A 57392-nucleotide genomic window follows, 5' to 3' on the forward strand; every position below is an offset into this window, starting at 1 on the left:
CGCCGCTGGTGTTGTGCGACCCGGACCATTCACAGGCGCCGGAGCCCTCCCGGCAACCAGATGACAAGCTGCGGCTAATCTTCGGTGACGTGGCGATCGAACTCGCCGCCGATACCCCGGCGGTGCGGATTGCCGAGATCGTGCGTTCGCTCGGGGTGTCATCGTGATGATGCCGTCCCACACCGTCCGTATCTTGGTGGCGACCCAGCCAGTGGACTTCAGGAATTATGCGGAGCGCATGAATATGCAGAGCTGCAGATCGGCAGGCTAATTTACCTCTTCCTATTCAACAAGTCGCGCGACTGCCTCTGTCGTAGGACACCGCATAATTTGGCCTACTCCCCGGGCGCGTCTCTGCGCTCAATGAGGAGAATGCCAATGACCAATGTTGATGAATGCCGACCAATTCGGTCGATACATATGGAGGCCGGCGAGCTCGCCGAGCCAATTGCCGCTTATGCAGCTCACCTGTCCGGACTCGGCTACGCCGCGCTGACGATCAAGGGATATACCGACTCAGCCCGTCATCTGGGGGTATCCGTCCGTTGTCGCCGCTCTGACGGACCGAATCCGAGGCTGATAGTGTCCACCATCGATAGTGGACATCTTGAGGCACTCCATGGCGGGCAAGAAAGGTCAGAAGAAGCGGTTCTGCGCTGACGAAGAGAAACGGTCGATCTGCGAGCAGGCTTTGGCACCGGGTGTTTCGGTCGCGCAGGTTGCCCGCCGTGGCGTCCTGATCACAACCCGGGCCTTTCCGAAGGTCGGCGCTCTTACACCATTCGATGGGACACTATCTGGTCTGCGCGCGCACGATGTCTGGGCGATGGAGATCGACGACGTCGACTGGGCGGCGGGCACGATCCGCGCCTTCACATCACCCGGCCAGCACCGATACCCTGTGTTTGCTATGGAAGAGATCATTTCTTGACGGCAAAGCCCGTCTGGGCAACCGTATCAGGGCATCCGGAGCACCGGATGTCCCATGATCTGCTGACCTAAACAGCCAGATTTTCCCGACATAGGACGTTATCGGATCTTATGAACTCGGGCGGACCGCGCAGGATGAACAGGTCGGCCAAGGCGGCCTTCATCGCGCAGCATTCCGCCTGATTACGGCCAGGTCGAAAGCGAAGCACGATCTTGCACAGATTGAATGTTTACCATTTTCAAATGCCAAGCTAGACGACACATAACAGACTGCGGGGCCCCTGATGATCAACAAACTATTCGGCAATCTCTTCATCAGCGCAGGGGCGATGAAGGCGGGTACGACCTGGCTTTATGCTGTTCTTGAGCGTCATCCAGAGCTGCATTTTACGCCTGAAAAAGAAATCCACTACTTTCACTATCTTTATGCCGACAAGAGCGTCCTCAGCGAAGAGCGGCGGCTCGAGTTGGCCAAGACGCGCTACCTGGAGCGGTTCGACCCTGCGCGGGCCAATATCGACCGCGTCCGATGCAACCTTCACTGGGTCACGAACTATCTAGACCGTCCGGTGGACGACTTTTGGTATCGCAACCTCTTTACCCTGGCGCGGCAGGAAAAGTGGTCCTGCGACTTTTCCAATTTCTACGCCCTGCTGCCGCAGGAGGCCTGGCCCAAAATTGCATCGAAATGTGACGATCTGAAGGTGCTCTACACCCTGCGTGATCCGATCAAGCGCCTGTGGAGCCATACCAAATTTCATCTGCAAGTCAGTGGACAGCTGGAGGCGCTGGACAGCTGGGGGCCGAAAGAGTTCGAAACATTCGTGCGCAAGCCGTTCATGTGGAAAAATGCCGAATATGGCGCCGCCTTGCGCCGGATGAAGGCCGGGCTGCCCGAGGGTGCGCTGAAGACCGTCTTCTTCGAGGACATCCGGCAGCGCCCCCGTGAGGTGCTGGGGGAAATAGGTACCTTTCTAGGCCTTGCGCCGCACAGTTATCCCGATGCGCTGATAGACCGGCGGGTTAACGAGTCCGTCTCGCGCCCGATGCCTGACTTCTTTCCCGAGCTGTTTGAAAAGGATGTCGCGCGTATTCGGACCGAGGTTGAAGCCGAAGGTCTCGACCTCCCGGCTAGCTGGTCCGCGTGAGCGCCGAAGAGTATCTCAAGCCTGTTTATTTCGTCAGACTCGCCCGCGCTTTGGCGGTGACCGCTGGCGCCCAGCTGGTCAGGGGCAATTTTGCGTCGTGGCAGTCGGCCGGACATCTCGGTGATATGCTCGCCGCGATGCGCGACAGTTTCGCCGATGCTGCCGCTTCGCGACCCGCCGTCCTCGTTATCGACGAGATCGACTCCGTCGGAAGCCGCTCAGAACCGGACCCGAGAAACGCAAACTACAACCGGCAGGTCGTGAACGCGTTTCTCGAGCAGCTCGACCGCATCAGTGAAATTCCGGGCGTGATCGTGATCGGCACGTGCAATGCGCCCCAAACTATCGATGCCGCGGTCCTGCGCCCGGGTCCCTTCGACGTTCTCGTCGAAGTCCCGCTTCCAGGCCGGCGCGCTCTTCGCCGCATGCTGCAGAATGACCTGCCCGAGCAGACGGTCGATGCCGACTTGGATAACCTGGCTCGGGCGTCGGTCGGCAAGACGGCTGCAGATATCGAGGGGGCTCTACGCGCCGGGAAAACCGACCGCTTTCTGTTCAGGACATCATTAACCTGATCGAGCAGAAGGATCGCAGAAGCAACGACCATCGACATCGCATTGCCGTGCATGAATGACGGACTGGGGCGGGGGCACCTGGTTTCAACACGAACCACGCGCAGGAACTTTGGAGGACTGCGATGCGATGCTCACTCATCTTCTCGCGGGGCGTGCCGCCGAAACCATCGTGTTCGGAAACGCCGGTGCAGGCTCGGGAGGTTCCGAGGCCTCGGACCTCGCTCGTGCAACACGTCTGGCGATGCATAATGATACCCGCCTCGGCCTCGGCCATGAAAGTTTGCTCTGGCGCGGCCGCTCAGAGCATTCGTATCTTGACGCAGCGGAAAACAATGCACCTATCGCGGATCGACTCGAGAACGCGGAAGCCGATGCCAAGGCCATTTTGGAAGAGCATTCAGCCTGCCTGCGCGAAATGGCCCGTAACCTCTCCGAAGACATAATCCTCGAAGGAGCTTCTCTCCATGAGTGGCTTCGTGCCGTCGGGCAAACCCCAGCTCACGCAAGCGGCCGGACAGGGCAGTCAAACAGCGCGGAGTCGGCTGACGAAGCCCAAAACTGCCCGTCCTCTTGATAAGAGGCGCAGGCGCCAGACTACGGAGCACAACCTGGCCACGGTCGGTCTGAATATGTGTCGGGAACGCCGATCGGCCATGTTAGCAGCTGCAGCGCAGCGATCATTTCAGGTCCGACTTCTTCATCATTCATGGTCATTTCGGCGCGCTGCTCTGCGGCACGATCAGCCAGTTCATCGCGATATGCGGGCTCTGTCATGAACATCTCGTCAATGAGTCCCACAACGGTCAGATAGCGCCGATCAGACGACGTCGCAGGCTCTGCTTCGATCAGATCTTTGCATAGATCGAACGCATGATCCCACGCTACCGCCGCCACGTTCGCAATCGATTCAGCTTCGGCACCGGTCTCCGCTTCGATCTCACCGCGCATTTTCTCGACCTGCTGCGCGATCCGGATATGCGCGATGAGTTGCTTGAATGTCATTTTGACCGCCGTCGGGTCCGTCATGTTGGGGTTCTCCGTTGTCATTGTCCGCCTCCTGTCATTTTTGGGACAAGAGGCATGTTTGCAGGCCGATGCATGAGACAAACGGTGAAGACGGCCGCGAAGGTCGATGATGGGAGGGATGTTGTGAAGATCGAAGCGGAAGGTAATGACCCAGCGCTAACGGCTTTCCTGGAGTTGCTGGCGAATGACATTGAACTCGGAAACCGTGTGATGGAGCTGCCGCCGGCGGCAGTCAGGTTTCTGCGAAGCTTTGATGCTCATAACATCGATGTTGATGAGGCAATCGAAGGTAATGTCGATCTTTGAACCCCAACGCGACTTTATTTCTTCAGTGCATGCGTTCGGAGACTATGGGCAACAGAGCTGGTGGCTTCCAGATGTTTCCCTCGTGCCATGTGCCTAAGCCGCCCTGCCGGCATTTGGTCTCGCGAGTTCAAATCTATGCATAGGGACCGTCGGCAGCTTGTTGTGCAATCTCTTCCCGAATCCTTCGCCATGCCGCAGCTGCTGCGTCCCCCTCTGCGAGCGCCCGGTATTCGTCTCCGGCCTTTCGGGTGCCATGCCCGAGATGGCTCTGGATCACCGAGACCGCGGTCGTTGGGTCATGTAGTCGAAGATAATCAGCAGCAAGCGTTCGGAGGTCGTGAGCGGGGATCCCGATTGCATCACGGACCAGCTCACTGGTCCACTTTACCGAGCGAGCGCCGACCGTCCCGGTTACAAGATTTGATCCGACAAGCTTCTGATATTCGATCGCGACAAGCCGAGATGGCCGGCCGCGCAGCACCAGCTCATCGAGTGCCGCACATGTTTCCGGCCACAGGTGGCCGGCTCCGGTGTCGACATTCGTCTTGCCTTGGCACCAATCGAGAGCCCACTCTCCACTTTGGCGTCGACAGAGTTCATGCCCGAACCGCCACTCGGTGACATCCCCGGCGCGCGCCGGTTTGTTCACAAGCAGCATCAGAACTGCGACCGCAAGACGGAGCTTTTCCGTCCGAGCCGCATGGTCCGGAAGATCATCGATCTCGTCTTGCAGCCGGCAGATTGTCTGTATGATGTACTCGAAGCCGCCCCGTTCCATCAGATGCTGGATTCTGGACGTCTTCAGCTTGCCGGCTGCACGGCCGAGAGCTTTGAAATGATCACGCGCCGCTCGCAGACCATTCAGTGTCTTTTCGTCCATCTTGCCAGCACACATCAGCGAAACAAGGCCGTCAAGATACCCGCTCGCGGTTCGTGGCCGGGCGCCCGTTCCGATGAACGCGTCACCAAGAGTGATGCCCACGAAATAACCGGGACTGTCCGCTTTAACCCCCAATGGCAGATCAAGTCGCGGCAGCATGTCCGCGCACCGGGAAACTGACGCAAAATACCTTTGCTTCGAGCTATCACGAATTGGCGAAGATCTCAGCGCTGGCCACATCTGGCACCACGATGACGGCCAGTTTTCCGGGCCGGCCAAAGGTACCGGGCGCGTGGGCGGAGCGCAGGGCAAAGCCCCTGCCCCACTTCGTAGACGGTAGTAGGATTTACGCAATTCACGCCCGGCAGCGGTCGACACACCCGGGGCATATCTGTGCAATGCTCGTAAAAGCGTCGCTAGGGTCGATTCCGATCTGGCCGACTCGATGAACGGCTCCGGGCCGGGCACGTCTCGCGGCCCGCCATATCTTCGCATCGCGTCAAAGAACCGGCCGAGAACGGCCGCCGCGCCGGGCTCGAGGTTTTTGACATCATCCAAAACAAGCTGCCGAACAGCGGGCGGAACTGGCTCAAGATATCGAGTGATCCGGTCTTTCGTCATGCCACCCGCCTCTTCATCTTCTTGAAAATATCAGGGTGTTGAGATTTGAGTGCCGCACGGACCTGCCTTGCTGCTTCGGCCCCGTTGTCGCGCCCGTAGTGCTTCCGCACAGTCTCTTCGGTATCTCCAAGCACGGCGGCAGCTTTGGCGAAGTTCCCGGGCTCGACGGCGAGGATCAAGGTCGCGACGGCGTGACGGGACTGGTGTGGTGTCATGTCGAGGCCAATGATATCCGCGCCATCGCGCCAGATCTCACTTAGTGTGGACGGAGCGATGCAGCCAGGTGGTAAATGCATACCAGACTTGACCAGACGAGGAGTTGCCGCACCGGGAAGGACATAGGGCGTGTCCGTCAGGTTGCGCAACTCCAGGTATCGCAGCCGCAGTTCGTAAATCCACGCCCAGAGAATACGTGCCTCATCACCGTGCAGGTGAACGCTGACCTCGCGGTCATTCTTGATCTCACCCGGCGGAAAGCGGAGCTCAGCGTGAGTTTGCTTTTTGACCCAGGTGATGTGACCGGGCACATCTTGCGTGCCGCGGTACCTCAGGCCAATCAGGTTAGAGCTCCGAACCGGTCTGGATGTCTGAATCGCAAAAAGAACGGCTGTTGCATAGAGGCGTAGACCTGACAATTCTTTCTGAGGATGACCTTCAGTCTGTCCGTTCTTGATCCGCTCAATTGCGCGCGAGGCGATAGTCTTTGGCGCGTTCACGAAGTTGCCGGCGAGAGACGGCTTGTGGGTCAATGTGTCACATAGTTGCCTTGCATCATCCGTCATGAATTTCCCGGCACTATGAATATAACCCTGATGAAAGCGCTTCTGCAATTCGACGATTGCGACCAGATCAGGCATCTTGAGGCCGTGCTTCGCGAGAGTCTCGAGTGCGGTAAGACGAGATTTCAGCGTTTGCGTCTTTCCCGGATCTTTCAGGCGAGTTGACGCAGTCGACCGGGTAATTTGGTCAGCGGAGGCACACTCGAGGATTTCGCTCGTGAAGAGTGCCGCTAGGCTTCCCAACATATCTCGCCGGTGTCCATGTCGCTCTGCCGCGAGGATGAGCCAGGTGATTGCGCTGCGCCAGCCCGCCATCGCAGATCCGGGGTTCCCCGGGGCTCTTCGGCGCCCTGCGGCGGCATCGTCCAGGCCTCGCAACACATCGGCAGCATCTTCTCCGGCTTCGATACGGCGCCGCGCCTCGGCCAGTCGGTCTTCGGGTCGGGCGAGGGCACGCTGCATTGCAGCTTCCGCATCAGATCTGAATGCTTCAGGCAGGTCGATCCACCGGATACGCTCACGCCCCGATACAGGCGTCGGTAGCCTGACAGCCGCATTTGGCAGCAACCCATCAAGTTCGGAAGAACCGGCAAATTCTTCGATCAGCCTATTAAGGGTTTTGAGGGCACGTCCGAACGCCTTCCTTTTATCCGAACTAAGGTTAGCTGCCACGCCGTCGATCTCAGAGATTGTGAGAGCCTTGGGGGAGACATGAAACCGGGCTCTCAGCATCATCAAGCCACGCGACGCGCCGGTCGTGAATGCCGCACCATTGTCGACAAATCCTTCTCGGCGAAGAACAAATTCAATCAGACTGTTCCAGTCGTCCCGACCCTCTCCGTCGCCCACGCCCGATGCCATCGCCCGCTGGAAGCGTTTGAGCAGCGCACGGACACGCGCATTTCCGCGCTGACGCGCCGACTTGAGATCGCGGGCTTTTGAGACGACACCATACGCCGATGACGCGATATGGGTCTCAAAATACCCAAGGTCCGCAGGGATCAGCCCGATGTCATCGTTGATCATACCGAGCCGCGCCGGGATTTTTTTGAGCTCGCAAATCGCAGCATAAGTTTCTGCATCGCCGGTCGCCCAAGTCAGAGCATCATGCAGTGTGTACGGTTGGTCAAAATTTGAGTTGAGAGAGTTCATGCAAGAACCCCCCAAGCCAGTGCAGCCCACTGCCCCAAGCCCTGTCTGGAAAACACACATTCTGTCGGGCAAACGCTCGGTTTTGCAGAAGCGTCCCCCACCATAACGCCGATTAGTGTTGGGGGGCGCCTGTGCAAATGTCGCGGGTCCAAACATGCTGTCGAGCGAACCGCTGCAGCGGCGCAAAAACTCATTAGACCGGCTCATCTGTGAGGTGCGGGTATAGGGGCGCCAATAGCCCGAACTCGGCCTTCAGCCACTCTTGTGCATCTTGTGGGTTCATGCGGATATTGTCGCCGACATTGCGGGTCGGGAGACCGGAGGCGATCCAACGGTCTACGGTCCGGATACTGACATTCATGCCCGCTGCGATGTCGACTTTCGTGATGAGCGACTGACGATACCGTGCTTCTTGCGCGGCACCCCGCGGCTGAGGCGCTTTTTCGATCATCCACACATCTGCCCAGCTCAACCGGTAGTCACGCCCTATTTTATGCGCTGAAAGCTGACCATTCCGCACAATCCTACGAACTGTCGACGGTTGAAGTTGAAAGTGTTCAGCAACATCAGAAATCGTCAGCAAATCGTTAACCGATGATCTTGTGAGGGAAATTTTTGGTACGGATTTATTATTTTGGCAAATGGTCATGGATACTTCCTTCAGCTCGAGGAAGAATCTACCAACACCAATTTAAAATGAGATTTAAACTAAACCCTCTTTGTAACTCTGAGCAGATAATTTCAAAAATATTAACGTCCATGCCGGACGGGATTGCATCGCTTGATAGCTCGCACATCTACGATCTTGTTCAACAACGGAAAGGAACAACCATGACATCAACTTTAAATAGAAATCAGCATGAGGCATTGGTAAAAGAAAAATTCGATGAGATGGCTTCTCTGACTGCGACAGCCCGGTTTGAAATGTATTCGATCACAGGCGCCAACGACGATGCTGATATAGATGACATTCTCGATAAGGCTTTCGACAAATTGCGGCGCGCAAGTGTACTGTCAAACCAAATCCGAGATTTTCTTTGTACTCTCGATTCCGGTAAAACTGACTCTGAGATTTTGGAACATTTTCTGTATCCAAGCCTGGACGGTGACAATTTGGGTGAAATCTTGGGTGAAATAGAAACGTGTGGAGAAGTGTACTCAGGAAAAACGATGGTCGGGAACTTGCTCATTGAGTTCACAGCCAAAGAGAGCGAAGAACCCCGCAGGTTGGGTCAAATTGGGTCAGGCTAAGCCCAGCTATCGATGCTTTCCGCTCAGGCTTCCGAACCAAGCAGAGGATATGCCATCTCAAGCTTGAGCCAGTATCGAGTGTACCGCAGCTCACCTGTGCGGGTAAGTGCGCCCATTTCAACGAGGCCTTGCAGGTCACGAGTTGCGGTCGCTCGCGATGTTCCCGTGATCGAGAGGTAGCTTTCCGCGCTGAGACCACCTTCGAAGCCATCTGGCCCCTCCCTGGACATACGTTCGACCGCCTTTCCCTGGCGGTCGTTCAACTGCTGGCGATACCGATCATAGAAAGTAACCGCGCCATTGGCACCGCCTGCCTGACGCTTGGGCAATGTCTCGCGAGAGACCTTGAGCCCGTGGTGTTCAGCCAGCATCTCAGCGGCCAATGTCGGCCCGAAATCCGGATAGGTCTCTTTGATCAGCGACAGAGCATAGTCACGCTTGGCCTTATGAATTTGATTGTTCGGAGATCTACCGCGTGCCTTGTGCCGGATCGCGGCAGCACCATCCTGGCGGTACCGCTTCAACAGCCTGAAAATCTGTCGATGCGTCAAATCCAGCACGTTCGCGGCGTGTCCAACGGTCAACCGACCATCATCGACCTGCGCCAGAACCTCCACACGGTTCAACTCACGCTCGCTCATCATCACCCATCCCATGTCTGCTCACCCTCAATGATTTTTGAGGGCAGAGTGACATTCCTGAATTGCTCATGGGTGACATTTTAGCTTTGCCGCTACACATAATATTATCCGATAATCATTGTTATGTAATCTTAGTGGTGCCAGAGCCCTGTTCAGCGCATATTTCGATGCAAAACTGCTAGGCTCTGGCGTCGCGGCCCTAATGCTCGCGAGCGGTGTAAAGAGACTGTCAGTCGCAGCCGATGGTCTCGACCCCAGGCAAAGCCGGTTTGCGGCTGGCCTTCACCTTATCCCTTTGTGCAAACATGGTTTAATCATCGCACCGAGCCCGAGAGATCCGGCGTCGGAGCGACCGGTCACATGCGAATGCCTGCATGAAACGCCCTCCCATTGATTAAAATCAATCATATGCCAAAAAATGCATGTGATTATCCTCTCGTTTGAGTGATTTCGGAAAGCCGAGTTGCTCTTACAGCATGGAGGCCCGAACTCAATCGCTCCTCCAAGATCACGAACGCTTAGGGAGAGAGCCAAATGGCTGTAATGATTGATCCAACCACCGCACAGGATGTCGACCAACCGTTGATCACGGACCCGGTTTACAGTGTAAAGCACGTATTCAGCACCGATGACGTCACAGGTACTTTCGGCGGACTGACCCAAGGTGATGTTCTTCCTGGCGAGATGCCGGTGGTGGACTTCTCGGCCGACCCGAAAGTCACCAAAGAGGGTGTTAATCTCTATCCGATCAACAGTGAATTCGGATTTATCGTCACCGATTTCGAAGGCGCCGTGGAGAAGGAATTCGAGGATGGCGTCTACGGCGAAGGCTTCGCCGGTGACCTGATCGGGGAAGGCGGCGAACAGATCGGCATTGTCGTGTCCGACGCGCCCACCGATACGTTCAAGACGCCGGCCTTGCTGGGAACTTGGCTGGCCGGTCTGGGCGGAAATTCGGTCAAGGCATCGAGCGAACATTATGTCGTCATGCAGAACGTCCTGTCGGATCAGAAATATCCGGGCGATCCCGATGCCGTCTACGCGCTGGATGACAACCTCATCGTCATCGGCGGCGAATATGATGGATTAGCCGTCGCGGATCTGCTGGCCGGAACGGCCCTCGACGGCGGCGGTCAACCGATCACCATCCTCGATGGAAACCAGGATGGCGTGGTTGATATCAAGGACATCCTTGAGCCCAACGAGAACTCGATTACGGAAAACATCGCGGCCAGCACCGACTATTCGGTGACGGTCAAGGATGACGGCAAACTGCTCTATCGCTGGGGCAACGAGATCAAGCGGCCCAATGATGTCCGTCTGGAGGCTGAACTGGATCTTCCTGCGGAGTGGAGCGAGCGCGCCGACGAAGAGGCCCTGCAGCCGCTGTTCAAGATCACCGCGGCGGAGCTGGTGCTGCATCACACCATTACCAACAACCCGAACGATCAGGTCCGCCCCGAGGATTACGAGAACGAGGCCGCCATCGGCACGCTTCCGACTTATCAGGTCATTGCCGACTACAACGAGGACGGCCAGGGCCCGCGCGAGGTCTGGGTGTCGACCGATGGCTATTTTGCCGGGGACGGAACGTTCTATGAGGCAGGGACGATCCTGCGCGACGATTTGCTGGCAGCCAACTGGGCTGCAAGCGATCTGGCCGCGCTCGGTGCCAGTGATGGTGCCGAGGGCTTTACCAATGCCTGGTACACCACCATGAATCGCGAGCCGTGGGAGCCGGTGCTCAACGAAGACGGCACCGAATATGCCGGGTCCGGGCCGCGCTGGCGGCTGATGCCCGACAAATACGGGCAGGATCTGCCCAGCGTCGTCATCCCGATCGACCCGAGCGCGACCGCGAGCCCCTCGAAAGATGAGGTGAAGTACGAGGTCGGTGTCGAAACGCAGACCGTTCTCAATCTGCTGGATTGGGAGACGCCCTTTTCGCCGATGTCCACCAGCGCGGGCTGGCAGAACCTTGCCGGGACCGTTTCCGAGAACGGCGTGAACATCACGGAAAACTTCGACCTCGCGGTCTACATCAAGGGCGATACCAAGCCCGCGACCATCTACAGTGCCGAATTGCTGATGGATTACGAAGAGATCGAGATCCAGGGCGTCGGCGACGTTGCCATGGGAACAAGCGGTAACGACTGGCTGGCTGGTCAGGGTGCCAACACCTTCACCGGCGGGGCGGGCAATGATTTGTTCATCCTGTCCTACGGCGCACAGACCCCCGGCGAGATCGTCGGCGGCTCCATCATTGCCGACTTCACGATCGGTGAGGACGTCATCGGCCTGATCGGCCTCGGGGCGGACAACGTCACGCTCGATACGGCCCTGGCGACAACCAACATCACGCAGACGGTCGTGCTCGGAAACCTCTCCATCTCGGTGGACGGCAACGAGATCGCCTTGCTGCAGGGTGTGGAGGAGGTGCTCGGCGCCGAGAGCTTCTACACATCGACGCAGAGCTCGACGGTGCGCGCGCCCTCGACCATCGAAGGGACGCCCGACGCCGACAATCTGGTCGGGGATGACTACCAGAACATCATCTTCGCCCTCGCCGGTGACGATACGGTCGATGCCAAGTTGGGCGACGACACGATCTATGGCGGTGAAGGGGATGACTGGCTGCAAGGCAACAGCGGCGATGACGTGATCTATGGCGAAGGCGGCGACGACGAGCTGCGCGGCGGCCAGGACAACGATATCCTGCTCGGCGGCGACGGCGACGACACGATGTATGGGGCCAAGGGCGATGACGAGCTCGATGGCGGTCTCGACGCGGACGTCATGTATGGCGGCGATGACGATGACGATCTTCTGGGCAACAGCGGTGATGATTTCATTTACGGCGATGCCGGGAATGACACCGTGCGCGGCGGTCAGGGCGATGACATCCTGTTCGGCGGCGCTGGCGACGACATGATCAAGGGCGCACGTGGCAATGACATTCTGTCCGGCGACGACGGGGCGGATACCTTCATATTCACCACCGGCTTTGGCCAGGATGTCGTGCTCGATTACGAGATCGGCGTCGACCAGATCAGTCTCGATGGCGCCATTTGGGGCGGTGGTCTGTCGGCGGCAGAGGTCATCAGCACCTATTCCAGACTCAATATCGACAACGATGTCGTGCTCGATTTTGGCGTGGACGAAGTGACGCTGCTCGGTGTGACGAACGCGAACGACCTGGATCTGGTGCTCGTCTGACACCTTGATCGGTTCAGCAGATGCGGCGGCAGGTCTGCCGCCGCATCATGTTCTTTTTCCCGTTCTTGCTGCGGCGTGAGGGTATCGGTGCACGCGTTTGCTCCTCGCTGCAGGCTGCGCCAAAAGCGTTTGTGGCCCTCCACCGGACACATCCAGCCCATCCCATCACAGAACGCACCCTATCCAAACGGGGCCGTCACCGATATGGTGGCCGGACACATCACCCTCCCGTAAAGTTGGGGATTTCAATACAGTAGCAGGCCATGCCCCCAGCCCAGCCCCCTTCAAAGAAGATCGTCAGCGTGCCCCGGCTGCTGTTTCGGCCCGATCCCGTGCTGGGTTGGAGCCTGACGCCGGGCCATGCGGTTCAGGTCGGGTTTCGCGACGGGATCCTGCAGCGCATAAATCCGGATGGCTGGCGTCACGTACCGGGCGCCATAGAGGCGCGCGGACCGCGCGTTGCAATCTACGGCTGTTCGTTCACCTATGGGACCGGTCTCGCGGACGAGGAAACCTTCTGCGCCTCGTTGCAGCGCGACCTGTCTTGCCTGCGGATTCTGAACCGCGGCATCGGGGGCCACGGGACCGTGCAGAACCTTTTGCAAATGCGCCGGGACATCGCGGCAGGGGCGGTGGATGCGGCGGTTTTCGCAATCATCAGCGATCACCGGTTTCGCAACATCGCCCATCCCCAACGCATGCGTCAGTATCTCAACCGCAACTGGTATGATCTCGGGGTGGAGCATGTGCCGGTGGCCCGGCTCGATGCGGCGGGTGAGGTGCGCATCGTCTATCCACCGATCTGGCAGCCGGCCCTTCGCCAGGCCGATTTCCAGATCTTTTTGCCCGATGACTACATGATCAACATGCCCACCCTCGCGGTGCTGGGCCTCGTGCGCCGTACAGCCAAGGCCGCAGGCCTGCCCGTAGCTTTCGTGCTGCTGGACGCGCTTGATGCGGATTTCAACGCCGCCGTCTGCGCCAGGTTTCCCGAAACGCATGATATCTCCACGCCCCATGACGCCCAGCACACCTTTCTGCCGCAGGACGTCCATCCCAATATGCGCGCGAACGCATTGTTCGCAGAGCGTCTGGCACCGCTTGTCACTGATCTGTGCAGCGCGCCCGCATGACCAACGGCGATTATACCCTCGGCATTTCGGCGCATTTCCACGATTCCGCCGCGGCCCTCGTTCAGGGTGGGCGGATCATCGCTGCGGCTCAGGAAGAACGCTTTACCCGGCAAAAAGCGGATTGGAGCTTTCCGGATCATGCAATCCGCTACTGCCTGTCACAGCTGCCCGAAGGGACCGCCCTGGGCACAGTGGCCTATTACGAGGATCCCGGTCTCAAGACCCGGCGCATTCTCGATCACGCGCGCGCGCTGACGCCGCGTGGCGCCCGGCTTTGGCCGCGTATGATCGAGACCCTCAAGAACCTCTCGGACGAGTTGCCGCGCCAGCTCGAACAGGTGGCAGGTGATCCCGGGCGCATCGTCTTCGTGCCGCATCACCGCTCTCATGCGGCCTCGGCCTTTTATCCCTCACCATTCCAGAGCGCAGCGGTGCTGGTGGTGGACGGGGTGGGCGAATATTCCACGACGACACTCTGGTCGGGAAATGCCAGCGGCCTTCATCCCCAGGCCGAGATCCGATTTCCGCACTCATTGGGGCTCTTTTACAGTGCCTTCACACAGTATTGCGGCTTCAAGGTAAATTCCGGTGAATACAAGCTCATGGGGCTGGCCCCATTCGGTGTGCCCCAGTATCGCCAGAAGATCCTCGATGAATTGATCGATCTTGGCGAGGATGGCGCCTTCACGCTCAACATGCGCTATTTCGATTTCGACAAGGGCCTCAGCACCACCTCGCCCCTTTTCGAGATGCTCTTCGGACAACCGCAACGCGGTGACACGGCCCCGATCACGCCGTTTCACATGAATATGGCCGCCTCTGCGCAGGCCGTGCTGGAAGAGGCGATGATCGCTCTGGCGACAACCGTCTTGCAGCGCGGTAACAGCCCAAACCTCTGCCTGGCCGGCGGCGTGGCGCTCAACTGCGTCGCCAATAGTCGGCTGCTGCGCGAGGTGCCGGGGATTGACGGTCTGTGGGTCCAGCCTGCGGCGGGCGACGCGGGCGGCGCGCTTGGCGCCGCGCTCGAGGTCGCGCAGACGCAGGCCGTCGAGGGGACGCAACGCCCCGCAAGCAGCGGAGCGTCCGGCGCGTTTCTCGGCCCACAATATTCCGATCCTGAAATACGTGGCGCGCTCGACAAGGCCGGGCTGGTTCACGAGGAAATTCAGGATCCAGAGGAATATGCCGCACGCGTGGCCGAGGCCTTGGCGGCAGGGCAGATTGTCGGTCATTTTCACGGGCGCATGGAATTTGGCCCGCGTGCCTTGGGCAATCGCTCGATCCTGGCCGACCCGCGCGGCAAGGCAACATTGACCCGCGTCAACCGCTCCATCAAGTTCCGCGAAGACTGGCGCCCCTTCGCGCCGATCGTTCTGGCCGACCAGGCTGCCGTCTTTTTCGAGGAGCCGACCGACAGCCCCTACATGCTGCTGGTGGCGAGCCTGAAACCAGAGTTTCGCGGCCCCCGGGGAGTAAAGGAGGCCCGCGCGCGCGGCCTTCACGCACCGATGCAGTTGCAAAATGCCGTCACCAGCCAATTCGCTGCCGTGACCCATGTGGATTTCAGCGCCCGCCTGCAGACGGTCGATCCAGATACAGGCGGCCGCGCAGGGACCATCTTGAAGGCGTTTCATGCGGCCACCGGCTGTCCGATGTTGCTCAACACGTCGTTCAATGTGCGAGGCGAGCCCATCGTGTGCACGCCGCAGGATGCCATTGACTGCTTTCTCAACACACATCTGGATCTATTGGCTATCGGCGGATTTCTGGTCTACAGATCCTCCCAGCCGGACTGGGTGTCCCAAAAGATCGCGAGGAAACGCTTTGCCGCCGATTGACACTGCCGAATTCATGCACCGCTTGATGACAATGCTGAGCGCCGCCGCCCCGGAACCCTGCCCCCCAGTGAGCGGCCTTGCTCCGCCCATGTCCGCTTTGCGCGCACCTGCGCGTACCTTCGAAGACGTCTATGGCCGAAAGGGTCGGTTGCTTGCGGAAATGGCCGTGACCGACGATGATCCCGGCATGGCCAGCCTTGCGTCACAACTCGACCGAGCCATGCTGAACGGCATGCTCGAACTGGAAACCGCGCCCCAATCGGCCCCGCGCCTGACCCACTATGTCTATCCGGTCGTCTGAACTGCGCGACGCGCGGCGCGCGTCCCGTGGGCTCTACTGGTTCGTCGGCATTTTCAGCGTCTTCGTGAACCTGCTGATGTTGACCGGACCGCTTTACATGTTGCAGGTCTATGACCGGGTGCTGGGCAGCCGGTCGGTGGAAACGCTGGTGGCGCTGACCATCCTGGTCGCGTTTCTCTTCGGCATGATGGGCCTGCTCGACTATGCGCGCGGCCGGATCATGGCCCGGGCCGGAGCCCGGTTTCAGTCCCTTCTCGAGCGGCGGGTGTTTGATGCGGTGCTGCGCAAATCGGCGCGCAGTTCCGATCAGGATAACGTCACCGGCCTGAGCGATCTGCAATCGGTGCAGCAATTGATGACCTCGCCCGTGCTGACCGCCGCGTTCGACATCCCCTTTACCCCGATTTTCCTGCTGGGCATCTGGATCTTTCACCCGTGGCTGGGGGCCCTTGCCCTGAGCGGGGGGACGATCCTCATCCTCTTGGCGATGCTGAACCAGCTGGCGACACGCCGCTCGGTTCGGGCCGCAGGGCAAGCCGGGACCGTTGCCGATGCGATGGCGGGCGAAATCCGGGCCGAGGCGGAGACCGTGCAGGCGATGGGCATGCGCGGCGCTGCGTTCGACCGCTGGCAGACGTCGCGCGGACAGGCCCTCAGCCAACAGGTCGGATCGGCCGATCGTGCGGGCACGTTCAGCGTCTCTATCAAGACGTTTCGTCTCTTTTTGCAGTCGGCGATGCTGGGCCTTGGCGCCTGGCTGGTGCTGCAAAATCAACTGACGGCAGGCGCGATGATCGCCGGCTCGATCCTTCTGGGCCGAGCCCTGGCCCCAATCGAGCAACTGGTCGGCCAATGGGTGCTGGTGCAGCGCGCGCGGCAAGGCTGGTCCAATCTTGACCGGCTTCTGGCTGAAGTGCCGCCCGACCAGGAGCGCACTGCCCTGCCCACACCCAAGGCGCGGCTGGACGTTCAGGGCGTCAGCCTGGTGCCGCCTGGCGAGCGTGAGGCGACTCTCAGAGGCGTCACATTCTCTCTGAAGCCTGGCCAGGCGGTGGGCGTGATCGGCCCGTCGGGGGCGGGAAAATCGTCTCTGGCGCGGGCAATCACCGGTCTCTGGCCGCCCGCTGCGGGCAAGATCCGCCTTGACGGCGCGACGCTCGAGCAGTTCGCGCCGGATGTGCTGGGCCAGCATATCGGCTATCTGCCGCAACGCGTGCAGCTCTTTGCCGGGACCATCGCCGAGAATATCGCGCGCCTGTCGGCCAATCCCGATGCCGAGCAGGTGGTCGCCGCCGCCAAAAACGCCGACGCGCATGAGATGATTCTGAAGTTGCCGGGGGGTTACGACACGCAGGTCTCCGCCGGGGGCGGGCGTCTCTCGGGCGGGCAGATGCAGCGCATCGGCCTTGCGCGGGCAATGTATGGCGATCCGGTGATCCTGGTCCTGGACGAGCCCAATTCGAACCTCGACAACGAGGGCAGCGAGGCGGTGAATACCGCCATCCGCAAGTTCAAGGAGGCCGGCAAGGCCATTTTGATCATGGCGCACCGCCCTGCCGCGATCAAGGAATGCGACCTGCTTCTGATGCTGGAAAGCGGCCTGGTGCGCAGCTTTGGTCCCAAGGATGACGTGCTGCGCGATGTCGTGCGCAACCGCACCCAGATCGTGCAATCGGTCGGCCAGGGAGGGGTGCAATGAGCACCGCGCCTGAATGGTCCGCGCGCCTGCCCATCGCGATCGGCACAATCGGTCTGGCGCTGCTGCTTGGCGGCTTCGGCATCTGGGCGAGCTTCGCCAATCTCGCAGGGGCTGTCATCGCCCAGGGGCAGGTCGAGGTCGATCAGAACCGGCAAGTCGTGCAGCATCCCGATGGCGGTGTGGTCGAAAAGATCCTCGTGGCCGAGGGCAACCGCGTGGCGGCGGGGGACACGTTGCTCACGCTGGACCGGACGCTACTGGCGTCGCAACTGACCATCACCGAAAACCAGCTGCTGGAACTGATGGCCCGGCGCGGCCGTCTTGAGGCCGAGCGCGACGAGCGGGGCGAAATCACGTTCGACCCGCTCTTGCACGAGATGGCCAAGGGCCGTCCCGTCGCCGCCGAGCTGATGGAGGGGCAGGCCCGCCTCCTCGCCGCCCGCGCCGAAACGGCTGCGAGCGAGACCGAGCAACTGCGCAAGCGCCGGATGCAGATCACCGACCAGATCAAGGGCATCGAGGCCCAGCAGGACGCGCTGAGCCAGCAAAGCGATCTGATCGTCGAAGAGCGCTCGACCCAGCAGTCGCTGTTGGACAAGGGCCTGACCCAGGCCTCGCGCCTTCTGGCCCTGCGCCGCGAAGAGGCGCGCATGGCCGGTACGCTGGGCGAGTTGGCCGCACAGAAGGCGCAGGCCGAAACGCGCATTACAGAGACTGATATCGAGCTTCTGAAACTCGGCGCCATGCGCCGCGAAGAGGCCATCACCACCCTGCGCGACCTGCAGTACCGTGAGCTGGAACTGCGCGAGAAACGCGTTGCCCTGATCGAACAGCTCAGCCGCCTCGAAATCGTCGCGCCTGTCTCGGGGGTGGTTTATGGCCTTCAGGTCTTTGCCCCCCGCTCGGTGCTGCGCGCGGCCGACCCTGTCCTTTATATCGTGCCGCAGGATCGCCCGCTGATCATCACGGCGCAGGTGCCGGTCACCGATGTCGACCTCGTGCATCCGGGCCAGAACGTGATCCTGCGCTTCTCGGCGCTGGACCAGCGCACGACGCCAGAGCTGAGCGGAGAAGTCGTGCAAGTTTCGGCCGATGCTTTCCGCGACGAGGCGACGGGCGTCAGCTATTACCGCACGCGCATCGTTCTGAGCGACGCCGAGCGAAATCGCCTGCCAGATGACACCACCCTTGTGCCCGGCATGCCCGTCGAGGCGTTTTTCCGCACCGGCGATATGACCCCCATCGCCTATCTCGTGAAACCTCTCTCGGATTACTTCGCCCGCGCTTTTCGGGGGTGATGCGATCAGTCTCTATCTTTGCCGCGAAGTCACCCGGCAATGCGTCTGCAAACCCAAGACCGTCCTTGCAAACTCTTCTCGCCTGACTGAGGCGAGTGCTCTATACTCTCTTATTATACGTATGTTTCAGGAGGCTCTTATGGGGCGCGTTAAGGTCAATCTGACGCTGGATGCGAACGTCGCGGAAACGGCCCGGGCGCTTGGCCTCAACATGTCCCGCCTCGCGGAAGCGGCGATTTCCGAGGCGTCCAGGGTGGAGCGCAACCGTCTGTGGCGTGCCGAAAACCAAGAAGCCATCACAACCTATGCCGAGGAAGTCGCCCGGGACGGATTGCCACTCTCGCATCTCAGAAGCTTCTAGCGGCCTACCCGCATGGCACAGTTTGACCTTTATCGCCTGAGCAGTGGGCAGCTTGTCGTAGATCTGCAGACAAACCTGATCGGCATCGAGGCGTCCCGCCTTGTCGCCCCGTTGCGCGAGGCAGGCCACTATGCCGCGTTTCCAGGGCTGACGCCCCCTGTCATGGTCGAAGGGGTGGCATATATCGTGCGAATTCAAGAGATGGCGGCTGTTCCGAGGGGAGAACTTGGCGTATCGACAGGGTCGCTGGCAAAGCATCGCGATGCCTTGAAGCGGGCGCTGGATATCCTGATCAACGGCGTGTAGCCAAGCTGGCCCCGGTTTTCAGGAGAATTCTTCAAGGGCAAATCCTATACTGCCCTTTGCGCCGTCCTGTGGCTGTTCACTGGCTGTATCCGGGCCGGCCCACTGCAACATAAGCTTCGAACCCCGCGGCGCGCGCGTCCTCGGCGCTATAGATATTGCGCAGATCCGCGAGCCGCGCAGTGGTCATGTTGGCAGCGATGCGCTTCAGGTCAAGCGCACGGAATTCATTCCATTCGGTGAGAATGACCAGCAGGTCGGCGGCCGCGGCCGCATCATAGGCATCGTCATGCCAACTGGCGCCAGGCAGAAGGGCCGCACCTTCGCGGTGGCCCTGCGGGTCGCACACCTGCACCTTGGCACCGCCACCGATCAGCGCAGGTACGATCGCCAGGCTGGGCGCATCACGCATGTCATCCGTCCCGGGCTTGAACGTCACGCCCAGCACGCCCACGGTTCGCCCTGCAAAGCTCCCGCCACACATGTCCAGCAGCTTGTCCACCATGCGCCGCTTGACGGCGTCATTCACTTGAATGACGGTTTCGACAATGTGCATCGGACGGGCGTGCTCCTGGCCTATCCGCGCCAAGGCCGATGTATCCTTGGGAAAGCACGAGCCCCCGTAGCCCGGGCCGGCATGCAGGAACTTGTTGCCGATCCGCCCGTCCATTCCCATGCCGCGGCTGACCTCTTTGACATCGGCGCCAACCTTTTCACACAGCGCAGCGATCTCGTTGATGAACGTGATCTTGGTGGCCAAAAAGGCGTTCGCCGCATATTTTATCATTTCCGCCGATTCCAGATCCGTCACGACAATGGGAAAATCGCGCAAATATAGCGGGCGGTAGATCTCGCTGAGAACCTTCGTCGCCCGTTCGGTTTCCACGCCGACAATGACACGGTCAGGGCGCATGAAATCCTGTACAGCGGCCCCTTCGCGTAGAAATTCAGGGTTGCTCGCGACATCGAAATCCAGATCCGGATTGGCCTCGGCAATGGTGTCGCGTACGCGGCGGTTGGTGCCGACAGGCACAGTGGACTTGGTCACCACGACCACCCCGTCGGGTGCCACCCGGGCCAGCTCGGCCGCGGCCGCTGTGACAAAACTGAGATCCGCATGCCCATCACCGCGCCTCGTCGGGGTGCCGACGGCAATGAAGGCCGCATCTGCACCGGCCATCGCAGCGGCGAGGTCGGTGCTGAACGACAGCCGTCCGGCTTCGACGTTCCGCGCCATCACCACATCCAGCTCCGGCTCGTAGATAGGCACTTCCCCGGCATTGAGGCGCGCAATCTTGGCGCAATCCTGATCGACGCAAATCACGTCATGGCCAAAATCCGCAAAACACACGCCCGAGACGAGGCCAACATACCCGGTGCCAATCATAACTATACGCAAGGCCGTATTCCCTTTTCTTACTTTCTATCAGCAGACGCCCAGCCCGGCGCGAAGCATCAGGGCACCATAGCGCATGACGCGGTGCGTGCCGTATGCATCCAGAAGATCCGGATGGATTTTGTCTAAGCCGCCATTTTATGCAAGGCAAGGCGGTCCAAACTGCCTGCCGCTCTCCGAGCGTCGCCAACTTCGGCTTCATCGCAATTCCCGCCCCGCCTATCCCGAAACCCGGGTGCGCGCGCTCAGCAGCGGGGCTGCCAATTCGGTAAAGTGGCGGGCCTGGTCGGCAAAACTGTCGACGGGCGTCGGGGCCGGGTGGGCCTCGGGCGCGTCCAGCACATGCTCGATCTCCCGCCGGAGCGCCTGCGCGCCATCGCCGATCTGCAGCATATGTGCAGGATCGGCCATCACGTGCTCGACCGTGCCGCCACTGTCGGTCTGGATCACCCTTATGCCACGGGCAATGGCCTCGCGGATGGTCAGGCCAAAGGTTTCCTTCCATTGCGACAGGAATAGCAGCACGTCGATCTCAGCATAGAAATCATCCATCGTTTTCTGACTGAACCGCGGGACCACCTTCCAGTCGCCTCGCATCGTCGACAGATCGATACCTTTCCACCACGGGTCGGCCATGCCGCCATCGACAAGAAGACCGCTGAAATCATCACGTTCAAGCTGAGAGAAGGCGCGGCGGATGATCGGCCAGCCCTTGATATGCGAGGGGCCACCGACATATCCGAACCGCAATTGCGGATCGCGGGCCCGCCGCCGGGCTTGGCTGTCGAAGAACGCCTGCCCCGGTTGGTTGACGCCGTTGGGCCAAACCGCGGCATCCTGAGCCGTCAAGCCGGATCTCTGGCTGAGATCCATCGCGAAATGACTGGGGAAGGTGATGAGGTCGGCCTGGGCCGCCTCGCCGCGCAGATAGTGAAAGCGCGTCCTGGCCTGGGCCATGTTCCCCACGCAGCCCCGACACTGCTCGATATCGACGGGATCCTGGCCGCAATAAACGTCATCCATGCGGATCATGAACTGGCGCTCGCAGATCCACCAGAAATCATGGGTGCTCAGGATGACAGGCACATCACGCTGGCGGGCCGCCGAGACTATGCCGGCGCCGATTTCCTGGATGCAGTGCAGATGCAGAAGGTCGGGGCCGATCGCGCCGATCAGGCGCGCCACCGCCTCGGTCACGTTCGAATTATTGTACATCTCGGCATAGCTGCGGCCATGCGGCAGGTTGATGAGGTAATTGGCGATGCCATCCTTTTCGACCTTCTGGATCGCATAAGGCACCAGATCACTGCGGCTCATCGCCGAGACGACGCTGACCTGCCAGCCATGGGTCTGTCGAAGATGCTGCGCCACTTCCTCGGCGACGATAGTGGCGCCACCATAGGTGTAGGGCGCAAAGAAAATGTTTGCGATCAGGACATGCGGCGCTGCAGCCGGGGGTTGGGCAGAATTCATCCGCGCACCCATTGCAGGATTTCGCGGTCCAGCACCGGGGGCTCGGTGCGGGCGCTCCACTCCGCTTCGAGCAGTTTGCGCGCCTCGGCCCCCATCGACCGGGCGGCACCGCGCTCGCGTGCCAGCGTCTCGAGGGCATCATGCCAGCTGTCCTCTGGCCCAAGCACACGGCCGGTCGCCCCGTCCCGCACCATGTTGGCCATGTCCGAGACATGCCCCACCAGCGACGGCACCGAGACCGCCGAGGCATCGATCACCCGCACGCCGCTCTTGCAGCGGTTGAAGATATCGTCGGTCAGCGGCATCACGGCGCAATCCACCGTGGCGAGTGTCTTGAGGTAATCGGCATAGCCCGAAAAGGGATGCGTTTCGATCTGGCCAGGGGATGCGGCGGGCAGCAGCGCCTTATCGAAATGCCCGAGGATCACCAGCTTGCGGGTTTTGTCCGCCTCCAGAAACGCGTTCAGATCGTCCTGGATCACGCCGAAATCCACCTCGTGTCCTTGCGATCCGCTGGCAAAGGCCACACGGAAACCGCTCTGCGCGCCCTGCAGGTTCCGGGCCTCCTTTTGCGCGGAAAGCCCGTTTTCCAGCGTGGCGCGGTCGGCGAAGTTGCGGCGGTAATGCACCGGGGTCGGCAGATAGAGTGCCGTATGATCGCGCATGCCGGGGGTCGAGACCGACACCAGATCGGCCATCATCATCGTGTCGAGATATTTCGGCGCCTCGGACAGGAAATGCGCCTTCATCGAGGGCGGCAGCGCCTTCATGTTGTCATAGGTGCCATAGGCCGAGATCGAGAATAGCGGATCGTCGAGATCATACAGAATCGGCAGACGTAGACGCCGCGCCTCATAGGCATACATGCTGGTCAGCGGGCCGCTTTGCAGCCGGTAGAACATCACATGCGTCGCATCCTGCAGGATCGAGACACAGCGCGGAATGTCCTGATAGTGGGAATAGACGTAATCCACGCCCGCCAGTTGCCAGATCTCATCAGGCTGTTCGACCCGGTACTTGCGACATTGCGGCAGGTTGAGATCGCCGATCATGGCGATCTTGCGCCGCTTGGTCACCAATGCGGGGCTGGAGCTCACGTGAAAGGCACCCTGTTCGGCCGCTTCGAGCCAGAAAGGCGCCAAATAGAATGCGCTTTGTGACGGCGATTGCGCCCCACCCGCCCCCAGTATGCTGGGGGCATACCCCGCGATTCGCAGGCGCAGGAACATCCGCACCTTCGAGAATGCCGCGCGCCAGCCCTCCTCGCGGGCGACTTTGAAAAATCGCCGTATCCGATCGGTACGAAATATCTCGCTCATTGGCATAGGTCTGGCGTTCTCTTATTTTCTTGGCCTGTTACAACAGATAGGAGACAGAAGAACCCCGCCTGCAAGAAACACGAGCACAATGTGTCGAACCCACGTCACGACAACAAGACAGATTGTTCGAGAGCTGTATGATGCCAAACACCACCCATGGCGCTGATCGGCTCATGATACTTATGGCGGTCTATAACGGCGCCGGTTCTCTCGATCAACAGCTCGACAGTCTGCGTCGGCAGACTTTCGACGCCTGGGATCTGACCGTTGCCGATGACGGCTCGACCGATCAGAGCCGCGAGGTGATCGCCGATTTTGCCAAGTCTCAGGCGGCGCATGGCAACAAGGTGTCGCTCAGGGCCGGGCCGGGGCGCGGCTTTGCCGAGAATTTCCTGACCCTGCTGGCGGATCTGCCGGAAAGTACGGGCGCCGTGGCACTGGCCGATCAGGACGACATATGGCTGCCCGAGAAGTTGGAGCGCGCGCAGGGAAGTCTGGCCGGGCGGCCCGCGGACCAACCGGCGCTTTATTGCAGCCGGCGCTATATCTGGTCGCCAGAGAGCGCGGGCCGCAGGCAGGTATCGCAAAACTATACCCGCCCGCCCAGCTTCGCCAACGCGCTAATCGAGAATATCGCGCCTGGCAACACGATCGTGCTGAATGCCGCCGCGGCACGCCGTGCCCGAAGCGCGGCGCAGACCCGGCCCGAGGGCATCTTTGCCCATGACTGGTGGCTCTACCTGGTGCTGACCGGGATGGGTGCCGAGGTGATCTTCGATCCCGAGCCGACGCTGCTCTACCGCCAACACACCGGCAATGCCTTGGGTGCGGGCGAAAGCACCCGCACATGGATCTGGAACAAGGCCGCGGTGCTGCGCGGCGTCTTTGCCCGGCGGATCACAGGCAATCTGCAGGCCCTGACCCCGATTGAGCCCCTGCTGACGGCGGAGAACCGCGCGCGTCTGGCCCTGTTCCGGCAGGCGCGCAGCGTTTCCCTGCCCCGGCGGCTCAGACTGCTGCACAGGGCCGGGGTGTATCGGCAAGGTCGCGCCTCCGGTTTCGGCTTTTGGGGGGCTGCCTGCCTTGGCCTCGTCTGATCCTCCCCTCCACCTGCCCGCGCTGATCCTGATCGGTGGAGACGGCTGTTATTCCGGTGTACCGACCCATATCGCCCAGACGATGCGGGCGCTGCAGGGGCAGGCCTGCATCACCGTTTTGTCGGACAAGAACCGAGGCGGCTATGATTTCGTCGCCGTCGAAGACCATGGCAATGATGCCCGACACGAAGAGCTGCCCGGTCTGCGTACCACCCCCCGGCCGTGGATCTGGCTGCGCGCGGCGCGGCAATTATCAGCCCGGCTCAGGGCTGCGCCGGATGCGGTGGTCTGGGCGCATGCCCGCATGGCCGTTCTGCTGGTTCGCATGCTGCTGGCCACGGGCGCGCTGCCGTCCGGCCAGCGGGTCGTGGTGACCTATCACGGCCTGCCTTTCGACCCCGGCCATCGGCGCGGGATGGCGCGTCTGTCACGCCTGATCGAGCGCACCGCGCTGCGCTTCAGCCCGCCGCATGATCTGGTGTTCCTGTCCAAGACAGCCCAAGGGCGGTTCCAGGCCGCCATCGGCCCCGACATCTGCGCCCGCCACCGACTGTCGGTGCTGGGCAATTGCTCGGACCTGGGCAAGGTGCCGCCCCCTGCCCTGCCCGATTCCACCTCGGCCCATGAGGTCCGGACCCTCGTGATGACGGGCCGCACCGGGTATCAGAAGAATGTCGAGGCGGCCGCCCGACTTTTTGCCCATCTGCCGGACAATTACCGCCTGATCCTGTGCGGCGCAGGCACGGACAAGCCCGGTACACGCGCGCTTTTCGCCAAGCTGCTGAAGCCCGATGCCCTGAAACGGGTCACGTTCCGAGGCCCGGTGGCGGATGTGCGCCCGATCCTGGCCGAGGCTTGCGGCTATCTGATGACATCGCGCTATGAGGGCATGCCCATCGGCGCCCTGGAGGCATTCGAGGCGGGTTTGCCGGTGGCCCTCAGCGAGATTACCGGGACCGTGGACATCCTCGCGGCCCACCCGGAGGCGCTGCCCCTTCACCTCGAGGACCCCCGCACCGAAGCCCGTGCGCTGGACGCGATGATCACCCGATATCTGCAAAGCCGGACGCAGATCCGCGCCGCAATCCACGCCGCCTGGGCAGATCGGTTTTCCTACCCGCAATGGAAGTGCGGGATGCAGCAGCTATGGGATCGCGTCAGAACGCCTTTGAGTTAGTCAGGCTTCGCCGCTCTCAGTCCTTGCCGCCCATGTTAGCCTCGTGATGTGCGATCGCTTCCTCGATATCGTCATAGTAATGCAGCCGGCCTTTTTCGAGAACAGCGCCCGCATCGCATGTTGAACGGATCATAGGAAGAGAGTGCGATACAACGATGGTGCCCGACACCCGCCGCCGCTCGGTAAAAACCTCGATACTCTTGCGGCGGAAACTGCCATCTCCCACAGAGGTCACCTCGTCCACCAGATAGGTGTCGAAGGGAATACCCATGGACACCCCGAAAGATAGCCGCGCGCGCATGCCCGACGAGTAGGTATGAAAAGGCATGTAAAAATGAGCACCCAGCTCGGCGAAGTCCTGCACAAAATCGATTAGCTCATCGGTATCCACGCCATAGATGCGCGCCACGAAACGGGTATTCTGCGCGCCGGTCAGATCGCGGTGAAACGACCCTGAAAACCCCACTGGATAAGAAATCGTGCCGGTCGAGAGGACCTCTCCGGCTGTCGGCGTGGCGGTACCTGCGATCATCCGCAGCAAAGTACTCTTGCCCGCCCCGTTGCGCCCCAATAGCGCCACGCTGCGCCCCGTCGGGAAAATGATGTTGAGGTTGTCGGCAACGACGGTTCGCAAGCCATTGACATAGAAAATCTTTGTCAGGTTCTTGAGCTGGATCATGACCGTGCTCTCAGCGTCTGTCTCGCAGGCTGTAGGCCAGCAGCATCAGAACGCTCCATCCCAGCACAAGGAACAGAACCGCTATTCCCAGGATGACTGCGCGGCGAGGATATTCGGCCTTTTCCGCCAAGGTCGGATACACATGCGCTGCCAGATAGCGGCTTTGCCTGTCAGCATCCGATTTTGCGGAATTGAAGGCGGCCAATGCGCTGGTGTAGGTTTCTTCGGCAAACTCACGATCCACGATCAAACCTTCGTATTCTCCGACCAGATTGGCGAAGGCATCAGTGCCCTCGGCGCGGGAGCCAAACCCCAGCTTGTTGCGCTCGCCTTCGATCCGGTTCTGGATGACGCGGATCTTGCGCTCTGCCGCCTCGATACGTGGATCACTTGCCGTGGTGGTCTCGCGGATGAGATCCAGATCGATCAGAGCCTGCGCCAATTGCTCCTGCAAATTGTTGACCAGACCCATCTGGCCTTGAGTGTCGATAGTCGGATCGACAATCTGGTTAAGATTGCGAAACGAGGTCAGAGCCTGACGCGCCTCCTTGAGCCGCTCCACGGAGCGTTCCAACTCTTCCTGGGCGTAGCGGATGGTATCGAACCGAGCGATGGCCGAGAGTTCGTTGATCATCTCGCTGCTCTTGTCGAAAATCATTTGGGCGATATCCTGAGCATCTTCTGGCGTGAAGGCTAGAACGCGCAGGTCCAGCAACCCCGAAGACCCATCGTAGAATATCCGCACCTTCTGTTCCCAATGATCCATAAGATCCTCTATCGTGCCGGGCGGGTGATAGGCAAATATCGGATCGACCTGCGGATCTGCCTTTGCCCAGATCATACGTAGATCCAGATCGTCATCGAGGGCGCGAACAATCTCTTGGCTTTGGAGGAACTCGTAGAGAATATCGGTATCCGACGAGCTGGAGCCCGAAAGTGTCGAGATCCCGCCCAGAAGCTCGATGGCGGAATTGCTTTCCTCGCGACGCACCGAAAATCCTAGATTGGAGGCGTATTGATCGGCGGCACTATACCATAAATACCAGCCGATAACGGCCGCAGGCAGCAGCACCATGACTAGGAAACTCCATAGCAAGAGGCGGTGGCGGCGCTGTATTCGCGCCGGAGCAGCCGGACGCCGCACAAATTCAGACGGCGCGCTCAGTGTAATGCGGGATTGCGATTTAGCGTCTTTTTCAAAAACAGTGTCCTGCTCTGCGGCAGGCGCCCTGGAGTCCGCTTCTGCCGCTGATTTTCCGGAAGAGAATGTCACCTGTGCGCCGCCTTGCAAGATCAGAAACGGATTGAAGTTTTTAAGCCGGTATTACATAAGGCACCCTAGAAAAGCCAGTGTCAAAGCATGGTAGGAGAGCCCGGTGTCGATGCCCGATGCATCTATGAAAGAGCTCCGTCCGGTCCGGCACAGAAACTGGCTTGCTACGCCTCGTGTGATCATGGCGTTGATCCTACGCGAAATGTCGACGACCTATGGCCGCTCGCCCGGCGGGTATTTGTGGGCCATTCTCGAGCCGGTCGCGGGTATCGCCCTTTTGACTGCGATATTCTCCGCCGGTTTTCGAAGCCCATCGCTGGGCGTAAATTTTGCCCTTTTCTACGCCACGGGCATTCTGCCCTTTCAGCTCTACATGGATGTGCAGGGCAAGGTGTCGGTATCCTTGCAATTCTCGCAAGCCCTGCTGGGCTATCCGCGTCTGACCTTCGTAGACACCATTTTGGCCCGGTTCATCCTCAACACCCTGACCCAACTGCTGGTCAGCTCGATCATTTTTGGCTTCATCTTTCTCTATTTCGAAACCCGCACATCCTTGGATCCCGAAAAGATCATCATAGGCTACGCCATGGCCAGCGCCCTAGGGTTGGGTGTCGGCGCGTTCAATTGCTACTTGATATTGCTGTTTCCGGTCTGGCAGCGGGTATGGGCCATCGCGAACCGACCCCTTTTCCTGATATCGTGCATTTTCTTTTTATTCGAGTCCGTGCCGGAGCCCTACAACAACATCCTGTGGTTCAATCCAGTGGTTCATATCGTTGGGATGATGCGTGACGGGTTTTATCCTTATTATCAGCCCACCTACGTCTCGGTCGTCTATGTGATGGGGCTCAGCATGATACTCATGGCCGCCGGCATTCTGATGCTCCGGCGTCATCACCGCAACCTGCTGGATAATTGAAGCCCCCCGGCATATTTCCTTATCTTGCGGCAAGCGTATCTTTGTGCAAGTTTCAGTGATTATTTGCCGAAGGATCAAAGGTATGGGGGCAGCACTTCCTCCGGGCATCGCAAAAATCGTCGTTACCGAAGGACAGATCTTTCTCAACGCACTGGAGCAGGTGATCGAGGCCGGTCCTATGCTGGCCCTGAACGGCCATCGGGCCGAGTTCGAGCCGCTGTCAGACACCGTGATCGACAGCTTGGACTTCCTGTCGGAATACCGCCCCGATTTTGATCATGGCGCGCTGGTTGCGGACACAGGCCCCGATACCGCGACGGGCGCCGAATGCCATGTCAACGCCCTGCCCGACTGGGCGCTGGCCAATCGCAAGACCGTGCAGATCAAGATCACCGACAAGGACCACCGACAGGTGCTGGCGCTTCGCGCCCCGGTGCAGGTCCCGCCGCAAAAGGATTACGACGGGCGCCCGCTGGCGTTCCGCGCGGGCCTTGCGGCGCATCGCGCGCATGGGCAGCTGCAGATCGAGATCACCGACACGGCCAGCGGCCAGGTCAAAACCCATCGGTTCGATTTTTCCAACACCCATCGCGGCGGTATTTCCAGCGGCGGATATCTTCAGATCGAGCAGGCCTTGCCGCCCTACGAGGCCGGCGCAACGCTGCGTCTGAGCGTGACCTATGCCGGCTTCATCCCCGAGCCCCATGACGTGGAGCCGTATCTCTTCGTGGCCGATCCCCATGTCGGGCCACAGGGCAAATCCGGCGCGGCTGTCAATGGGCTGGTGCTCAATGGCGATGCCAATCTGAGCGGCACCTGTTGGACCCAGGCCAGACTGCCGCAACCGGTCGAGGCCGGGGAGACCCTCAAACTGCTTTGCGACGGTAGCGAAACCAGCATCCTGACCGGAACGGACGCGAAGGTGACGCTGACCGAAGATCAGGGCCATACCCTGATCTTCGAGACAGATCAGGCGCAGGAATGCCAGTTCCATATCGACGGGGCGCAAGCCTTCGGCGCAGCCTTGGGGGTTGGTGCAACCGCAGTGCATGTGCCCGCCCGCTACAAGACCGGCAGGTGCCACCAGCTCAGCATATGGAACGCGACCGCAACACAGATTTTGGGGCGAGAGGCGGTGCTGCTGCCGCGAGTCCTGACGCCGGTCGAGGTGCTGCAAAGCGAAACCACGCGGCCCTTCTCGGGCGCGCTGATGGCGCAGGCCGACCATCGCTACGAGGCGCTCAAGGCACAGTTGGCGCGAGGGCTGGATGCCCGGGGGCAAGCCCAGATCGCCCATGCCCTCTCCACGCTGGAAGGCGGCATCGCCAATGCCGGGCTCGAGCCGCTAGAGTTTCCGCAGATGGACGGTTGCGACGCCTCGATCATCATCCCGGCGCATAACAAGATCCATGTGACCTACCTTGCGCTCTGCAGTCTTCTGCTGGCCGACAACCGCGCCAGCTTCGAGGTGATCGTGGTCGATGATGCCTCGGAGGATCCGACCTCCGAGCTGGAAAGCATCGTGTCGGGCATCACCGTGATCCATCACGTCACGCCGCAGCGGTTCATCCGGGCCTGCAACAACGGGGTCAAGGCTGCGCGCGGCAAATACGTGGTGCTGCTGAACAACGATGTCGAGGTCACGAGTGGCTGGCTTGATGCGCTGATCGACGGGTTCGAGCGGTTTGACAATGTCGGGCTCGTGGGCTCCAAGCTGCTTTATCCGGACGGATCGCTGCAGGATGCGGGCGGCATCGTCTGGGGCAATGGCAACCCGTGGAATTACGGCAACCGACAGAACCCGTGGGAGCCGCGCTTTTCCTATGCGCGCCAAGCCGATTACCTGTCGGGCGCCGCGCTGATGACCACCAAGGCGATCTGGGACGAGGTCGGCGGCCTCTCGCGCGATCTGGAGCCGATGTATTTCGAGGATACCGATCTGGCCTTCAAGATCCGCGATGCGGGGTACGGCACGTGGTTCATTCCCTCCTCGATCGTCTATCATTACGAGGGGATGACCAGCGGTACGGATGTAACCAGCGGCTTCAAGCAGCACCAGGAAATCAATCGGCCCAAGTTCAAGCGCAAATGGGCCCGCGCCTTTGCCGGGTATGGGATCGAGGGTGTGGACCCCGATCTGGAAAAGGACCGCGGCATCATCGGGCGGGTGCTTTTCATCGATTACGAGACCCCTCGCCCGGACCGCGACGCGGGCAGCTATGCCGCCATCCAGGAAATGAAGATGGTGCAGTCGCTTGGCTATAAGGTCACCTTCATTTCGCAGAACCTGGCGTATCTGGGCAGCTATACCCACGCGCTAGAGCGGATGGGCGTCGAGGTCATCTATGCGCCCTTTTGCCTGTCGATGCAGGATTACCTGGCCAATCATGCCGCCGAGTTCGATGCGGTCTATATCACCCGCTACTATGTGGGCGCCGATGTGATCGACCTGCTGCGCCAGATCGCACCGCGGGCCAAGATCCTCTTCAACAACGCCGATCTGCATTTCCTGCGCGAGCTGCGTGCGGGCCTTGCCGCCAAGGATGCCGCGCGGATCGACACCGCCCGCGTAATCCGTGACGCCGAGGTGGCGGTGATGGCCAAGGCCGATCTGGTGCTGTCCTACAATGACAGCGAACATCCGGTGATCCTGTCGCATACTGATGGCAAGGTCAGGGTGATGAAATGCCCCTGGGTGGTCGGCCTGCCGCATGAGGTGCCCGGCCTTGAGGCCCGCGCGGGCCTGTCATTCCTCGGCAGCTACCGGCATCACCCCAATGCCGAAGGGGTCACCTGGTTCGTGCAGAACGTGATGCCGCTGCTCGAGCACGACCATCCCGACCTGGTGCTGTCGATCTACGGCTCGGGCATGGGCGAGGATATCCGCGCGCTGGCCAGCGATACCGTGCGGCCCGTCGGCTTTATCCCAGATACCGCCGCCGCCTTCGATCCGCACCGCATCTTTCTGGCGCCGCTGCTGTCGGGGGCCGGGATCAAGGGCAAGGTGCTGAGCGCGCTGGCGCATGGCATCCCCTGCATCCTGTCGCCCGTCGCCGCCGAGGGGATCGGGCTGCGCCACGGCCATGACTGCTTTATCGCCGAGACGGCGAGGGAATGGGCCGACGCCATTGCCGCCTTGCAGGATGACGATGCATTGTGGCAAAGGGTGTCGGACAACGCGCGCGCCTATGTTGGCGAGGCGTATTCCTTTGCCAATGGCCGGGCCCAGATGCGGCGCGCCTTCGAGGCTGTCGATCTTTATTCTCCGGCCCCTTAGGTCCTGCATGCGCACTGTCATTCTGCATTACCACCTGTTCAAAAATGCAGGCACCTCGCTCGACCGGGTCCTTCAGCAGAATTTTGAAGGCGCCTGGCTCGAGGCGGAGTTTCCGCTTCAGAAGGGCGACAATTCCGACCTTGTGGCCAAATGGATCGCGGACAATCCCGAGGCCGTCGCCTTTTCCAGCCATACCGCCATGGGGCCGATCCCAAAAATCAGCGGCGTGCGCGTGCTGCCGGTGATGTTCCTGCGCGATCCGGTGGCGCGGATCCGCTCGGCCTATCTGTTCGAGCGCAAGCAGCAATCGGATAGCTGGGGGGCCAAGATAGCCAAGGAGAAGGACCTCTCCGGATATATCCGCGCCCGCATGGAGCGGCCCCACGACCGGCAGGTGCAGAATTTTCAGACCTGGAGGCTGGCGCATATGCGGCCCGGCAGCGCGCCCGAGTTGACCCGGGCCAAGGCTGCGCTGAAGGATCTGGCGGTCCTGGGGCTGGTCGAAGATTTCTCGGGCTCCATGCGCCGCCTCGCGGCCCTTCTGGCGCCCGAGTTTCCCGATTTCTACTGGATCGCGCTGCGCGCCAACAAGGGCGCGCGCCCGGCCAAGACCGAAGCCGATACCGCCATCGATGCGCTGCTGGAAAAAGAGAACGCAGATGATCTGAAGTTGCTGGACGCGGCGCGGGCGTTGGTCCGTTCCGAAGCGAATGCGCAATGAACCTTCTGGTTCTGGGAAACTGCCAAGCCCGACCGGTGGCGCAGATATTGTCCCGCGTACCCGGAATAGGCATCCTTGACCCGATCATTCTGCACTTGTCGCATGCCGATCAGGTCAATGAGCACCATGCGCAGATGGCCAGTGCCGATCTCATTCTGGCCCAGTTCACCAATTGTGCATTCAAGCCCGAACATCTGGCCGCTGGAACGGTAGCCCGCAACTGGCCGAACAAGACGCTGATCTGGCCCAATCTGTTCTATTCCGGCCAGCAGCCCTTTCTGCGTTATCTCACCTGTCCAAACCAAGGCCGGCTGATGGGCCCGTTTGACGCTGTGCATGACATTCGCCTGCTGTTGGAGTGGCACGCCCTGCGACAAGGTCGTTCTGCACCGAAAATCGATACACCTGAGTATATTGCCCGGGTTCGGGCCGAGTCGATCGCGACGCTCCGCAATCGCGAAGCGAGCTGCGATGTCGGCATTTGCGACCTGATCGAAACACATCAGGATGAGCGGCGCCTCTTCTTCACCTTCAACCACCCAGCCCGGTGGCTGCTGGAGGCGCTCTGCGCGCGGGTCACAGCTCATGCACAGATCGACCTGCCAGACGCCCAAGATGCGCGCGAGCCGCTGGATCGTTTTATCGTCCCCTCGACATGGACAGACCGGCGAGAGCCAACATTCGAGGGAACGCAGGTGACGCTGCAGCCGGATGGAACGATCATTTCGAAGGGCCAACAAAGCTATACCCCCGCCAGCCTGCGTGAGACGGCGTTCCGCTGTTTCGACCACTTGGCCCCGCATCTGGATCTGAGCGCTCTACGCCTGACACCGAAGCTGAACGCCGACTCGGCTCCTCTAGTGTCAGGCCTGCACTGACGCCCCCGAGCACCATGCGCCAGCCCCCAAGGTGCTACAATAGAGCTGGCTTACCCGTGGATACATCGATGTGATATATGCGTCCGTTTCCGCTGAAACCGCGTCTTCGGGAACCGGTTCGATCGAGCGGTTCTTGTGCTCGAGCGCCGATTGACCAAAATTGCGGTTGCGGCCGAAACGCCAGTACAGATAGGCTCTGATTTCTGGCAGCGGCACAATGTCCAGCGCGGCAAGTCCCGATGAGGTGTAATAGGCCATCAAATCATCATCCTGCATCCCATAGAAGGCAGTGGCTTGGCAAAAGGCGTCAAAGGGCAAGTCCATCGCAAGTTTGGGAATGCCTCCTAGGGTCTCCGCGCTCATGCCGCGCAGCTTCCAGACTACCGGTTTGCGCATGTGCCGGTAGTAGGAGAGCATCAAATCAGCAGGATGGCGGATCATGGCGAAAGCTGCAGGAGGCATGGGCCAGCTGTGCGCCCGAATAAGCGACACGGCTTGCTCACAGGTCTCGTGACGATCGCCCCTCACATGGTTCAACTTGGCGGCAGCGGATGGGCTTGCCGCCAGCCCCATGGAATGCGCCTCGGCATTCGCAGGCGCCACCACCGTCACTGGACAATCTAGCGCGTTGACCAGAAACCGCGTCACAGACATGCCGCCGGTCTTGGGGACGTGAATGAAAACGGCGTCGCGGGTGTAGATCATTGCAAGAGCCTCACATCAGATCCTGCCAGTCGTTCAGCCCTGGCTGCACCGTCAGATTGTCATAGCCGAACCGGCGCACCCGTTTCATCCGGGTGCCGGGATGGTGCGCGCTCAGATAACATTCCACCGCGCCTAGATACGTGTCTAGGCGCGAATAGGAACACAGCAGCAGCTTGTTGCAGGTCACCGCCATGGGCACGAAGGCGAAATCGCGCATCAAGTACATGCGCGCCACCGCCTCCTGCACGCCGGGCCAGTTGGGATTGGTGTAATCATCCACCGCGATGATCCCGTCATTCGAGATCACCGACATGGCAAATTCGATGTCGTTGACCGTGTGGGCGACCTCGTGGCAGCCATCCACACTGAAGAAGCTGAAGGGGCCATGGGCATCGAGCAGGTTCTGCGCATCGCGCTGGCGCAGCGACAGCGAATCCATGCGGATGCAATCGAGCGCCTCCTGCCCAGGACCGTGGGCGTCGAAATTAGCGCGCAGTACATCCATCTTGCCTACCCCGGCCTTGTCGATGTTGAACTCCTGCATGTCGAACACGTCGAGCGCCTGCGCGCGGTTGTCGAGACTGCAGCCAAACGTCTTAGCCAGACCGATCAGGAACTTTCCCTCGTAGACCCCGATCTCGGCCACAGGGCCGTCACCTATACGCTGTGCCAAGGGCCAGATCGTCTGCCACAACTGCGGGATGCACCAGCCCTGAACATCATGGATCCCCGTGGAGAGGTAGTCGTTGAGACGCTCGCGCCTGGCCTCGGTATTCATCGTATTCCTTCACTAACGCAGGAGTCCGGCCCTGATGCGTTTCAGTATGTCAGCCGGGCAAGAGAACACAACTGATATTGGCTCCTGCCCGATCCGGCCAGATAATGCCCAATTTTCGCAAGAATGCGCCGATCTACAGGTCCGCTATGGGCAAGAAACTGCGTAAGCACGTCCCTGCCCCGACATTGCCGCATTTTCTTCTCACACCGCGCGCACTCAGCAGCTATTGCGTCATCACTGTCCCTCTGCCGCCGGAGATCCAATGCCCATTACACAAGCCGAACAATATCTGGTCGAGATGATCAACCGTGCCCGCCTCGACCCTCACGCAGAGGCGGCGCGCTATGGGCTGAACGATCTAAACGACGATCTTTCCGGCAATCCGATCAGCGGCAATCCCCTGCAGCCGCTGGCCCCCGATGCGCAGCTTCACGGCGCCGCCCAGGGACATTCCGAATGGATGTTGGCCAATAACCTATTCAGCCATACTGGCGCGGGGGGATCATCCTCGACGAACCGCATGGTGGAGGCCGGCTATACCCTTGCAGGCTCCTGGCGCACCGGCGAGAATATCGCTTGGACGGGAACGACCGGAACGCTCGATCTGGACAGCGCCATCGCGCAGCATCACGAGGGGCTGTTTCTCAGCGCCGGGCACCGCCGCAACCTGCTCAATGACGATTTTCGCGAAATCGGCATCTCGCAGGTCGAGGGGCGCTTCACCACGTCGAGCTACACCTACAATACCTCAATGCTGACCGAAAACTTCGCCAAATCCGGGTCGAACGTATTTCTGACCGGGGCCGTCTACGAGGATAGTGACAACGACGATTTCTTCAGCATCGGCGAAGGGCGCGACGGTGCGAGCTTTGCCATCGGTAACGCCCAGACCCAAAGTCTGAGCGCGGGCGGCTATACCCTAGAGGTGACGCCAGGGGCGGACAAGCTGGTCACGGTCAGCTACGGCAGCCTGAACGCCACGGTGCGGATCGATCTTGCACAGCAAAACGCCAAGCTCGACCTGGTCGATGGCGACATGCTGCTCAGCTCGGCCGATCTGACCCTCGTCAACGGCGTGACCAAGGCCGGGCTTCTGGGCGCCGGTGATCTGGACCTCTTCGGCAGCAACGCCGGCGACACGCTGACCGGCAACAAAGGTGATAACTTGCTGCATGGCCAATCGGGCGATGACATCCTCGAGGGCCGCGCAGGCAACGATACGCTTTTAGGCGGGGGCCAAAACGACCTGCTGCGCGGCAGCGAAGGACGCGATCGGCTGAACGGGGACGGAGGGTTCGACACGCTCGAGGGTGGCGCCGGGCACGACACGCTCGACGGCGGCAATAACGCCGACAACCTGTTCGGCGATGTCGGCAATGACCGGCTGATGGGCGGGCAAGGGCTGGACCGTCTGTTTGGCGGTAGCGGCAACGACACCCTCGAGGGCGACGCCGACGCGGACCTACTGATGGGCGGCACTCAGGAAGACAGCCTATTCGGCGATGCAGGGGCTGATCGGCTATATGGCGAGGCTGGGTTCGACAGGCTCCGCGGCGGCGACGGCGATGACATGCTGGATGGCGGCGCGCAGGCCGACAACCTCTTTGGCGAAAGCGGCGATGACCTGCTGATGGGTGGTCATGGCTTTGATCGCCTGTTCGGCGATCTGGGCAACGATGTACTGCATGGCGGCGCCAACAATGACGCGCTGCGCGGTGGCGCCGGGTTCGACACAATCCATGGCGGCGACGGCGACGACCTGCTCCAGGGTGATTTCAACGCCGACACCTTCGTTTTTGCCGATGGGTTCGGGAATGACATGATCGTCGATTTCGACGCCCTCAACCGTTTTGAGAAAATTGACCTGCACGGCGTCACCAACATCGTCGATTATGCTGACCTCCGAGGCAACCACATGACCCAGTCCGGATCCGACGTGCTTATCACTGTGGGTAACGACCGGCTGACGCTGAGCCGTGTGGATATGGGGAACCTCGGGATGGATGACTTCTTGTTCTAAAATGAACCGCGTGTTCGCCAGCCCCCTAGCAAGCGAATGCGTGGCCAATTCCTGATCCACACGGCGTTTAGCGCAGTGCCCCGCCCCGTCGCCGGTCCTAACCGGAAATGGCGACGGGGTATCCATAGCAGGGATGAGGCACATAAGGCGTTCAGCCGGCGACCTTGAAGAAAACAAGCCCGTTAACGCCGTGTGCTTCGTGTGCCGCCGAGATAAAACAACATTTTACTGCGAGGTTGATAAGGTACCCCTGTCTTGCTGCCTCAGAGTATTCTGAATTATACTAATAAGCCACTGCCATTCTTATTGCGAAAGTATTTGATGACGTCACCATATCAAGGCCTTCCTAGCCGTGCCTTTTGGCGCACGGCTGTCACAAACCGGGCTCCGACAGAACCAGGTGATATTTACCACCCAAAATTTGGTGTGAACCCATCCGATCGGATTGTGACGGCCGGGAGCTGTTTTGCACAGCACATCGGCAGAGCTCTCAAAGAGGCCCAGTGCACTGTCATTGATACGGAACTAGCACCACGAGCTATCAGTGACACGGTTGCAACTCGGTTTGGTTACAGGATGTACAGTGCGCGCTACGGCAACATCTACACGGTTCGCCAACTCGCCCAGCTATTGAATGAGATGAGAGGCAAAGTTTCTCCAAGCGATCCGGTCTGGCAATGTGGGAACACCTATTTCGATGCACAACGCCCTGCGGTAGAACCAAACGGGCTTGTTTCGGAAACACTAGTACTTGAACATCGTGCAGCCCACCTGAAGAGAGCCTTTATGGCTTTCAAACAGGCAGACGTGTTCGTTTTCACCCTCGGCCTAACTGAAGCTTGGGTGAATCGGTCAGACGGAACGGTTTACCCAACTGCACCTGGTACGATCGCTGGAGAATTTGATCCGGCACGTTTTGCCTTCAAGAATTTTGGCTATGCTGAAATTCTGGAGGATTTTAGGTATGTGAGACATGTCCTGCACAAACTAAATAAGAACATGCGTTTTATACTGACTGTTTCGCCAGTGCCGCTAGCAGCGACGGCCACATCCCAGCACGTAGAAGTGGCCTCTTCCTATTCTAAATCAACTTTAAGAGCCGTCTGCGGTGAACTATTTGAAACCTACGAAGATATTGACTATTTCCCCTCCTACGAAATCATCACTTCCCAAAATTCCCGGGGTGTCTATTACGACGCCAATAAGCGTACGATCTCTCCACTTGGCATCCAAACCGCGATGAACCTATTTCTAAGGGCCCACGAACTTGACCGCAAGCCGGCGGCGTTATCAGAAGTAGACATGGCAACTTCTGAAAGAAGTTCGCAGCGAACTGCGGAAGAAGTTCAGTGCGAAGAGGCTTTACTGGAAGCATTTGCAAGATGAAAATACTTGCTATGGGCACATCGCATACGATTGCTCTAAAGGATAGTTGGGAAGTACTTTCAAGAAACCGCCCCGATCTTCAGGTGTCCTATTTTGTGGCTCCCGACCGTATTTTTCATGAGTTCGGTTATGGCCCAAATGATACGTTTGGGCTGCTTAATCCTGATACTTTGCCGCCGTTCAATCGCAAAATTACTGAACGAATGAACGATACGCTTTCTATCTCGCTTGGAAAATTTGACAAAATTATCGTAGTCGGATTGCATTTCGATCTACGCTATTTATTGAAAATTTTCAAGCACTACGAAATCGAGGGTATGGATACTGTGAACGATCGGCCATTGCTGCTATCTACCGCAGCCTTTCAAGCATTTTCCAAGGACATTATAATACGCTCGCCATCAATGCGATTGCTACAGGGCATCAATCCAGGGAAGACGCTGGTTATTCCGACCGCGCGCGCCAGCCAAGGCGTTTCAACTATTGAAAGTCCGACTGGCAAAGCATGGGAGGCAGTAGAAAAAAGCGCCGAGGGAGCGAGTAAAGTGCTCAACACTTTTTATGACATTTTGGCGCAGGAACTAGCGCAATTGGGCTTTGCCTCCCTTCTACAACCTCCAGACACTATATCTGCCAAAGGGTTAACTCTATTAGACTATAGCGGTGGCAGAAACGGCTTAGAGAAAGATGGCGCCATCACCAAAGATTTTTCTCATTTAAACACTCAGTACGGGGAACGTGTCTGGAATTTGATACTGGAGTGGATAGACGCTTAGGCTCAGGCCCGGCTCTAATGATGTGATCGCCACCCGATGGCATCGACCTGCCAAGGTGGGACTGCGATGATCCACGAAGGAGGACAGTCATGTCGGAGATTATCACGTCCGAGCTCAATCTGGTGAAGAATGTGTTTGAGGTTCACGAGGCAGATGGAGCGGGGCAGCCTCCGCGACGAATTATTGAACGAGGAGATCTTTGATACCCTAGACGACGCCCGCCACAAGCTGGCACTTTGGCGATACGATTACAACGCCGTCAGGCCGCATTCCTTGCTGGGGAACCAGACGCCACTGCAAGCGCGCCGGACGCTTGAGCAATGTCACACCCGCCGATGTCTACTTCGGTCGCGACAAAGCCATTCTGAGAGAAAGGGAAAAGATCAAAAAACAGACAATCCAACAACGCCGCTTGCAACACCAAAAATAAGCAGCACAATCACCCAGACAATCTAACCAGGGCCTCCAACGCTCAACCCGCTCTAGTGCCCCATTTTTATGGCGACGGAAAATCAGACATGACCCCGCTCCGCTTTCGGAGCCGTGAATCACGAAGCGCTTATGAAATCAATGGGTTCAGACTGCAATCAGCCTCCTGATGGCTGAAACCTCTTTACGAAGGCATCAAAGGTTTTTTCGGCATCTGGGACCAAGGGCAACATCGTCTCGGGGAAGAATCGTTCGCAGCGCGCATACACATATTCGTCCAACCAGCAAAGCTGAACCAGTTTTTCGATAATCACCTGCCGAGAGGCGCCAAGAGGGGTCGGGAGGGTCTCCTTACTCCTATTATGATGCTCGATAGTAATCTCATCCGCATCAATAAACTTTGAAAATATCTTCATTTGTTGTGAGAGTTGCCCCCCCCCCAGCACCATATCGAACCGCCTCAGTGCCCTGTCTATCTTTTTCTGAACGATCGGGTTTTCATCCATCATGGTCACCCCTTTCGAAGCAACATTGATGATTTCCTTTTCGGAAAAAACATCTCTACCCAGTGAGATCAGAAATTGTGCGGGCGTAGCAGTATCCAGATGCTCAGAGAGGGTGATGTGCTTGTAAGGTTCCAAGTGGGGCCGCCGCGCAAGAATCTTCGGATCATGAGCGCGCCCTACATTGTAGGTATAACGTGAGAGTGCAGCCGCGTAAGGATCGCGGAGCACCGTAAAGATCATATTGCGCCCTAGATCCTGCATATCCGAATATGTGATATGACCCGACAGGAAGGGTACAGCACGCGCAAGCCGGTACGAAACGTGATGTCGAATCACATCATGTGGACCCCATGCCTCGTTTTCATTGCGTAGGTGTGCGATATGAAAGCTTTCCATACCGAACGCAGCAAAGATCGCGTTGGCGACAGACGTGCCACCGCATTTCGGCACATGTACGAATCCAAGCCGCAGCGACATATTTCTCCCTTGCCATCACCCCGCGCCGTTACTCACGACTAACGCCAAGGTAGTATCCCAGCCGGTTCAATACATCGAGCCTGCCAGCTAAGTTTTATAGTCAGGTCGCCCCCCCTCAGTTACCGCCTTCCGTCAGCCCCGTCTCGAGTCCGCCCAAGACCGGGTTGAGCATGTAGTCCACCAATGTCTGCTCGCCGGTTTCCAGCATCACCTGGGCCGGCATCCCTGGCTGGACATGGACGCCCGGCAAGGCTGCGAATTCGCTATCAGGCACCTTGATGTCCACCCGGTAGAATTGTGCGCTCGTATTGGCATCGGTAAAGCTGTCGCCCGAAACATAGACCACCTCCCCCGTCACCGGAGCAGTGGTGCGGAAGCTGTAGGCCGTCAGGCGCACCCGCGCGGTCTGGCCCAGCACCACCTCGTCGACATCGGCAGGGCGTACCTGCGCCTCGATGACGTATTCCACGTCCTCCGGCACGATTTCGAGCAGAACCTGGCCAGGCTCGATGACCTCGCCCAGGGTGTTGATGTTCAGCCCCAGCACCTGCCCCGAGGCAGGGGCAGTGATGGCCAAACGTTCCTGCACGTCTTTCATGGCACTCATCCGCTGGCGGATATCGAACAGCCGATCCTGTACGGACTGACGGTTCGCCGCGATTTCCAGCAGCTGATCCCGGCGCACCTGAAGGATGCGCTGTTCGACTTCGGATCGCCGCTGACGCAGATCCATCAGGTCGGCTTCGGTCTTGCCGATATCACCGAATACCGCGATCTCGTCCTGGCGGCGGCGGGTGAAACGGCTTTTCGTGGTCAGCCCCTGGTCGAAGAGCTGTTTCAGGTCCCTGACGTCTTCCTCGATCAGCGCCTGTTGCTTGACCAACGCGTCATGCCGCGACGTCAGGCCGACGATTTGTTCGTCAAGCTGGCCCAGACGCTCTTTCAGGATGCTGATCTGGCCTTCGTTCATCTCGATATTGGAGTCGAAAATATCGCGCTGGTTCTCTTCGACGACCCCCAGCGAAGGATCGGCGGCGATCAGGGCGCGCAGTTCTCCCTCCGGCTCGAAGGTCTTGGCGTTCTTGTACTCGGCCGCCAGCCGCTGATCCTGCGCCAAGGCGCTGGCAAGCTGGCCGGTCAGGATCCCGATTTGCGCCTCGGATCGGGTGCCGTCGAGGGCTATGAGCACATCCCCCTTCTCAACCCGGTCGCCCTCGCGAACCCTCAGGTCCCGCACGATGCCACCTTCGAAATGCTGGACAACAAGCGTGTCGCCATCCACCTTGAACGAGCCCATGGCAACCACGGCGCTGGTCATCGGCGCCAGGGCGGCCCAGGATCCGACACCGCCCACCAGGCCAAAGCCCAGCAGGAACAGCACCAGGATCAGATGACGCACCCGCGTCGGAGGCGCCTTGGGCAATTTCAAATTCGGCATCCTGTTGGAAAACGCCACTTCGGAGGGCATACGCTCGATCAGATCACGGCGGCTCATGCTGTTTCCTCCTTGGCATCTGCTTCGGTTCTGGTGGATGTGCCGGCCCGGGACCGTTTGAACATGGCCACCTTGCCGGATCCGTCTTCGCTGGTCTGGGCCGCGAGCGGCTGGACCATCGCCTCCAGCACTTCCTTGGCCGGGCCAAACCGAGCCAGCCGGCCCTGCTGTACCACGGCCGCATGACTGACGCGGCGCAGAATGCTCATCCGGTGAGTGATCAAAATGACGATCTTGCCCAGGTCTGTCGCTGCTTCGATCCCCTGTGCCAGCGCCTCTTCACCCTCGGGGTCGAGGTTGGCATTGGGCTCGTCCAGCACGATGATCCGGCGGTCGCCGAAAAAGGCCCGCGCCAAGCCGATGCGCTGGCGCTGGCCGGCAGACAGCAACTCGCCGCGCATGCCGACATCGGCATTATAGCCGCCCGGCAGGTTCAGGATCAGCTCGTGAACCCGGGCCAGCTTGGCTGCGGCCACCACTTCGGAGGGGGCCGCATTGGGGTTCATCATCGCGATGTTCTCGGCAACGGTCCCCGCGAACAGCTCGACCCGCTGTGGCAGGAAGCCGATATAGCGGCCCAACTGCTCGGTGGGCCAGTCCGACATCGCCGCGTCGTCGAGCCGGATATGTCCGCGCACCAGCGGCTGCAGACCCACCAGCGCGCGCGCCAGCGTGGTCTTGCCCGCACCGGACGGGCCGATGATGCCCAGCGACTGGCCGGGCTCGAGCTTGAAATTGATATCCAGCAGCAGCGGATCCTGACGCCCCGGCACGACCACGGTCGCGCCCTCGACCGAGAGGTGACCCTCGGGTTCGGGCAGTTCCATGCGCTCGCGCTCGACCTGCATGACAGCCAGCAATTCGTTCAGGCGGCGCACCGCCAGCCGCACCTGCATCAGCGACCGCCAGCCGGCGATCGATTGCTCGACCGGGGCCGCGGCGCGGCCCAGCAGGATCGAGGTGGCGATCATCACGCCGGGCGAGATTTCCCCCTGCAGAACCAGCAGCACACCAATGCCCAGAACCGCAATCTGCAGCGCCATGCGCACCAGTTTGGCCAGCGAGGTCATCAGCGCCACGCGGTCCGTGGCCAGCGTGCCGAAAACCATGGCCGAGAAGGTCTGGAGCGTCCAGCGCTCAATCTGGATGCGGCCCGTGCCCATGGCCCGCACCGACTCGGCGTTGCGCAGCATCTCGTCGACGGTCATGTTGGCTTCGTGGCTGGCCTCGTCGGCCGCCTGGTTCGGCTCGCGTCCAGTCAGTTCGCTGACGACGCCAAGTGCGAAGAGGATCGCGATGCCGATCGTGGCCACGATGCCCAGCAGCGGGTGGAATGCAAAAATCAATAGCAGAAACGCGACCGACCATGGCGCATCCAGGAGCGCAATGAAGGCCGGACTGGTCACGAAACGGCGCACCTCGTGCATGTCGTGGACCGGCTGCGTGCCTTTGGTGTCGGTTGCGGAATATCCCTTGAGGATCCCGTCCAGGACGGTCGGGCCCAGCCGCGCTTCGATGCGGGTGCCCAAACGCGCCACGAGGCGCTGGCGGATCATGTCGAAGAGAAAGAAAAAGATCAGCGCGATGGCTGCACCGATGGTGAGCATCACCAGGGTGGATGTGCTTCCCGAATTCATGACCCGGGAAAACAGTTGCAGCATGTACAAGGGTGCCGTGAGGACCAGAAGATTGACAAACATGCTCGCCACGAAAATGGCGGTTAGCAGGCTGCGTTGGCCGTCAAATACTTTGCGCGTCTTCATCAGTGACCCCCCGGTACACAAAAACAGACTTGAACGTTCTTCACCTCTGTTTGGCGCCCTGGCCCAAAAAACGGGTACGGCCGGGGGACCATAAGTGAATCTCGAACCAGGACTGGAAAACCCCCGGCCCACCAAGGCGGACCGGGGATCCTCGTTCCGGTTTAGACGATCACCAGATCAACTGCCTCGTAGAGGTAGTTACCCTGCGAGAAGGAGTTCATCCCCACGCCGGGACCATCGCCAAACTCGTTGCCGAAGTGGCCGAAGAAATCGCCGAAGCCGTCGGTGTCTGCGGTCACGCCTTGCAGCAGGATCGACTGTGCACCGCTGACCTGAATGGCAGTGTTGGTACCGTTGTCGGACACAGAGATTGCTGTGTTCAGGAACTGGAACAGCTCTGTGTCGTTCTCGTCGATATTGCCTGTCAAGTCGTGGACGCGGAACGTGAGGACATCTCCGCCTTCGAAGCTGAAGTCAGTCACGACATCATTGCCGAACTCCGAATTGAAGCCACCGTTGCTGTGGAAAATATCGACCACGAAGATGTCCTTGCCGGCACCACCGGTCAGGATGTCGTCGCCGTCGCCACCGATGAGGATGTCGTTGCCGGAACCACCGTCAAGTTCATCATCGCCGTCACCGCCGTCCAACTCATCGTCGCCGGCGTTGCCGAACAGCATGTCGTTGTCCGAACCACCGAAGATGCAGTCGTCACCATAGCCACCCGACAGCACATCCTCACCGGAGTTGCCATAGAGCTTGTCGTCGCCGTCGTCACCATTGATGGTGTCGTCGCCGCTTTCGCCAAAGATGTAGTCGTCATCGGCACCGCCATGGATCACATCGTCGCCGTCACCGCCAAAGATGATGTCGTCGCCATCGTTGCCGTAGAGGGTGTCGTTGCCGTCACCACCGAAGATATTGTCGTTGCCGTCACCACCATAGATCACGTCGTTGCCGTCGTTGCCAGCCAAGGTGTCATCGCCATCATTGCCGTAGATGGTGTCGTTGCCGTCTTCACCAAAGACCTTGTCGTTGCCGTTGCCGCCGGTGATGCTGTCTTCACCGGTGCCGCCAAAGATGCAGTCATAGCCGTCGCCACCATTAATGGTGTCGTCGCCACTGTTGCCAAACAGACGGTCATAGCCGTCTTCGCCCTCGATGAGGTCATCGCCAGTGCCACCGGAGATCCAGTCACCGCCGTTGCCACCGAAGAGCTCGTCATCGTCGCCTTCGCCGAAGATCACGTCCCAGCCGTCGCCGCCACGAATGACGTCACAGCCTTCGCCACGATCCGGTGCAGGCTCGGACTGCTCGGGGCAGTAGTCGTAGCCCTGGGTGTGCTGGGCAGTGTCGCCGTGCAGTTCCATCAGACCACCAGCAGCCGAAGCCGTGTAGGTGCAGGACCAGTCGATCTTCGAACCTTTGGCCTGGTCACCATAGATCAGGTCGTGACCGGAGCCGCCCAGCATGAAGTCGTCGCCGGAACCGCCGCGCATGACGTCGGCCTCCTCGTCGCCGTTCATGGAGTCGTCGGCAGCGCCGCCGTCCATGGTGTCGCGACCACGACCACCGAACATCAGATCTTCGCCGGATTCGCCGAACATGCCGTCACGGCCTGCGCCGCCATCCATGGTATCGTTACCGGTACCACCGAACATGCAGTCGTCACCGCCCGGGTAGATCTTGTTCTTGCCGCTCCAAGTGTCGGAGCCGACATCCAGATCGGTCAGTTCGCCCTGACGCAGGTCGCCGTACATCTCGTCGTCGCCGGAGCCGCCGATGACAAGGTCGTCGCCCATGCCGCCGGTCATGCGGTCATCACCGCTTTCACCGTTCATGCGGTCATTGCCCTGGTTGCCGTACATGGTGTCGTCGTCTGCACCGCCCCACATGCAATCGTCGCCGCCTTCGCCGGCCATGCAGTCGTCGCCGTTGCCGCCGTACATGATGTCGTCGCCGTCATCCTTCGAGTATTCGTCAGCATCGTCGCCAAACATGTTGTCGTCGCCGTCGCCACCGACCATGAAGTCGTCGCCTTCGCCGCCGAGCAGGGTGTCGTCACCATTCTCGCCGTTGACGTAGTCGTTGCCGGTACCGCCGTCGAGGTAGTCCTCGCCGTCGACTTCGGGTGCGAGCGTGCCTTGGCTGTTGCCGCCGAATAGCAGGTCGCTGTCAGCGCCGCCAAGGATCTTGTCATCCCCGCCGCCACCTTTGATTTCGTCGCAGCCTTCTTCGCCTTCGAGCTTGTTGTTGTCACCGTTACCGTAGATCAGGTCGTCACCCGCAGCGCCCTTGGCGTTGTCAGCTGAGCCGATCAGGTTCAGGTTGATCAATTCATCACCGTTCGAGCCCGAGACTGTTGCGCCGTTGTTGCCCGCTTCTTTGGACAGATCAACTTCACACTCCGGATCGCATTCGACCCATGGTTCTGGTCTGGTAGCCATGATTAATTCCCCCTAGGAATTTACGGAGTCCGCTTTCAGAAAATTGCTGTTCTGAAGGCCGCTCCGGGAAATGCCGCTAAATCGGCGGTTTGCAAAAGACGCCTCACACGCCTCCCGAATTCAGTGGACGACAAAAGCTGCCTTAAAAATGCCCCCATTTGGGGACAAATTTGCCTAAATCATCCAAGTGCGGTCGACAAAACGGAAACAATCTGTTTCGCAAGTCCGGACAATTCGGTGTGGAACGCGACCCCCAATGCCAAGCCAGCAGTCAAAATAACGCCAGTCCAGAACATCTGCCGCCCCAGACGACGCTTGGGCATTGCCCGTTCGGCCACCACATCCGCCATCGCCTTTCGCAGCACCGGCTCGAACTCGATCCTGAGGGCCCCTTCCATCCGGTTGACCGCATCCTCCAGCGTATCGATTCGGGCAGTCAGTTCCTTGCGGTCATCAGCACCCTTTTTGGTGATGGTCTCGCCCACCGCCTGGCTGAGGGTCTGAAGCATCTGCACGATCCGCTTGTGCAGCTCGGTCAGATCGCCGCGCCGCGCCAACCCGTCTTCTTGCGACATCAGGAACTTGTGAATCATCTGCACGTCCGCTGCCGTCAATTGCGGTTTGGATGGCTGAGACGGCTTCGGGGCCTTGGCTGCCGGATCGTCCGGCGCCAATTTCGGCGGATTATCGGAGTCGGTCATATGTTTCAGGATATCGGGCGGGATATTCGAAATCATCTGATTCATGACGCTCTCCCCAATGATCCCTGCCATGTCAGCATGTTCACCATTTCGGCGCGGCAACCCACGTCCAGTTTGGAGAGCACACGCTTGGCGTAAGTGTTGAAGGTCTGTTCCTTGATTCCGGCAATATGCGCCGCCTCGCGATTGGCAAGGCCCAGCTGCATCAGTGCCGCAACGCGTGCCTCTACCGGGGTCAGACCCATCTTCTGGGCCAGCATCTCGATCCGCTTGCGGTCGGGCTGGCGTGGAATCAGGGCCGCGATCAAAGGCTCGGAATGGCCGGGATCGTCGTAACGGGACAAGGCGACCGGAACACGCGAGCGCCGGCCCTTGTGGCTCAGGCACATGATCAGGTCCGCACCTGGCTTGTCTCCTTTGCCCCCAGTCAAGCACTCCTTGAGGCCCCGACGCAGCGCCTTCGTCTCGGACGGATCGGCACAGCATAGCATGCCGGAATCCTCGGTTAGCACGACCCTCATATCCAGCAGATCACGGCCGGATTCGTTGGTTTGAAGGATCGTCCCTTCTGCGTCCAACACGATAACGGCCGCGTCGAATTTCTTGGCCGCCATCCATGTCAGGGCTCCGGCCGCAGCTTCGGTTTTGGGATGCCCGACCTCACTCAGGCAATCTTCGCGCAGAACAGGCCAGATTGCGGACAAAACGCTTTCGACATGCGTATCGAAACTGCCGCCACTCAGATAAATTGCTATATGGTCCTCGGAGCCGTTCTCGAACCGGCACGCAAAGCGCTGCCAGCCCTCGCCCCGACATGCCGCGGGCAGCGTCACGGGACATTCCCCAATATCGGCATGGCGGCCAAAAGCCACCATCGCCCCCGGCGCCGCATCGATCCGGCGCGCACGCCGCTCCGCGGATTGGCGGTTGTTGAGCGATGTGTCCGGCAGCGTCTGCAATGGCAGGCAGAATCCACCGGCATCTATGTGGACAAAAACGGTATCGCTCAGTGAAGAAAGATTCCGTCTAAGAATGTTTGAAAATTGAAAAACGCCCGCCAAAATGGCGGTTCCATCGTAAGCACCCATACTATCCCCCGGTGTTACCCACCTAGCCCTTGGGTTTTAGCACAGGCGGGGGGGGGCATCAGCAACTCATCAGGCGTAACTCGGGTGGCGTTGTTTTCTCCTTCTACTTCGAAAACGTCAGGAAAAGTTACGTCACTAGTACCTGATGATTACATCATAAGCTGTATCAAATACCTCTAAAACTACTCTAAAGTTGAGCACGACTCACGTCAATCAACTCAAAGCATCGGCAGCAGGTTTTGGAAAATATTTGTTTCGACACTTGTCCGAAGCTTTGCAAGAAACTGAATCTAAACGATTTTCCTCGTGATCTTCAACGTTACAGCAGATCATGACACGGCATTGCGGCAGTTTTGCGGCGTAAATTTTACCAAACAACTTCAAAGAATTTTGTGCAATTCGTATTATTTGTCATAATGTCCGGTAGAGGATTTTATCAAGCATGTCGATTTGACTCGGCGAAGCTTCGCCTAAAGCTTGCCTTTGGTTATTAAGAGTAATTGTAAGTTTGCCGCCGAGGTGGTTTGTATGAGTGTCATATTTGTAAGTGAAAACAAAATGTTGCAGAACATGCTGCAAAAGGCATGTGAAGATCGGAAATGCGAGGATTTCACGTCATATGAGACGATCGAGGACATCCCCGCACTTCTGGCGGACTGCATCGTCCTTCTGCATGTAACGGCATCTCCGGAACAGGCCGCTCAGCAGATCGAAGCGCTGCAAGCCCGCAAGGATGACGTCCGGATCATACTCTTGGCGCGTGAAAAGCTGACCGACAAGCTTCGGGCCAACCTTGCCGCCCAGACACATGCTATCATTCCCGAGAACAACAGCATCGAGACGCTGATCGGCGCCATTATTGTGGTTCAGCACGGGTACCGGATCAGCAGGGATGACTGTTCGGCAAAACCAGTGGCCAGGAAGCAAGCTGACGGCACGACTTTCACCCTGAATGACATCAAAGGTCTGGGCCTTGTTCAATCTTCGGAAGAGGCCCTCTTGTCGAACCGAGAGCGCTGCATTCTTGCCCGGTTGAGCAAAGGGGGGTCCAACAAGGACATCGCCAACGACCTTGGGATTCAAGAGGCCACCGTCAAGGTGCATTTGCGCGCATGCTACCGCAAGATCGGAGCGCGCAACCGGACTCAAGCAGCTGTATGGGCGGTGGAGCGTCTGCAGGTGTAATGTTTCGCGTGCGAAACAATCGGCAGATCAGGTTGCGGTATCGAGCCATGCCCTCAGCCGGGCGGACAACTCCTCCGTAACGCCCTTCCCGCTCAGGACGAGGGTCGATCCCGACCACGACACCTGGATGTCTCCCCTGCCCTGCTCTGCCCGCCTTTTCCGCTTCGGTCGATCCGGCTTTGCCAATTGGCCTGCGCTCGCGCCCAGCAGATCAATCAGGCACCGTTGCTCAGCCTCTGCCGTGCCCGGAGCTCTGGCAGCCAGCTCGGCCCTGAGGCGCGCAACATTTTCCGGATCAGCCTCCAACATCTTGCTCAGTCGCAGACCCAGGCGCTCGGGAATGGCACCGGAGAATTGCAACACATCATCGAGGGCATGATAGATCGGCAGGAAGGATCTGATCTTGGATCTCTTGGCGCGGCTCGCCGTGGCGAAAAGCGCCAGCAGCGCTTTTTTCTCATCCGGATACACCTTCTCTTCGACGGCCTTGGCCGCGATACGGGCGCGTTCGTAATAGCTCAGGCCGACCCGGATCTCGTTCTCTTCGACCATCGCCTGATAGGCGACGGCAGCCGTCTCTGGTCTGCGCAGGACGCCCAGCACTGCGCCGAATTGCTCGTCTCCTGTGTCTTTCTTGAGGCGGCGCAGGGCCGTCAACCGCCGCCAACCCGAAATCAGGCCAAAGCGTCCGGAGGGCAGTTCGACCAGCTCGACCGGTGTCTGCTGACCACGGGACCGGAGGCTCTCCATCAAGGCCTGCATATCCTCGTCACTCTGGTCGATCCGGTCTCTGACCAGATAGCCATCCTCAATCTGGTCCTCCGGGATGGACTGGATCAGGCGTCCCGCCGCGCGCGCCTCTCGCATCTGGTCGGCCATTTCCTCAAGGGCAGCGGCTGTTGCGGCGTCTCCTGCAATCTGGCTGATGGGCGCGCGCACTCGCGCCGAAGTCGTTGCCAAGGGCGAAAAGGACGTCGTTTCGGGAGCCGCGTCGGGATGTGCCCTATCGGGTTCCGCCGGGGTCAGTCGCTTGCGTTTTGCCATGACATTCTCCTTGACTGATATGCGGATTAGAGACGCATATCCAGATAATTCTTCGCCCTATCAGGGCCAAAAGCAACGCACATGTTTCGCATGCGAAACATGTGCCTTCCGGTCATGCCACTGGCTCCACATTGCTCGAGGTCTCCATGGCCAGCTCTTCGCGGCGCCACGTTCCTAGTAGCAGACGCTTGAATGCCGCGTATGTCGCGTCGAATGTTTCGCGCCCGCGCACATAAGTCTCTCGATTGAAATCGCGGTAATCCGCTTCGTAGATGCCAGAGACCTGCTCCCCGGCCTGGCCGATCAACGCAGTGAACCCTTGACGGTGCGGGCTGAGCGCGGAGCCGAGATAGGTCTGCATCAGGCTGGCCAGTTCGGCCTGCTGGGCACCGTCATAGCGTGTGATGACCGCGCGCACGGCGTCCCATTCGAAGGCCATCCCATCCTTGCCCAAGGCGCGGGCCGCGACATTCTCGCCATCCTCGATCGACTGGAAGGTGGAATGCAGCATATCGAAGAACCGGCCCGTCGAGTCGAACTCGAGAAAACTGGCCCCAAGCGGGACAAGCAAGATATCCGCGGCGGCCAGTCCGTTGATCGTCAGGTATCCGAGGGCAGGGGGGGTATCCAGAAAGACCAGGTCGTATTGATCCAGGACCCCGGCATCGGCCAACATGTCACTGAGCGCATCCCAGAGCTTCCACGAGCGCCCCTGCATGCGCCAGACCGGGATCTGAAACTCGGCCCAATAGAGATTGAGCTGCGAGCCGATCAGATCGATATTCGGCCAGTGGGTTGGCTGGATCAGATCCGCTACCTTCGTCTTGAGGGCTTCGTCAAGCGTGTCGTCGATTGGGATGGGAGCCTCACCACGATCTATCCGGCCTTGGTTCTGGCCCTGGACGTGACGGGCGTAATGCTGCGCCAGAAGCGGAAAAACCGTCTGCCATTCATCGGCCACGCGGCCGCCGAAAATACTGGTCATCGAGCCTTGGCTATCGAGGTCGATCACCAGCACGTTGTAGCCGTCCAGCGCGGCGGACATCGCGAGATGCGCGCAGGTGGATGTCTTGCCGACCCCGCCCTTGAAGTTGGCGACGGCCGTGATCTTGGCCGGCACGCCTTTGGGACGGTAGGGCAGGTACTCCTTGGCCTTGGAGCCCTCGGCACCGAAATGGGCCCGCAGGCGCAGAACGTCGTCGAGGGAAAACCACTTGGCGCCGCCCTCTGTTTCGGACCGGCCTTGCGGAAGGTCCGGGTTCTGCTTGAGCACACGGCGGAAATGAGCAGTGGCGACGGGGATCAGGTAGCGGGTGATTTCCCAAGTCGAGAGCAGTCGCAGCTTCTTGCGCCCGTCTTCTTCGAGACCCCGCCCTGCCAGATCGTTGCGCCCACGCGAACAAGCTTGGGCAAGATCCGCGAAGCCCGATGTCGTCATGGGGTGCCCGAGCTCGGAGAGCGCTGCATCTGGAGAGATGTTGAAATAGGGGGGCTGATCCGCTGCCATTCGATCCATCCATGTTAGCTGTTTTCGCAAGCATACACGAAAAGACCGCACGTGGAAGATGGATGCGCACATCCTGTCATTTTCTAAGCAAATACGACGGTGTCGAGAGCTGCGGTTCGTTTGATATTGGTTCCGGCAATATTTTTTTAAGTTAGATATCAGTTATATAGTAGTTACGAAAAAATGGCTATTGGAAAAAATGTTTTATTTCAATGATTTGCAGCTCTTTGCTGTAGACCGCATGACTCCGAACCCACGATAGGGCGACTCTGATCCCCCGTTCGAATGACTCCGAACCCACGTTCAGGTCGCTGGACGGAGCCTGTGGATAAATCTAGGGTGGCGTCAATGAAACCACGAACCGATTCACGCCTCATGAGGGATCGGACGTGCGGCACGAGCGACAGGACAGCTTGATGAACACGCCCCTCCTTCCGGATCGGCATCCGACGGCGGATTTTTTCGTCTGCGATATCTTCGATGCATTGCCCAAGGATGATCTGGCCTCGATGGAGCATCCGCTGTTCTCTTTGTCGACCCGGCCTGACCGTTCGGTGCTGAAATACGTCCATAACGACGTGACGGTCGAGGTTACGCCCTCGGTGAAGGGTAGGGCGACGATCCATGACAAGGATATCCTGATCTATTGTGTCAGTCAGGTGATGGCGGCGATGAATGCCGGGCGCAAGGTGGCGCGCACCCTGCATCTTCGGGCCCATGATCTGATGATCGCGACCAACCGCGAGACGTCGGGGGACAGCTATCGCCGCCTGCGCGAGGCGTTCGAGCGGCTGGCAGGTACGCGAATCACCACCAATATCGTGACCGGTGAGACGGAGACCACCGCCGGTTTCGGTCTGATCGAAAGCTGGCAGATCGAGCGGCGCAGCCGGGGCGGGCGCATGATCAGCGTTCAGGTGACGCTGTCGGAATGGATCTGGCGCGCGGTCATGGCGAAATCGGTTCTCACGCTGAACCGCGACTATTTCCGTCTGCGCCGTCCGCTCGAGCGGCGCATCTACGAGCTGAGCCGCAAGCATTGCGGGCGCCAGTCCGAATGGCGCGTGTCGGTCGAGACCCTTTGCAAGAAATCCGGATCCGCCAGCCCGCGCCGGGTGTTTCGCGCCATGCTGCGCGAGATGATCGCGCGCGACAACCTGCCCGACTATCAGCTGGAGGAAGAGCCGGGTGACATCGTGCGGGTGACGCCGCGCCGGATCGTCATCGAGGGGATGGATGCCCCGATCCTGTCGCCCGATGCGATGGAGGAGGCCCGCAGGCTGGCGCCGGGCATGGATGTATATGCGCTGGCCGAGGAGTGGCGGCACTGGTGGGCCGTCTCGGGGCGGACCCGGTTGCGTGCGCCAGACAAGGCCTTTCTGGGCTGGGTCAAGAAGCGCGCCAATTAGAGACTGACAGAGGGGCTGTATCGGCGGTCGACTGGCAGGACCGAACGGTGCCTTCGGAAATCCGAAATCCCTTCTACCGTTACTGGCCGGCAACGCATCAGTAAACGGAGCCCCAGGCCCATGCCCGATACATCTGCCTTTCTCGACCTGCCTTATCTGCAGCCGTCCCAGGCGCAAAAGCACGTCACTCACAACGAGGCGCTGCGCCGTCTGGACTGGTTGGTGCAGCTGAGTGTCGAGACATTGGATCAGGCGGCGCCGCCGGAGCCTGCCACCGAGGGAAGCAGGTACATCGTCGGGGCAGGGGCATCCGGGGCATGGGCCGGCAAGGACGGCCAGATCGCAGTGTTCGAAGGCGGCGCCTGGCATTTCATCGAACCTGCTTCGGGATGGCTGGCCCATCTGCGCGAGGCGGGCGTATTGGCGGCGTTCAACGGCACGGAGTGGGAGCGGCTGCAGCCGGAAACGCTGGCTGTGCTGGGGGTGAATGCCACGGCGGATGCCGCCAACCGGCTGAGCGTGAGCTCGGAAGGCTCGCTTTTCAACCATGAGGGCGCAGGGCACCGGCTGGCGATCAACAAGGCCGGGGCGGCGGACACGGCCAGCATGATCTTTCAAAGCGGTTTTGCCGGACGCGCCGAAATGGGTCTGGCAGGGGACGACGATTTTTCGATCAAGGTCAGCGCGGACGGCGTTTCATGGAACACGGCGTTGCAGGTGGATGCCGCGACCGGCGCGGCAACGACCGGGGCGCTGGCGGCCGCAGCCTATGGCGGCGCCGGGGTGCAAAGCTCTTCCATCGACAAGACAGCCGGGCGGGTGCTGAAACTGGACGGGGACACCGGTAGTTTCGGTCTTGGCGGGGTCACCTCGCCGTTTCTGGCCGATGTGAACGACCCGGCCTGCGCCACCGGGTTTTATCGCACGACCAGTGGCAGCGCGGGCACCTTTCCGCCCGGTGCCAACAAGTTCGGCCAGCTGATCGTGTTTCGCTATAATGGTGACGGCTTCAATCAGATCTATGCCGACGTGGTCAGCCCGACCTGTTGGGTGCGATCCTTTCGCCAGCAAAGCGGCGGGTTCGGTGCCTGGGTCAAGGGGTATCATTCCGGCAATATCGTGGGTCCGGTGGCGCAGACCGCCGGCGTGCCGTCAGGCGCCGTGCTGGAGCATGTCAGCACCGCGACCGGGCGTGCCCTGCGGCTGGCCGAGGGCACTCAGGTACTGAGCGCGGATCTGGTGCTGAACCGGGCCGGGCCGGGTCTGCTGGAGGCGACGTGGAGCTTTCCTGCGGCGACGGTCGGTGCCGCGAGGCTGATCGCCGTCGCGCGCTGGAGCTGATCCTCACCGGCTTTTCTCGGGGCGATGGATGACATGCCGAGGCGGGATTGGTAGAGGTGAGCGGACACCTTGGCCATTCCGAGCATGATCGGCACATGATTTCAGCATTTTCCCTGCGGGCTGGACTATCGAGATCGCCCACCATATCGAACGGCTGCATGACGGGTCATGCAGCCGTTTGGGCTGAACGATATGGATTGGTGACATGTTGATTGAAGACACCTGCCTGCCGGGCGTGAAAATTCTCACTCCGAAGCGCTTTGGCGACCATCGGGGTTTTTTCAGCGAGAGCTGGAACAGCAGGGTTCTGGCCGCAGAGGGGATCGACGCCGATTTCGTGCAGGATAACCATTCCCTGTCGATGCAGGCAGGCACGGTGCGCGGTCTGCATTTCCAGTCGCCACCCCATCCGCAGGCCAAGCTGGTGCGCTGCGGGCGCGGTCGGCTTTTCGATGTCGCCGTGGATATCCGGCGGGGCAGCCCGACCTATGGGCAATGGGCTGGCGTTGAGCTGAGCTTTGAGAACGGTCGGCAGCTCTTCATTCCAGCCGGCTTTCTGCACGGATTTGTAACGCGCGCGCCAGACACCGAAATCGTCTATAAATGTACCGATTACTATGCGCCCGAATGTGATGGGGCGGTGCGCTGGAACGATCCCGATATCGGGATCGACTGGGGAATAGACGCCAGCGAAGCCGTGCTGAGCGATAAGGACGCAGAGGCCCCGCTGCTGGCCGATTTCGACACGCCCTTCACCCACGGAGAGCCCTCATGAAGATATTGGTGACAGGCGGCGCGGGGTTCATCGGCTCGGCGGTGGTGCGGCAGGCCGTGGGACTGGGCCACTCGGTGGTCAACCTGGACGCGCTGACCTATGCAGCCTGTCTGGAAAACGTCGCCAGCGTGGCCAGCAGCCCGCTCTACGCGTTCGAGGAGGCCAATATCTGCGATCGGGCCGCCCTTGACCGGATCCTGGCCGAACATGCGCCCGACGCAGTGATGCACTTGGCGGCCGAATCTCATGTGGATCGATCGATAGATGGTCCGGAAGCCTTTATAGAGACAAATATCACCGGCACCTACAGGCTCCTCGAGGCCGCCCGAGCCTATTGGACTGCGCGTGGCAAGCCCGAGGATTTCCGGTTTCACCATATTTCCACGGACGAGGTGTTCGGCTCGCTCGGGGCCGAGGGGCAGTTCACTGAAGAGACGCCCTATGATCCGCGCAGTCCTTATTCCGCCTCCAAGGCCGCAAGCGATCATCTGGTGCGGGCCTGGCATGAAACCTATGGCCTGCCGGTGGTGCTGAGTAATTGCTCGAACAATTACGGGCCCCATCATTTCCCCGAAAAACTGATCCCCGTAGTGATCCTTAACGCGCTGGCGGGCAGGCCTATCCCGGTCTACGGCGATGGCGCGAATGTGCGCGACTGGCTTTATGTCGAAGACCACGCCGATGCGCTTCTGACCGTTTTGACCAAGGGCGAAGTCGGGCGCAGCTACAATATCGGTGGCGAGAACGAGGTCAGCAACCTCGATCTGGTGCGTATGATCTGCACGATATTAGACTCTAAAAAACCTGAAAACGCTCCGCATGCGGATCTGATCACCTTCGTGGCAGATCGCCCCGGCCACGATCTGCGTTATGCGATCGACCCGCAGCGTATCCGCACCGAACTGGGCTGGCGCCCGTCCGTCACAGTGGAGGAAGGGCTGAAAAAGACCGTGGAATGGTATCTGGACAACGCGGAGTGGTGGCGCGCTCTGCAGGGCCGTGCAGGTGTGGGTCAGCGGCTGGGGACCAAGGCGTGACGCGCCTGACAGGCTACTGCCGGATCAATGCCGGACAATGGGCTTGCCCATATGCCGCGAGCCCTCTGGATAGTGACCCGTGCCGCTGATCCGCATATCCGGGCGCATCCTCTATTTCGCCCATGTGCCAAAATGCGCCGGCACGGCTCTTGAGCTTTTTCTTGAATCGCATATTGGACCATTGGCCTTTCGCAATAGCGCCTTCAACCGGATCCCACCCGAAGACCGCTGGACTCGATCCTCGCCGCAGCATGTGGACGCTGCCAGCCTGGCCCTGCTGTTCCCGCCGAACTTCATTGATGAAAGCTTTGCCGTCGTGCGCCATCCGGTGGACCGGATCGTGTCGGTATTCCGTTTTCAAAGAGATATAGAGGGCCGCATAGAGACTGATATGCCCTTTGGGAACTGGTTGGATAGCGTTGCGAAAGAAGATGTCCAAGGGCAATGGGCGCTCGACAACCACACCCGCACCATGGACGCGATCGTCCCCGAAAAGGCGCGGATTTTCCGGCTGGAAAACGGTCTGGAGCCTGTCGTGGCCTGGCTGCAAGGGATTCTGGGGCCTGATACGCAACTGCCGCGAACGGTTCCACCGCGCAATGTGCTGTCGGACCGGCTGGCGCATGAGGGGCGCCCCGATATCCCGGTGCGGATCACCCCTGATATCATCGACAAGATCGCGGCGGTGTACCGTGCGGATTTTGATCGTTTCGGCTATGAGCCGGGCCAGAGATTGAAAGAGGAGCCGCGAGCATGACCCTGCTGATCTTTGGCAAGTCGGGACAGGTGGCAACCGAATTGCAGCGCCGGATGCCGGATGCGCTCTTTCTGGATCGGACAACAGTCGATCTGAGCG

50 protein-coding genes and 3 pseudogenes (1 of these 53 running past the window's edge) are annotated in these 57392 nt (G+C 59.8%); 32 read left to right on the forward strand and 21 right to left on the reverse strand.

Annotated features, from left to right (window positions below; genetic code table 11):
- Nucleotides 1-378 precede the first annotated feature (378 nt).
- The 5 genes from ACEWPM_RS18245 to ACEWPM_RS18265 all read left to right on the forward strand — a co-directional run bounded on the left by ACEWPM_RS18245 (nucleotide 379) and on the right by ACEWPM_RS18265 (nucleotide 3227).
- Nucleotides 379-660, forward strand: coding sequence for a hypothetical protein (locus ACEWPM_RS18245; protein ID WP_393963704.1), 282 nt, complete (start codon nucleotides 379-381; stop codon nucleotides 658-660).
- On the forward strand, nucleotides 620-931 hold the full coding sequence (locus ACEWPM_RS18250; RefSeq protein WP_393963703.1) for a hypothetical protein: 312 nt from the start codon (nucleotides 620-622) through the stop codon (nucleotides 929-931). The genes ACEWPM_RS18245 and ACEWPM_RS18250 overlap by 41 nt, the downstream gene beginning before the upstream one ends.
- Nucleotides 932-1214: 283 nt before the next feature.
- Nucleotides 1215-2078, forward strand: a complete 864-nt coding sequence (locus ACEWPM_RS18255; protein ID WP_393963702.1) for a sulfotransferase — start codon at nucleotides 1215-1217, stop codon at nucleotides 2076-2078.
- Nucleotides 2075-2653, forward strand: coding sequence for an AAA family ATPase (locus ACEWPM_RS18260; protein ID WP_393963701.1), 579 nt, complete (start codon nucleotides 2075-2077; stop codon nucleotides 2651-2653). The genes ACEWPM_RS18255 and ACEWPM_RS18260 overlap by 4 nt, the downstream gene beginning before the upstream one ends.
- Nucleotides 2654-2780: 127 nt before the next feature.
- Complete coding sequence (locus ACEWPM_RS18265) at nucleotides 2781-3227, forward strand: hypothetical protein (RefSeq protein WP_393963700.1); 447 nt, start codon at nucleotides 2781-2783, stop codon at nucleotides 3225-3227.
- A gap of 20 nt (nucleotides 3228-3247) precedes the next feature.
- On the opposite strand, the gene ACEWPM_RS18270 is transcribed toward ACEWPM_RS18265, so the two are convergent.
- The gene (locus tag ACEWPM_RS18270; RefSeq protein ID WP_393963699.1) at nucleotides 3248-3700 is read right to left on the reverse strand and encodes a hypothetical protein; all 453 of its coding nucleotides are present in this window, start codon (nucleotides 3698-3700) and stop codon (nucleotides 3248-3250) included.
- A gap of 51 nt (nucleotides 3701-3751) precedes the next feature.
- Between ACEWPM_RS18270 and ACEWPM_RS18275 the strand changes: the two genes are divergently transcribed.
- Complete coding sequence (locus ACEWPM_RS18275; protein ID WP_393963698.1) at nucleotides 3752-3985, forward strand: hypothetical protein; 234 nt, start codon at nucleotides 3752-3754, stop codon at nucleotides 3983-3985.
- Between the two features lie 133 nt (nucleotides 3986-4118).
- On the opposite strand, the gene ACEWPM_RS18280 is transcribed toward ACEWPM_RS18275, so the two are convergent.
- The 3 genes from ACEWPM_RS18280 to ACEWPM_RS18290 all read right to left on the reverse strand — a co-directional run bounded on the left by ACEWPM_RS18280 (nucleotide 4119) and on the right by ACEWPM_RS18290 (nucleotide 8066).
- Nucleotides 4119-5024, reverse strand: a complete 906-nt coding sequence (locus ACEWPM_RS18280) for a hypothetical protein (RefSeq protein ID WP_393963697.1) — start codon at nucleotides 5022-5024, stop codon at nucleotides 4119-4121.
- Between the two features lie 458 nt (nucleotides 5025-5482).
- On the reverse strand, nucleotides 5483-7417 hold the full coding sequence (locus tag ACEWPM_RS18285) for a hypothetical protein (protein WP_393963696.1): 1935 nt from the start codon (nucleotides 7415-7417) through the stop codon (nucleotides 5483-5485).
- Nucleotides 7418-7610: 193 nt separating this feature from the next.
- On the reverse strand, nucleotides 7611-8066 hold the full coding sequence (locus ACEWPM_RS18290; RefSeq protein ID WP_393963695.1) for a helix-turn-helix domain-containing protein: 456 nt from the start codon (nucleotides 8064-8066) through the stop codon (nucleotides 7611-7613).
- A 182-nt stretch (nucleotides 8067-8248) separates the two neighbouring features.
- Here ACEWPM_RS18290 and ACEWPM_RS18295 point away from each other — a divergent pair, with 182 nt between their 5' ends.
- Nucleotides 8249-8668 (forward strand): hypothetical protein, encoded by a 420-nt coding sequence (locus ACEWPM_RS18295; protein ID WP_393963694.1) that lies wholly within the window; start codon nucleotides 8249-8251, stop codon nucleotides 8666-8668.
- A 23-nt stretch (nucleotides 8669-8691) separates the two neighbouring features.
- On the opposite strand, the pseudogene ACEWPM_RS18300 reads toward ACEWPM_RS18295, so the two are convergent.
- Nucleotides 8692-8955: pseudogene (locus ACEWPM_RS18300) on the reverse strand (DUF4172 domain-containing protein); the annotation flags it as partial.
- Nucleotides 8956-8994: 39 nt separating this feature from the next.
- Nucleotides 8995-9324: pseudogene (locus tag ACEWPM_RS18305) on the reverse strand (helix-turn-helix domain-containing protein); the annotation flags it as partial.
- Between the two features lie 519 nt (nucleotides 9325-9843).
- Here ACEWPM_RS18305 and ACEWPM_RS18310 point away from each other — a divergent pair.
- The 8 genes from ACEWPM_RS18310 (at nucleotide 9844) to ACEWPM_RS18345 (ending at nucleotide 19461) form a co-directional block, all read left to right on the forward strand.
- A complete protein-coding gene (locus ACEWPM_RS18310) occupies nucleotides 9844-12525 on the forward strand; it encodes a hypothetical protein (protein ID WP_393963693.1) in 2682 nt (893 codons plus the stop codon).
- 302 nt (nucleotides 12526-12827) lie between these two features.
- The gene (locus ACEWPM_RS18315) at nucleotides 12828-13658 is read left to right on the forward strand and encodes an SGNH/GDSL hydrolase family protein (protein WP_393963692.1); all 831 of its coding nucleotides are present in this window, start codon (nucleotides 12828-12830) and stop codon (nucleotides 13656-13658) included.
- Nucleotides 13655-15496: a carbamoyltransferase family protein gene (locus ACEWPM_RS18320; protein ID WP_393963691.1), complete on the forward strand. Its 1842-nt coding sequence runs from the start codon at nucleotides 13655-13657 to the stop codon at nucleotides 15494-15496. Before ACEWPM_RS18315 ends, ACEWPM_RS18320 begins: the two co-directional genes overlap by 4 nt.
- 166 nt (nucleotides 15497-15662) lie before the next feature.
- Nucleotides 15663-15797, forward strand: a complete 135-nt coding sequence (locus ACEWPM_RS18325; protein ID WP_393963690.1) for a hypothetical protein — start codon at nucleotides 15663-15665, stop codon at nucleotides 15795-15797.
- Nucleotides 15778-17496 carry a type I secretion system permease/ATPase gene (locus ACEWPM_RS18330; protein WP_393963689.1) on the forward strand — a complete coding sequence of 573 codons (1719 nt, stop codon included), beginning with the start codon at nucleotides 15778-15780 and terminating at the stop codon, nucleotides 17494-17496. The genes ACEWPM_RS18325 and ACEWPM_RS18330 overlap by 20 nt, the downstream gene beginning before the upstream one ends.
- Nucleotides 17493-18794, forward strand: coding sequence for an HlyD family type I secretion periplasmic adaptor subunit (locus ACEWPM_RS18335; protein WP_393963688.1), 1302 nt, complete (start codon nucleotides 17493-17495; stop codon nucleotides 18792-18794). Before ACEWPM_RS18330 ends, ACEWPM_RS18335 begins: the two co-directional genes overlap by 4 nt.
- Before the next feature lie 139 nt (nucleotides 18795-18933).
- Nucleotides 18934-19155 (forward strand): type II toxin-antitoxin system CcdA family antitoxin, encoded by a 222-nt coding sequence (locus ACEWPM_RS18340; RefSeq protein ID WP_393963687.1) that lies wholly within the window; start codon nucleotides 18934-18936, stop codon nucleotides 19153-19155.
- A gap of 12 nt (nucleotides 19156-19167) precedes the next feature.
- Nucleotides 19168-19461 (forward strand): CcdB family protein, encoded by a 294-nt coding sequence (locus ACEWPM_RS18345; protein WP_393963686.1) that lies wholly within the window; start codon nucleotides 19168-19170, stop codon nucleotides 19459-19461.
- A gap of 76 nt (nucleotides 19462-19537) precedes the next feature.
- On the opposite strand, the gene ACEWPM_RS18350 is transcribed toward ACEWPM_RS18345, so the two are convergent.
- The 3 genes from ACEWPM_RS18350 to ACEWPM_RS18360 form a co-directional block, all read right to left on the reverse strand.
- Nucleotides 19538-20857 carry a UDP-glucose dehydrogenase family protein gene (locus ACEWPM_RS18350; RefSeq protein WP_393963685.1) on the reverse strand — a complete coding sequence of 440 codons (1320 nt, stop codon included), beginning with the start codon at nucleotides 20855-20857 and terminating at the stop codon, nucleotides 19538-19540.
- Between the two features lie 216 nt (nucleotides 20858-21073).
- Nucleotides 21074-22327 (reverse strand): glycosyltransferase, encoded by a 1254-nt coding sequence (locus tag ACEWPM_RS18355; RefSeq protein WP_393963684.1) that lies wholly within the window; start codon nucleotides 22325-22327, stop codon nucleotides 21074-21076.
- Nucleotides 22324-23646, reverse strand: a complete 1323-nt coding sequence (locus ACEWPM_RS18360; protein WP_393963683.1) for a glycosyltransferase family protein — start codon at nucleotides 23644-23646, stop codon at nucleotides 22324-22326. The genes ACEWPM_RS18355 and ACEWPM_RS18360 overlap by 4 nt, the downstream gene beginning before the upstream one ends.
- Nucleotides 23647-23786: 140 nt before the next feature.
- Between ACEWPM_RS18360 and ACEWPM_RS18365 the strand changes: the two genes are divergently transcribed.
- Together ACEWPM_RS18365 and ACEWPM_RS18370 are read left to right on the forward strand one after the other, a co-directional pair.
- Nucleotides 23787-24743 (forward strand): glycosyltransferase, encoded by a 957-nt coding sequence (locus ACEWPM_RS18365; protein ID WP_420768108.1) that lies wholly within the window; start codon nucleotides 23787-23789, stop codon nucleotides 24741-24743.
- Complete coding sequence (locus ACEWPM_RS18370) at nucleotides 24730-25920, forward strand: glycosyltransferase family 4 protein (protein WP_393963681.1); 1191 nt, start codon at nucleotides 24730-24732, stop codon at nucleotides 25918-25920. Before ACEWPM_RS18365 ends, ACEWPM_RS18370 begins: the two co-directional genes overlap by 14 nt.
- 16 nt (nucleotides 25921-25936) lie before the next feature.
- On the opposite strand, the gene ACEWPM_RS18375 is transcribed toward ACEWPM_RS18370, so the two are convergent.
- Entirely contained in the window at nucleotides 25937-26599 is a 663-nt protein-coding gene (locus tag ACEWPM_RS18375) for an ABC transporter ATP-binding protein (protein WP_393963680.1), read from the reverse strand.
- 10 nt (nucleotides 26600-26609) lie between these two features.
- Nucleotides 26610-27674, reverse strand: coding sequence for a KpsE/RkpR family capsule polysaccharide export protein (locus ACEWPM_RS18380; protein WP_393963679.1), 1065 nt, complete (start codon nucleotides 27672-27674; stop codon nucleotides 26610-26612).
- A 307-nt stretch (nucleotides 27675-27981) separates the two neighbouring features.
- On the opposite strand from ACEWPM_RS18380, the gene ACEWPM_RS18385 reads away from it, so the two are divergent.
- The 4 genes from ACEWPM_RS18385 (at nucleotide 27982) to ACEWPM_RS18400 (ending at nucleotide 33667) form a co-directional block, all read left to right on the forward strand.
- Nucleotides 27982-28791, forward strand: coding sequence for an ABC transporter permease (locus ACEWPM_RS18385; RefSeq protein WP_393963678.1), 810 nt, complete (start codon nucleotides 27982-27984; stop codon nucleotides 28789-28791).
- 82 nt (nucleotides 28792-28873) lie between these two features.
- Nucleotides 28874-32068, forward strand: coding sequence for a glycosyltransferase (locus tag ACEWPM_RS18390; RefSeq protein WP_393963677.1), 3195 nt, complete (start codon nucleotides 28874-28876; stop codon nucleotides 32066-32068).
- Between the two features lie 7 nt (nucleotides 32069-32075).
- On the forward strand, nucleotides 32076-32789 hold the full coding sequence (locus ACEWPM_RS18395) for a hypothetical protein (protein WP_393963676.1): 714 nt from the start codon (nucleotides 32076-32078) through the stop codon (nucleotides 32787-32789).
- Nucleotides 32786-33667, forward strand: a complete 882-nt coding sequence (locus ACEWPM_RS18400) for a WcbI family polysaccharide biosynthesis putative acetyltransferase (protein WP_393963675.1) — start codon at nucleotides 32786-32788, stop codon at nucleotides 33665-33667. Before ACEWPM_RS18395 ends, ACEWPM_RS18400 begins: the two co-directional genes overlap by 4 nt.
- On the opposite strand, the gene ACEWPM_RS18405 is transcribed toward ACEWPM_RS18400, so the two are convergent.
- Complete coding sequence (locus ACEWPM_RS18405; protein ID WP_393963674.1) at nucleotides 33653-34372, reverse strand: hypothetical protein; 720 nt, start codon at nucleotides 34370-34372, stop codon at nucleotides 33653-33655. The genes ACEWPM_RS18400 and ACEWPM_RS18405 overlap by 15 nt on opposite strands.
- Nucleotides 34373-34382: 10 nt before the next feature.
- Nucleotides 34383-35150, reverse strand: a complete 768-nt coding sequence (locus ACEWPM_RS18410) for a class I SAM-dependent methyltransferase (protein ID WP_393963673.1) — start codon at nucleotides 35148-35150, stop codon at nucleotides 34383-34385.
- 262 nt (nucleotides 35151-35412) lie between these two features.
- On the opposite strand from ACEWPM_RS18410, the gene ACEWPM_RS18415 reads away from it, so the two are divergent.
- The 4 genes and pseudogenes from ACEWPM_RS18415 to ACEWPM_RS18430 all read left to right on the forward strand — a co-directional run.
- On the forward strand, nucleotides 35413-37170 hold the full coding sequence (locus ACEWPM_RS18415; protein WP_393963672.1) for a CAP domain-containing protein: 1758 nt from the start codon (nucleotides 35413-35415) through the stop codon (nucleotides 37168-37170).
- 321 nt (nucleotides 37171-37491) lie between these two features.
- Nucleotides 37492-38556, forward strand: coding sequence for a GSCFA domain-containing protein (locus ACEWPM_RS18420; protein WP_393963718.1), 1065 nt, complete (start codon nucleotides 37492-37494; stop codon nucleotides 38554-38556).
- Nucleotides 38553-39332, forward strand: coding sequence for a hypothetical protein (locus tag ACEWPM_RS18425; protein WP_393963671.1), 780 nt, complete (start codon nucleotides 38553-38555; stop codon nucleotides 39330-39332). Before ACEWPM_RS18420 ends, ACEWPM_RS18425 begins: the two co-directional genes overlap by 4 nt.
- Before the next feature lie 162 nt (nucleotides 39333-39494).
- Nucleotides 39495-39653, forward strand: a pseudogene (locus ACEWPM_RS18430) (integrase core domain-containing protein); the annotation flags it as partial.
- A 266-nt stretch (nucleotides 39654-39919) separates the two neighbouring features.
- On the opposite strand, the gene ACEWPM_RS18435 reads toward ACEWPM_RS18430, so the two are convergent.
- From ACEWPM_RS18435 to ACEWPM_RS18460, 6 genes are all read right to left on the reverse strand, one after another.
- Nucleotides 39920-40744 carry a hypothetical protein gene (locus ACEWPM_RS18435; protein ID WP_420768109.1) on the reverse strand — a complete coding sequence of 275 codons (825 nt, stop codon included), beginning with the start codon at nucleotides 40742-40744 and terminating at the stop codon, nucleotides 39920-39922.
- Nucleotides 40745-40859: 115 nt separating this feature from the next.
- Nucleotides 40860-42239: an HlyD family type I secretion periplasmic adaptor subunit gene (locus tag ACEWPM_RS18440; protein ID WP_393964124.1), complete on the reverse strand. Its 1380-nt coding sequence runs from the start codon at nucleotides 42237-42239 to the stop codon at nucleotides 40860-40862.
- Nucleotides 42236-44002 (reverse strand): type I secretion system permease/ATPase, encoded by a 1767-nt coding sequence (locus ACEWPM_RS18445; RefSeq protein ID WP_393964125.1) that lies wholly within the window; start codon nucleotides 44000-44002, stop codon nucleotides 42236-42238. The genes ACEWPM_RS18440 and ACEWPM_RS18445 overlap by 4 nt, the downstream gene beginning before the upstream one ends.
- Before the next feature lie 161 nt (nucleotides 44003-44163).
- A complete protein-coding gene (locus ACEWPM_RS18450; protein ID WP_393964126.1) occupies nucleotides 44164-46449 on the reverse strand; it encodes a calcium-binding protein in 2286 nt (761 codons plus the stop codon).
- A 179-nt stretch (nucleotides 46450-46628) separates the two neighbouring features.
- Entirely contained in the window at nucleotides 46629-47195 is a 567-nt protein-coding gene (locus ACEWPM_RS18455; protein ID WP_393964127.1) for a hypothetical protein, read from the reverse strand.
- A complete protein-coding gene (locus ACEWPM_RS18460) occupies nucleotides 47192-48109 on the reverse strand; it encodes a helix-turn-helix transcriptional regulator (protein WP_420768110.1) in 918 nt (305 codons plus the stop codon). Before ACEWPM_RS18460 ends, ACEWPM_RS18455 begins: the two co-directional genes overlap by 4 nt.
- Nucleotides 48110-48766: 657 nt before the next feature.
- Here ACEWPM_RS18460 and ACEWPM_RS18465 point away from each other — a divergent pair.
- Nucleotides 48767-49423 carry a helix-turn-helix transcriptional regulator gene (locus ACEWPM_RS18465; RefSeq protein ID WP_393963717.1) on the forward strand — a complete coding sequence of 219 codons (657 nt, stop codon included), beginning with the start codon at nucleotides 48767-48769 and terminating at the stop codon, nucleotides 49421-49423.
- Nucleotides 49424-49450: 27 nt separating this feature from the next.
- Here the strand turns inward: ACEWPM_RS18465 and ACEWPM_RS18470 are convergent, their stop codons facing one another.
- Together ACEWPM_RS18470 and ACEWPM_RS18475 are read right to left on the reverse strand one after the other, a co-directional pair.
- Nucleotides 49451-50467, reverse strand: coding sequence for a ParB/RepB/Spo0J family partition protein (locus ACEWPM_RS18470; RefSeq protein WP_393963716.1), 1017 nt, complete (start codon nucleotides 50465-50467; stop codon nucleotides 49451-49453).
- A gap of 112 nt (nucleotides 50468-50579) precedes the next feature.
- Complete coding sequence (locus tag ACEWPM_RS18475) at nucleotides 50580-51974, reverse strand: AAA family ATPase (protein ID WP_393963715.1); 1395 nt, start codon at nucleotides 51972-51974, stop codon at nucleotides 50580-50582.
- A 416-nt stretch (nucleotides 51975-52390) separates the two neighbouring features.
- Between ACEWPM_RS18475 and ACEWPM_RS18480 the strand changes: the two genes are divergently transcribed.
- The 6 genes from ACEWPM_RS18480 to rfbD form a co-directional block, all read left to right on the forward strand.
- A complete protein-coding gene (locus ACEWPM_RS18480) occupies nucleotides 52391-53383 on the forward strand; it encodes a replication initiator protein A (RefSeq protein ID WP_393963714.1) in 993 nt (330 codons plus the stop codon).
- Nucleotides 53384-53503: 120 nt separating this feature from the next.
- Entirely contained in the window at nucleotides 53504-54724 is a 1221-nt protein-coding gene (locus ACEWPM_RS18485; protein WP_393963713.1) for a DUF2793 domain-containing protein, read from the forward strand.
- A 205-nt stretch (nucleotides 54725-54929) separates the two neighbouring features.
- Complete coding sequence (rfbC, locus tag ACEWPM_RS18490; protein WP_393963712.1) at nucleotides 54930-55499, forward strand: dTDP-4-dehydrorhamnose 3,5-epimerase; 570 nt, start codon at nucleotides 54930-54932, stop codon at nucleotides 55497-55499.
- Nucleotides 55496-56536 (forward strand): dTDP-glucose 4,6-dehydratase, encoded by a 1041-nt coding sequence (gene rfbB / locus ACEWPM_RS18495; RefSeq protein WP_393963711.1) that lies wholly within the window; start codon nucleotides 55496-55498, stop codon nucleotides 56534-56536. The genes rfbC and rfbB overlap by 4 nt, the downstream gene beginning before the upstream one ends.
- Nucleotides 56537-56615: 79 nt before the next feature.
- Entirely contained in the window at nucleotides 56616-57293 is a 678-nt protein-coding gene (locus tag ACEWPM_RS18500; RefSeq protein WP_393963710.1) for a sulfotransferase family 2 domain-containing protein, read from the forward strand.
- Nucleotides 57290-57392 carry the 5' portion of a dTDP-4-dehydrorhamnose reductase gene (gene rfbD / locus ACEWPM_RS18505; protein WP_393963709.1) on the forward strand. 752 nt of this gene lie beyond the right edge of the window, so only the first 103 of its 855 coding nucleotides appear in the window; it begins with the start codon at nucleotides 57290-57292; its stop codon lies off the right edge, out of view. The genes ACEWPM_RS18500 and rfbD overlap by 4 nt, the downstream gene beginning before the upstream one ends.

This window comes from Roseovarius maritimus (assembly GCF_043355895.2).
GTDB classification, from domain to species: domain Bacteria; phylum Pseudomonadota; class Alphaproteobacteria; order Rhodobacterales; family Rhodobacteraceae; genus Roseovarius; species Roseovarius maritimus.

Excerpts from the sequence above, each read along its gene's own strand:
- ACEWPM_RS18245 (WP_393963704.1), top strand. The coding sequence starts at position 379 with ATGACCAATGTTGATGAATGCCGACCAATTCGGTCGATACATATGGAG.
- ACEWPM_RS18250 (WP_393963703.1), top strand. The coding sequence starts at position 620 with ATGGCGGGCAAGAAAGGTCAGAAGAAGCGGTTCTGCGCTGACGAAGAG.
- ACEWPM_RS18255 (WP_393963702.1), top strand. The coding sequence starts at position 1,215 with ATGATCAACAAACTATTCGGCAATCTCTTCATCAGCGCAGGGGCGATG.
- ACEWPM_RS18265 (WP_393963700.1), top strand. The coding sequence starts at position 2,781 with ATGCTCACTCATCTTCTCGCGGGGCGTGCCGCCGAAACCATCGTGTTC.
- ACEWPM_RS18270 (WP_393963699.1), bottom strand. The coding sequence starts at position 3,700 with ATGACAACGGAGAACCCCAACATGACGGACCCGACGGCGGTCAAAATG.
- ACEWPM_RS18275 (WP_393963698.1), top strand. The coding sequence starts at position 3,752 with ATGAGACAAACGGTGAAGACGGCCGCGAAGGTCGATGATGGGAGGGAT.
- ACEWPM_RS18280 (WP_393963697.1), bottom strand. The coding sequence starts at position 5,024 with ATGCTGCCGCGACTTGATCTGCCATTGGGGGTTAAAGCGGACAGTCCC.
- ACEWPM_RS18285 (WP_393963696.1), bottom strand. The coding sequence starts at position 7,417 with ATGAACTCTCTCAACTCAAATTTTGACCAACCGTACACACTGCATGAT.
- ACEWPM_RS18290 (WP_393963695.1), bottom strand. The coding sequence starts at position 8,066 with ATGACCATTTGCCAAAATAATAAATCCGTACCAAAAATTTCCCTCACA.
- ACEWPM_RS18295 (WP_393963694.1), top strand. The coding sequence starts at position 8,249 with ATGACATCAACTTTAAATAGAAATCAGCATGAGGCATTGGTAAAAGAA.
- ACEWPM_RS18310 (WP_393963693.1), top strand. The coding sequence starts at position 9,844 with ATGGCTGTAATGATTGATCCAACCACCGCACAGGATGTCGACCAACCG.
- ACEWPM_RS18320 (WP_393963691.1), top strand. The coding sequence starts at position 13,655 with ATGACCAACGGCGATTATACCCTCGGCATTTCGGCGCATTTCCACGAT.
- ACEWPM_RS18330 (WP_393963689.1), top strand. The coding sequence starts at position 15,778 with ATGTCTATCCGGTCGTCTGAACTGCGCGACGCGCGGCGCGCGTCCCGT.
- ACEWPM_RS18335 (WP_393963688.1), top strand. The coding sequence starts at position 17,493 with ATGAGCACCGCGCCTGAATGGTCCGCGCGCCTGCCCATCGCGATCGGC.
- ACEWPM_RS18340 (WP_393963687.1), top strand. The coding sequence starts at position 18,934 with ATGGGGCGCGTTAAGGTCAATCTGACGCTGGATGCGAACGTCGCGGAA.
- ACEWPM_RS18345 (WP_393963686.1), top strand. The coding sequence starts at position 19,168 with ATGGCACAGTTTGACCTTTATCGCCTGAGCAGTGGGCAGCTTGTCGTA.
- ACEWPM_RS18355 (WP_393963684.1), bottom strand. The coding sequence starts at position 22,327 with ATGAATTCTGCCCAACCCCCGGCTGCAGCGCCGCATGTCCTGATCGCA.
- ACEWPM_RS18360 (WP_393963683.1), bottom strand. The coding sequence starts at position 23,646 with ATGAGCGAGATATTTCGTACCGATCGGATACGGCGATTTTTCAAAGTC.
- ACEWPM_RS18365 (WP_420768108.1), top strand. The coding sequence starts at position 23,787 with ATGCCAAACACCACCCATGGCGCTGATCGGCTCATGATACTTATGGCG.
- ACEWPM_RS18375 (WP_393963680.1), bottom strand. The coding sequence starts at position 26,599 with ATGATCCAGCTCAAGAACCTGACAAAGATTTTCTATGTCAATGGCTTG.
- ACEWPM_RS18380 (WP_393963679.1), bottom strand. The coding sequence starts at position 27,674 with ATGGTGCTGCTGCCTGCGGCCGTTATCGGCTGGTATTTATGGTATAGT.
- ACEWPM_RS18385 (WP_393963678.1), top strand. The coding sequence starts at position 27,982 with ATGCCCGATGCATCTATGAAAGAGCTCCGTCCGGTCCGGCACAGAAAC.
- ACEWPM_RS18390 (WP_393963677.1), top strand. The coding sequence starts at position 28,874 with ATGGGGGCAGCACTTCCTCCGGGCATCGCAAAAATCGTCGTTACCGAA.
- ACEWPM_RS18395 (WP_393963676.1), top strand. The coding sequence starts at position 32,076 with ATGCGCACTGTCATTCTGCATTACCACCTGTTCAAAAATGCAGGCACC.
- ACEWPM_RS18400 (WP_393963675.1), top strand. The coding sequence starts at position 32,786 with ATGAACCTTCTGGTTCTGGGAAACTGCCAAGCCCGACCGGTGGCGCAG.
- ACEWPM_RS18405 (WP_393963674.1), bottom strand. The coding sequence starts at position 34,372 with ATGATCTACACCCGCGACGCCGTTTTCATTCACGTCCCCAAGACCGGC.
- ACEWPM_RS18410 (WP_393963673.1), bottom strand. The coding sequence starts at position 35,150 with ATGAATACCGAGGCCAGGCGCGAGCGTCTCAACGACTACCTCTCCACG.
- ACEWPM_RS18415 (WP_393963672.1), top strand. The coding sequence starts at position 35,413 with ATGCCCATTACACAAGCCGAACAATATCTGGTCGAGATGATCAACCGT.
- ACEWPM_RS18420 (WP_393963718.1), top strand. The coding sequence starts at position 37,492 with ATGACGTCACCATATCAAGGCCTTCCTAGCCGTGCCTTTTGGCGCACG.
- ACEWPM_RS18425 (WP_393963671.1), top strand. The coding sequence starts at position 38,553 with ATGAAAATACTTGCTATGGGCACATCGCATACGATTGCTCTAAAGGAT.
- ACEWPM_RS18435 (WP_420768109.1), bottom strand. The coding sequence starts at position 40,744 with ATGTCGCTGCGGCTTGGATTCGTACATGTGCCGAAATGCGGTGGCACG.
- ACEWPM_RS18440 (WP_393964124.1), bottom strand. The coding sequence starts at position 42,239 with ATGAGCCGCCGTGATCTGATCGAGCGTATGCCCTCCGAAGTGGCGTTT.
- ACEWPM_RS18445 (WP_393964125.1), bottom strand. The coding sequence starts at position 44,002 with ATGAAGACGCGCAAAGTATTTGACGGCCAACGCAGCCTGCTAACCGCC.
- ACEWPM_RS18450 (WP_393964126.1), bottom strand. The coding sequence starts at position 46,449 with ATGGCTACCAGACCAGAACCATGGGTCGAATGCGATCCGGAGTGTGAA.
- ACEWPM_RS18455 (WP_393964127.1), bottom strand. The coding sequence starts at position 47,195 with ATGAATCAGATGATTTCGAATATCCCGCCCGATATCCTGAAACATATG.
- ACEWPM_RS18465 (WP_393963717.1), top strand. The coding sequence starts at position 48,767 with ATGAGTGTCATATTTGTAAGTGAAAACAAAATGTTGCAGAACATGCTG.
- ACEWPM_RS18470 (WP_393963716.1), bottom strand. The coding sequence starts at position 50,467 with ATGGCAAAACGCAAGCGACTGACCCCGGCGGAACCCGATAGGGCACAT.
- ACEWPM_RS18475 (WP_393963715.1), bottom strand. The coding sequence starts at position 51,974 with ATGGCAGCGGATCAGCCCCCCTATTTCAACATCTCTCCAGATGCAGCG.
- ACEWPM_RS18480 (WP_393963714.1), top strand. The coding sequence starts at position 52,391 with ATGAACACGCCCCTCCTTCCGGATCGGCATCCGACGGCGGATTTTTTC.
- ACEWPM_RS18485 (WP_393963713.1), top strand. The coding sequence starts at position 53,504 with ATGCCCGATACATCTGCCTTTCTCGACCTGCCTTATCTGCAGCCGTCC.
- rfbC (WP_393963712.1), top strand. The coding sequence starts at position 54,930 with ATGTTGATTGAAGACACCTGCCTGCCGGGCGTGAAAATTCTCACTCCG.
- rfbB (WP_393963711.1), top strand. The coding sequence starts at position 55,496 with ATGAAGATATTGGTGACAGGCGGCGCGGGGTTCATCGGCTCGGCGGTG.